This is a genomic window from Burkholderia sp. Bp8984, from assembly GCF_003853755.1.
Lineage (GTDB): Bacteria > Pseudomonadota > Gammaproteobacteria > Burkholderiales > Burkholderiaceae > Burkholderia.
In genome coordinates this window covers 1-57,671 of record NZ_QTQN01000036.1, presented here as the reverse complement: position 1 = coordinate 57,671, position 57,671 = coordinate 1, and the positions used below count along the sequence as shown (strand labels likewise).

General features: G+C 63.8%; 41 protein-coding genes and 4 pseudogenes (1 of these 45 running past the window's edge). 15 read left to right on the top strand and 30 right to left on the bottom strand.

The window, feature by feature from the left end:
- Nucleotides 1-336, top strand: partial view of a LysR family transcriptional regulator gene (locus DID98_RS28830; RefSeq protein WP_124571847.1) — the 3' end only. Its footprint begins 576 nt before the window's first position; only the last 336 of its 912 coding nucleotides appear in the window; its start codon lies off the left edge, out of view; the stop codon is at nt 334-336.
- Nucleotides 337-354: 18 nt separating this feature from the next.
- On the opposite strand, the gene DID98_RS28825 is transcribed toward DID98_RS28830, so the two are convergent.
- The 6 genes from DID98_RS28825 to DID98_RS28800 all read right to left on the bottom strand — a co-directional run bounded on the left by DID98_RS28825 (nt 355) and on the right by DID98_RS28800 (nt 8,297).
- Entirely contained in the window at nt 355-1,377 is a 1,023-nt protein-coding gene (locus DID98_RS28825) for an LLM class flavin-dependent oxidoreductase (protein ID WP_124571846.1), read from the bottom strand.
- 102 nt (nt 1,378-1,479) lie between these two features.
- Nucleotides 1,480-2,337, bottom strand: a complete 858-nt coding sequence (locus tag DID98_RS28820) for an oxidoreductase (protein ID WP_124571845.1) — start codon at nt 2,335-2,337, stop codon at nt 1,480-1,482.
- A gap of 815 nt (nt 2,338-3,152) precedes the next feature.
- Complete coding sequence (locus tag DID98_RS28815) at nt 3,153-4,073, bottom strand: DUF6602 domain-containing protein (RefSeq protein ID WP_059556745.1); 921 nt, start codon at nt 4,071-4,073, stop codon at nt 3,153-3,155.
- A gap of 112 nt (nt 4,074-4,185) precedes the next feature.
- Nucleotides 4,186-5,028, bottom strand: coding sequence for a hypothetical protein (locus DID98_RS28810; protein ID WP_231750631.1), 843 nt, complete (start codon nt 5,026-5,028; stop codon nt 4,186-4,188).
- The gene (locus DID98_RS28805; protein ID WP_059556747.1) at nt 4,943-7,171 is read right to left on the bottom strand and encodes a Mov34/MPN/PAD-1 family protein; all 2,229 of its coding nucleotides are present in this window, start codon (nt 7,169-7,171) and stop codon (nt 4,943-4,945) included. The genes DID98_RS28810 and DID98_RS28805 overlap by 86 nt, the downstream gene beginning before the upstream one ends.
- A gap of 13 nt (nt 7,172-7,184) precedes the next feature.
- Nucleotides 7,185-8,297 carry a hypothetical protein gene (locus DID98_RS28800; protein ID WP_059556748.1) on the bottom strand — a complete coding sequence of 371 codons (1,113 nt, stop codon included), beginning with the start codon at nt 8,295-8,297 and terminating at the stop codon, nt 7,185-7,187.
- 200 nt (nt 8,298-8,497) lie between these two features.
- On the opposite strand from DID98_RS28800, the gene DID98_RS36550 reads away from it, so the two are divergent.
- Nucleotides 8,498-9,496, top strand: a complete 999-nt coding sequence (locus DID98_RS36550; protein WP_082744636.1) for a YafY family protein — start codon at nt 8,498-8,500, stop codon at nt 9,494-9,496.
- 328 nt (nt 9,497-9,824) lie between these two features.
- A pseudogene (locus DID98_RS28790) lies at nt 9,825-10,304 on the top strand (integrase core domain-containing protein); the annotation flags it as partial.
- Nucleotides 10,305-10,577: 273 nt separating this feature from the next.
- Here the strand turns inward: DID98_RS28790 and DID98_RS28785 are convergent.
- The 3 genes from DID98_RS28785 to DID98_RS28775 form a co-directional block, all read right to left on the bottom strand.
- On the bottom strand, nt 10,578-11,636 hold the full coding sequence (locus DID98_RS28785) for a hypothetical protein (RefSeq protein WP_260428119.1): 1,059 nt from the start codon (nt 11,634-11,636) through the stop codon (nt 10,578-10,580).
- Nucleotides 11,637-11,683: 47 nt separating this feature from the next.
- Nucleotides 11,684-17,494, bottom strand: a complete 5,811-nt coding sequence (locus DID98_RS28780) for a phage tail tape measure protein (protein ID WP_124571843.1) — start codon at nt 17,492-17,494, stop codon at nt 11,684-11,686.
- 592 nt (nt 17,495-18,086) lie between these two features.
- A protein-coding gene (locus tag DID98_RS28775) for an IS3-like element ISBcen6 family transposase (protein WP_112750314.1) occupies nt 18,087-19,297 on the bottom strand; the annotation gives its coding sequence in 2 pieces (ribosomal slippage) (nt 18,087-18,982 and nt 18,982-19,297; 1,212 coding nt in all).
- 223 nt (nt 19,298-19,520) lie between these two features.
- Here DID98_RS28775 and DID98_RS28770 point away from each other — a divergent pair.
- A complete protein-coding gene (locus DID98_RS28770) occupies nt 19,521-19,838 on the top strand; it encodes a hypothetical protein (RefSeq protein ID WP_124571842.1) in 318 nt (105 codons plus the stop codon).
- A 754-nt stretch (nt 19,839-20,592) separates the two neighbouring features.
- On the opposite strand, the gene DID98_RS28765 is transcribed toward DID98_RS28770, so the two are convergent.
- From DID98_RS28765 to DID98_RS28750, 4 genes are read right to left on the bottom strand one after another with little or no spacing between them, the layout of a single operon-like run.
- Complete coding sequence (locus DID98_RS28765; RefSeq protein WP_124571841.1) at nt 20,593-22,206, bottom strand: hypothetical protein; 1,614 nt, start codon at nt 22,204-22,206, stop codon at nt 20,593-20,595.
- A gap of 6 nt (nt 22,207-22,212) precedes the next feature.
- The gene (locus tag DID98_RS28760) at nt 22,213-23,241 is read right to left on the bottom strand and encodes an ATP-binding protein (protein ID WP_124571840.1); all 1,029 of its coding nucleotides are present in this window, start codon (nt 23,239-23,241) and stop codon (nt 22,213-22,215) included.
- A 9-nt stretch (nt 23,242-23,250) separates the two neighbouring features.
- On the bottom strand, nt 23,251-25,272 hold the full coding sequence (locus DID98_RS28755; protein WP_124571839.1) for a hypothetical protein: 2,022 nt from the start codon (nt 25,270-25,272) through the stop codon (nt 23,251-23,253).
- Nucleotides 25,269-25,940, bottom strand: coding sequence for a hypothetical protein (locus DID98_RS28750; protein WP_124571838.1), 672 nt, complete (start codon nt 25,938-25,940; stop codon nt 25,269-25,271). The genes DID98_RS28755 and DID98_RS28750 overlap by 4 nt, the downstream gene beginning before the upstream one ends.
- A 317-nt stretch (nt 25,941-26,257) precedes the next feature.
- On the opposite strand from DID98_RS28750, the pseudogene DID98_RS28745 reads away from it, so the two are divergent.
- From DID98_RS28745 to DID98_RS28735, 3 genes and pseudogenes are all read left to right on the top strand, one after another.
- Nucleotides 26,258-26,482, top strand: a pseudogene (locus tag DID98_RS28745) (DUF2945 domain-containing protein); the annotation flags it as partial.
- Nucleotides 26,482-27,038, top strand: a pseudogene (locus DID98_RS28740) (DUF488 family protein); the annotation flags it as partial. The pseudogenes DID98_RS28745 and DID98_RS28740, both read left to right, overlap by 1 nt.
- 224 nt (nt 27,039-27,262) lie before the next feature.
- Nucleotides 27,263-28,000, top strand: coding sequence for a sulfite exporter TauE/SafE family protein (locus DID98_RS28735; protein ID WP_124485404.1), 738 nt, complete (start codon nt 27,263-27,265; stop codon nt 27,998-28,000).
- A 185-nt stretch (nt 28,001-28,185) separates the two neighbouring features.
- On the opposite strand, the gene DID98_RS28730 is transcribed toward DID98_RS28735, so the two are convergent.
- The 5 genes from DID98_RS28730 to DID98_RS28710 all read right to left on the bottom strand — a co-directional run bounded on the left by DID98_RS28730 (nt 28,186) and on the right by DID98_RS28710 (nt 33,409).
- Entirely contained in the window at nt 28,186-28,764 is a 579-nt protein-coding gene (locus DID98_RS28730; protein WP_044847924.1) for an NnrU family protein, read from the bottom strand.
- Nucleotides 28,765-29,063: 299 nt separating this feature from the next.
- A complete protein-coding gene (locus DID98_RS36545; RefSeq protein WP_124522429.1) occupies nt 29,064-29,591 on the bottom strand; it encodes a TfoX/Sxy family protein in 528 nt (175 codons plus the stop codon).
- Nucleotides 29,588-30,697, bottom strand: a complete 1,110-nt coding sequence (locus tag DID98_RS28720; protein WP_124522431.1) for a malate/lactate/ureidoglycolate dehydrogenase — start codon at nt 30,695-30,697, stop codon at nt 29,588-29,590. The genes DID98_RS36545 and DID98_RS28720 overlap by 4 nt, the downstream gene beginning before the upstream one ends.
- 60 nt (nt 30,698-30,757) lie before the next feature.
- Nucleotides 30,758-32,212, bottom strand: a complete 1,455-nt coding sequence (locus DID98_RS28715) for a M20 family metallopeptidase (protein WP_059506616.1) — start codon at nt 32,210-32,212, stop codon at nt 30,758-30,760.
- 126 nt (nt 32,213-32,338) lie between these two features.
- Nucleotides 32,339-33,409 (bottom strand): nitronate monooxygenase family protein, encoded by a 1,071-nt coding sequence (locus DID98_RS28710; protein WP_124522433.1) that lies wholly within the window; start codon nt 33,407-33,409, stop codon nt 32,339-32,341.
- 429 nt (nt 33,410-33,838) lie between these two features.
- Between DID98_RS28710 and adiC the strand changes: the two genes are divergently transcribed.
- Together adiC and DID98_RS28700 are read left to right on the top strand one after the other, a co-directional pair.
- The gene (gene adiC, locus DID98_RS28705; RefSeq protein ID WP_124522435.1) at nt 33,839-35,371 is read left to right on the top strand and encodes an arginine/agmatine antiporter; all 1,533 of its coding nucleotides are present in this window, start codon (nt 33,839-33,841) and stop codon (nt 35,369-35,371) included.
- 3 nt (nt 35,372-35,374) lie between these two features.
- Nucleotides 35,375-37,723, top strand: coding sequence for an Orn/Lys/Arg decarboxylase N-terminal domain-containing protein (locus DID98_RS28700; protein WP_124522437.1), 2,349 nt, complete (start codon nt 35,375-35,377; stop codon nt 37,721-37,723).
- A gap of 67 nt (nt 37,724-37,790) precedes the next feature.
- Here the strand turns inward: DID98_RS28700 and DID98_RS28695 are convergent, their stop codons facing one another.
- Nucleotides 37,791-38,534 carry a hypothetical protein gene (locus tag DID98_RS28695; RefSeq protein ID WP_124522439.1) on the bottom strand — a complete coding sequence of 248 codons (744 nt, stop codon included), beginning with the start codon at nt 38,532-38,534 and terminating at the stop codon, nt 37,791-37,793.
- Nucleotides 38,535-38,689: 155 nt separating this feature from the next.
- Complete coding sequence (gene ftrA, locus DID98_RS28690) at nt 38,690-39,664, bottom strand: transcriptional regulator FtrA (RefSeq protein WP_124522441.1); 975 nt, start codon at nt 39,662-39,664, stop codon at nt 38,690-38,692.
- Between the two features lie 111 nt (nt 39,665-39,775).
- Between ftrA and DID98_RS28685 the strand changes: the two genes are divergently transcribed.
- Nucleotides 39,776-40,195, top strand: a complete 420-nt coding sequence (locus tag DID98_RS28685) for a rhodanese-like domain-containing protein (RefSeq protein WP_124522443.1) — start codon at nt 39,776-39,778, stop codon at nt 40,193-40,195.
- Between the two features lie 90 nt (nt 40,196-40,285).
- Complete coding sequence (locus DID98_RS28680) at nt 40,286-40,612, top strand: superinfection immunity protein (RefSeq protein WP_044847914.1); 327 nt, start codon at nt 40,286-40,288, stop codon at nt 40,610-40,612.
- 18 nt (nt 40,613-40,630) lie between these two features.
- On the opposite strand, the gene DID98_RS28675 is transcribed toward DID98_RS28680, so the two are convergent.
- The 6 genes and pseudogenes from DID98_RS28675 to DID98_RS28650 all read right to left on the bottom strand — a co-directional run bounded on the left by DID98_RS28675 (nt 40,631) and on the right by DID98_RS28650 (nt 44,968).
- Nucleotides 40,631-41,797 (bottom strand): cytochrome P450, encoded by a 1,167-nt coding sequence (locus DID98_RS28675; RefSeq protein ID WP_124522445.1) that lies wholly within the window; start codon nt 41,795-41,797, stop codon nt 40,631-40,633.
- Nucleotides 41,798-41,942: 145 nt separating this feature from the next.
- Nucleotides 41,943-42,209, bottom strand: coding sequence for a YodC family protein (locus tag DID98_RS28670; RefSeq protein WP_044847912.1), 267 nt, complete (start codon nt 42,207-42,209; stop codon nt 41,943-41,945).
- A 335-nt stretch (nt 42,210-42,544) separates the two neighbouring features.
- Nucleotides 42,545-43,405, bottom strand: coding sequence for an oxaloacetate decarboxylase (locus tag DID98_RS28665; RefSeq protein ID WP_124522447.1), 861 nt, complete (start codon nt 43,403-43,405; stop codon nt 42,545-42,547).
- A gap of 112 nt (nt 43,406-43,517) precedes the next feature.
- Nucleotides 43,518-43,631: pseudogene (locus tag DID98_RS28660) on the bottom strand (GNAT family N-acetyltransferase); the annotation flags it as partial.
- Between the two features lie 59 nt (nt 43,632-43,690).
- Nucleotides 43,691-44,551: a MurR/RpiR family transcriptional regulator gene (locus DID98_RS28655; protein WP_124522449.1), complete on the bottom strand. Its 861-nt coding sequence runs from the start codon at nt 44,549-44,551 to the stop codon at nt 43,691-43,693.
- Nucleotides 44,552-44,614: 63 nt separating this feature from the next.
- Nucleotides 44,615-44,968, bottom strand: coding sequence for a YgiW/YdeI family stress tolerance OB fold protein (locus tag DID98_RS28650; protein ID WP_124522451.1), 354 nt, complete (start codon nt 44,966-44,968; stop codon nt 44,615-44,617).
- A 226-nt stretch (nt 44,969-45,194) separates the two neighbouring features.
- Between DID98_RS28650 and DID98_RS28645 the strand changes: the two genes are divergently transcribed.
- The 3 genes from DID98_RS28645 (at nt 45,195) to DID98_RS28630 (ending at nt 48,290) form a co-directional block, all read left to right on the top strand.
- Complete coding sequence (locus DID98_RS28645; protein ID WP_044847907.1) at nt 45,195-45,857, top strand: response regulator; 663 nt, start codon at nt 45,195-45,197, stop codon at nt 45,855-45,857.
- Entirely contained in the window at nt 45,854-47,230 is a 1,377-nt protein-coding gene (locus tag DID98_RS28640; RefSeq protein WP_124522453.1) for an ATP-binding protein, read from the top strand. Before DID98_RS28645 ends, DID98_RS28640 begins: the two co-directional genes overlap by 4 nt.
- A gap of 859 nt (nt 47,231-48,089) precedes the next feature.
- The gene (locus tag DID98_RS28630; protein ID WP_044847905.1) at nt 48,090-48,290 is read left to right on the top strand and encodes a membrane protein; all 201 of its coding nucleotides are present in this window, start codon (nt 48,090-48,092) and stop codon (nt 48,288-48,290) included.
- Between the two features lie 520 nt (nt 48,291-48,810).
- Here DID98_RS28630 and blaPEN-bcc read toward each other — a convergent pair.
- Complete coding sequence (gene blaPEN-bcc / locus DID98_RS28625) at nt 48,811-49,704, bottom strand: PEN family class A beta-lactamase, Bcc-type (RefSeq protein ID WP_124522455.1); 894 nt, start codon at nt 49,702-49,704, stop codon at nt 48,811-48,813.
- A 115-nt stretch (nt 49,705-49,819) separates the two neighbouring features.
- On the opposite strand from blaPEN-bcc, the gene penR reads away from it, so the two are divergent.
- The gene (gene penR / locus DID98_RS28620; RefSeq protein ID WP_124522457.1) at nt 49,820-50,710 is read left to right on the top strand and encodes a beta-lactamase transcriptional regulator PenR; all 891 of its coding nucleotides are present in this window, start codon (nt 49,820-49,822) and stop codon (nt 50,708-50,710) included.
- A 494-nt stretch (nt 50,711-51,204) separates the two neighbouring features.
- On the opposite strand, the gene DID98_RS28615 is transcribed toward penR, so the two are convergent.
- The 3 genes from DID98_RS28615 to DID98_RS28605 form a co-directional block, all read right to left on the bottom strand.
- The gene (locus DID98_RS28615) at nt 51,205-51,459 is read right to left on the bottom strand and encodes a hypothetical protein (protein ID WP_044847902.1); all 255 of its coding nucleotides are present in this window, start codon (nt 51,457-51,459) and stop codon (nt 51,205-51,207) included.
- Between the two features lie 100 nt (nt 51,460-51,559).
- Nucleotides 51,560-53,785 (bottom strand): amylo-alpha-1,6-glucosidase, encoded by a 2,226-nt coding sequence (locus tag DID98_RS28610; RefSeq protein ID WP_124571837.1) that lies wholly within the window; start codon nt 53,783-53,785, stop codon nt 51,560-51,562.
- A gap of 156 nt (nt 53,786-53,941) precedes the next feature.
- On the bottom strand, nt 53,942-57,671 hold a 3,730-nt coding region (locus DID98_RS28605), incomplete at its 5' end, for an autotransporter domain-containing protein (RefSeq protein WP_124522459.1).

The following is a 57,671-nucleotide window of genomic DNA, read 5'->3' as shown; positions in this document are numbered from 1 at the left end:
GTGCTGATCAACGCCCGCAACAACGAGACGGAGTGGCAACTGGTCAGCCGCCGCAAAGCGGTCAAGGTACACGTGAGCGGACCCGTCGCCGCGCGCGACTTTCACATCGTCCATGCATTCGCGCTTCGCGGACACGGGATCGCGCTGCTTCCGTCGAGCTATTGCGATCCGCATATTGCCAGCGGAGAGTTGGTGCATGTGCTGCCCGAATGGTCGTCACCGGAAATTTTCGTGCATGCCGTCTATCCGACGCGGCGCTTCATGCCGTCGAAGTTGAAGGCGTTCCTCGATGCACTTAAAGCGTGGGAGGGACCGCTTTGGCTTCCGTTGCGCTGAAGCCGAAGCAATCTCGCACTAACGCCAGCCGAGCGCTGGAGCTACGTGCGTGAGGATCGATTCGATCACGTGTGCGCAATACTCCACGCCGAGTTGATTCGGCACGGTCAACAGTAGCGTGTCGGCTTCCGCAATGGCCTCGTCGGCTGCGAGTTGCTTGACGAGCGTCTCCGGCTCCGCCGCATAACTGCGGCCGAAGATCGTCCGGATATTGCCGTCCAGCAGTCCGATCGTGTCGTCGCTGTTCGCATCGCGTCCAAAGTACATGCGGTCGCGATCGTTCATCAGCGCGAAGATGCTGCGACTCACCGACACGCGCGGCTCGCGTGTGTGGCCCGCATCTTTCCACGCCTGCCGATAGGCGCGAATCTGATTCGCCTGCTGAACATGAAACGGACGACCCGACTCGTCGTTCTTCAATGTCGAGCATTGCAGATTCATGCCCATCCCGGCTGCCCAGGCCGCGGTGGCATCCGAGCCCGAGCCCCACCAGATGCGGTCGCGCAGCCCTTCGGAATGGGGCTCGACGCGTAGCAGGCCTGGCGGGTTGGCAAACATCGGTCGGGGATTTGGCTCGGCGAAACCTTCGCCGCGCAGCACTTCGTAGAACACTTCCGTGTGTCGACGGGCCAAATCGACGTGCGTCTCACCCTCGCCGGGCGCATAGCCGAAATAGCGCCAGCCGTCGATCACCTGTTCGCCGGAGCCGCGGCTGATGCCGAGTTGCAGGCGTCCGCCGGCGATGAGGTCGGCCGCGCCCGCATCCTCGGCCATGTAGAGCGGGTTCTCGTACCTCATATCGATGACGGCTGTGCCAATTTCGATGCGGCTGGTTCTCGCGCCCACAGCCGCCAGCAACGGAAATGGCGACGCGAGCTGGCGCGCGAAATGGTGCACGCGAAAAAACGCGCCATCCGCGCCGAGTTGCTCGGCTGCAACCGCGAGGTCGATGGATTGGAGCAGGACGTCGGAAGCCGAACGCGTAAGCGAGTGTGACGAAGCAGACCAATGGCCAAACGATAGAAAACCGATTTTCTTCATGTCATTGTCGCGCGCAAGCTTGAAAAGGCGATGACCGCATCTTGTCCGAATCGGGCAGACGCCGCTCGCACGCGCGCTGTCTGCCCGTTCGTTCTTTGCGGCTCAGGCCGGGAAGTCGGTGGATGCTGAAAGCGCCTTCCAGGTTTCCGTTTCGGCAGTAACATACGCATTCTTTTCCGCGAGTGCCTTGAGCGTGTCCGTGCCGAGCGGCAAACGCAGCGGCGGCGTCTCTGCATCGACGAGCCTGATCACCGCAGTTGCCAGTTTGGCGGGATCGCCCGGCTGATTATGATTGATCTCGCCTGCGAGGTGCCGCAGTTTGCCCGACGTCTCTTCATAGTCACCGATGATCGTCTTGCCGACGACCAGCGACGACGTATCCAGGAAGTCCGTGCGGAAGAACCCGGGTTCAATCATCGTTGCGTGAATGCCGAGCGGCTTGAGTTCAGCATGCAGTGCTTCGGTGATGCCTTCCACAGCGAATTTCGTCGAGCTGTAGACGCCGACGCCTGCCGCCGCCTGATAACCGACGATCGACGACGTGTTGATCACATGCCCCGAACGCTGCTTGCGCATCACAGGCAACACGGCGCGTGTGACGTTGAGCAAGCCAAACACGTTTGTCTCGTAGATGCGGCGAACCTCGGCATCGCTCGATTCCTCGACGGCCGCGAGCAAACCGAAGCCCGCGTTGTTGACCAGCACGTCGATGCGACCGAACTTATCGACCGCGGCTTCGACGGCCGCCTTCGCCTGTGCCTCGTTTGTCACGTCGAGTGCAACGGTGAGCAACGCCGGCGACTCTCCTAGCCGCTCGGCGATCATGGCGGCGTTCCGGCCGGTGGCGACGACCGCGTTGCCGTCATCGAGAGCGGCTTTTGCGATCAGTGCGCCAAAACCGCGCGACGCGCCTGTGATGAACCAGACGCGTTTGAACTGCTGGCTCGTGACATTGTTCATGGCTCTTCTCCTTGGTTCGTGATGGATGTGAAACGAACTGCATGTGGAGGAGTGTCGGCGTGACGGGGGCGTTTGATTAGACGGGTATGGATGGAATGATTTTTCCGTGTGTGGAAAAATCGCGCGAATGAAGGGACGTGCGTCGTGCATCTTTCCCAGACGCAGGCGGCGCGAATGTCGACAAAAGTGGGTATGGCACGTTCACGGCGACGCGGTGTCCGGTATGTTGGTGACAACGGCCGCGCAGTTCATCGCAGCGGGTGTCTCTTCCTGGCCGGAACCCGCCAGTAGTAAGCTGGACGACAACCACCCAATTAGTCCTCTAAGTCGCGCCCGGCCCGACCTGTCTAGTGAATCAACGGTCGGGAATATATCGCGATCGGTCACGCAGATTCGGTAAAGGTGCTATCGGATAGGCTCAAGTCGAAGGTTGGTGCCTCACGATGAGGGATAGAGGCGCTCCTATCATTTCTCTCAAGAATTGAAGTCTCGACAAGGCCCAGGGCCGGTTCAACCACATGAGCGATATCTCGCTTCGGGTATTCCTAGTTTCGACGTAGAAACTTGAGAATTTGGCTCGTCCGACTCTCCGGTCGTTGTGGTCACGTCAGGGAACTGGCGCCCGTACTATACCGAGGTTCGTCTCCGCATTGGAGCACCATGATCGCGGTGCGGTCGTACTCGCTACGCCACTGGTGTCCATCATCGCCGTGCCCTCCCGCATCGGGATTACCCAGGCCGTGGCGTTCCAGTTGTAGTTGCAATTCATCGTCGAGCTTGGCGGGCGGCTCCCACAGCTATCAGGCCGGCCACGATCAAGCCTGCGGGACCGTGACGGCTGCACAGTCCGGGTCGGGTGGGCTGCGAAAGTTCAGCAGGCCACCGAGCGCAGGGCCGCCCCAGCGGCAGAACTCGTCAGCATAGTCGACGCCGGCCGGCTCGTAGCGCGAGGCGCGCTGGATTACGTAGGTCAGGAAGGCCAGCAAAAGCAGGCCATCCTTCGCCTTGGTGGTGAAGTAATCGTTGCAGTACGACGGGTCCAGTTGGAGGTCGCGCTGGATAGACTCGTTCTGGAGGTCGTACGTGGAATTCCAGATCTCCTCGGGTGTCTGGCCGCGATGCAGCCCGAAAGCATGGGCGATGCCGTGACCATTCACCCGCACTGAGAAGTGACTGTCGAGCACAAAAATCCCGTCAGGCTGGGTGTGGGCCCCCGCGTACCGCGTGAGTGCATAGCCGGGCCTGCCCCAGCCGTCAAAGTCATCGTCAGGATCAAGCCGGTACGCGAAGACATGCCGAAACGGTGCGTACTCGGCGGGACCGTTCTGCGCAGCTTCTGCGGCGAGTGCGGCATCCAGCTGCGCAAGCTTGTCGACTGCCGCCGCAAGTGTGCGGTAATCAAGCGTAGACTTGACCTCGATAACGCCGATCACCGCGTCCAGCGGGACAAGACGCCGCGGATCGTCGCCCGCGTCGAGCGTCCAGCCCGGACAGTTGAGTGCGTCGTACACGAGGACATCGAATTCGGGCGACGTGACATCGCCACGGAACACGTGCCCGTGCGTGACACCCCACTTCGTCGGCAGGCGCTCACGCAGAAACTGCCGCACGCGCGCCTCGCGCGGCCCTCCCTTGTGGTCTGGCCGGGCATGTGCGGCACTGTCAAGGAACGTCGCCCACAGGCTCGCGGCCGTGGCGGTCAGCAGCTGTCGAACATCAACCGGAGTTTGTGCCATGACGGCTCCGAAGATAAGTGCTAGGTGGTGAAGGTCCGTGCGACCGGGGCTTAAAGTAGATTCTTAGGGATTCTGGTAATAAACGCAAAGCCGCTGAGCAGGCTTATCAGTTCTACTGACCTGCCCCCTTCTTTTCGGGCTTGCTCGGGGCAGCGCGCCGGGAACCGCTGACCTTCTTTGCTGAGTGGATGCAAAGTACGTTCTGTACGAAGCGGATTCCGGAGTTACGTGCTGCCAGCGCCGCAATCAGATACTGGACTGCGAAGACCACCGCAGACCATACGATAGCCCTGACTGTGTTGCCGAACAGAAAGAGCCCAAGCGCTACCAGCGGCACAAGCAACAGCGACATCGCAGCGATGTCCCGGAACATCAGATATTTCTGGTGGCTCTCGAGCACCGACACTTCGTTCTCCACCTGCTTGTAGAGCCTATACCACATCGAATTTTGGTCGCGCTCATCACTCGGGAAAGCCCCCACATTTTTCTTCAGCGTATCGACGTCAATCCGCGTATCGGTCTGTGCATGCACGGAGAAAGCTCGCGAACCAGGCATCGGGTTACGAAGGCGCCAGAATACGAGAATCGCCTTCTGCGAGTGCGAGAGCAAGTACGAAAGAAAAATAATGGGAACGGGCAGGAAAACCGACAGGCCTGTTCGTAGCGCCATCCCCTTATCCGCGGTGAAGTCGTCGATGGGGTGATGAAACGCGATGACCAACAATATGATGACATCGAAAATGCCAACACCGACGAGCCAGACCATATTGCGCGCTTTCAACGACTTTCCAGATGATGCTACTTGCGCGACCTGCTGTAGAGCGTCCATGTGTTTCCCCGCCGTGTCGAGTATCGAAGCCGTGCGACCTTTAAGCTGGCGTGCCATCGCGGACCAGCGCAGCGTAACCTTGCGGGTGGCGAATGAGCAGAACCGCCGCGTGACGTATTTGTCCATCGAGCGATTTCGCGGTATCCCTGTCCATCTGTGATGGACCACTCACCGCCAAATGGCTATGCCATGTCCCCAGACACCAGAGCGTGTGTCCACCGAGCGCTTCGTAGCCGCGAATCGTATCGAGAGTTCCTTCGACCCCGAGCACGAAACGCGCAGGCGAGCGCGTGCTGTCAGGCGACGCAGGGAGGACGTCTGTGATAAATATCTCTCTCGTGAGCGCGGAGACACTTCCCACGATAATGCCGCCAGTTTCGACCGTTGGATGCTCTGCAACATCAGCGACAATTTTTTTATGGGCCGTATCGAGCACGCGCACGGTCCACGTCTTCTCGTCGAACACCTCCGCGACGTGCGTTGCCCCAACCTCATCGTGAGCCCACGTGATGGACATTCCATCGTCATCCACACAAGCAACGGACGCCATGCCGGTCGCTGGCAAGCCGGCCTCGTCGTAGTGATGCAGTCTCTGGCCCATACCAGCTGCGACTAGCGAGACTCGAGCGTCAGACATGGGGATAGTGACCGAGTGGCAGCCGATACCGATTTCGAGAATGTTCGCCGCCGCGGTTACACCCGCATCGCGCAAAAAGCCGAGCGAACGCAGTCGCTCGTACGCGTGATACAGCAGGTCGACAGTCGAGGGATTTCTCCCCTCTCCTTCCACGGTCATGAAGGCTGCGTCGCCATGACGGATGAGAGCCCCCTCAATGACGCGTGCGTCAAATTTCGCCTTTGCGAAAAAGTCGCGCACAGCGGATGAGCCGGTCGTGTTCACCACTACCGATTGCTCACCACGAAAAAAATCTCGGTACTTCGCTGCGTTGAAGTCCAGGCCGCGAACGTCAGATGCGACAAACTTCGGACGTTTTGAAGCAAAGCTTCCCATAATTTGCGCCAGCCGCTCCGCCTTGCCGTGGAGGTTCGCCACGTCGTCGGGCAAGAGCGCATGGCGAGCCACGTTATGCGCGACAGTAAGCTTCCCGTCTATAAGCATCGCTGCCTTGCCGCCCGCCCGCGCGACATGCATCGCAACCTTCGACCCGAGGCTCCCGCATCCCGCAAATGTCAGCTGCAACTCCTTCGATAGTTCCGGCAGCGCCGACGTCCGCTTCAGTAGTTTCGAAGAGATGGGAGATGAGAAAGCAACTGCACTGACCAGCGTCGTGTCATCCAGAGCCAGTTTGGCCGGCAGCGAGAGTTGCATCTTGTAGCCCAGAATCTCAAACTGGCTCGTAGTGCCGATAACGTTTGTGGGCCTGCGCACCGGGAAGGCGAAATACAGGAGCGTTACGACCTTGTCTTTCGACGAGGCAAGGGTGTGGTTGAAATTGCTCACGAAATCGTCTAGCGCAACTCGACACCCCCACTCTGAGGCCTGCTCAGCAAGCTCAGCAAATGTCGTGACCGTATCAGCCTTGTATCGCTCGTGAATAACGGGTTGCCCGCCAGGAGCCGCTTGCGGCCAGCAGAAAACCAAAGGTACACGTCCCCAATAGGCCGTGTCGCTCATCCGAAGAGTGTCCAGCCACTCATGCATGAAGGCTCGGTTGCCGACTGGGAACTTCTGCTGAGGGTCACGCGCTACCGACCAGCGGCCGTCTTTGCTCCAGCCAGTCATGCACATGAAGAGGCGCCACCCGCCAAACGGTGGCTTGTCGAAATGTTTCACGGGGTCCATCTCGACAAAGTTGAAACCAACGTCCCTTCGACTCGGTTCCCAGCCCTTTTCATTGATGGCCAGCTCATCGACCGCAGCTTTGTTGAGCCAATCCGACATCTGGTCGACAAGGCGAAAGAAGCCGTCTGAATGCATTACATCAAGCTTGTCGCCGAACGTAATGCACGGGGGCACCCGACTTCCGCGCTTGTGCAGATAGATATGCGGCAACGCATCCGGAAAATCCTCGCGCAACGTGAATTGCGGTGCCCTATCCGGGAAACCAGACGGAAATTCGACGAGCACTTCCTCTCGCGCTCGGACGCCGTTCGGACTTGCGCCCGCGGCAGCCCAGCGTGACGGCAAGTCAACGAGAAACGTCGCGTAGACGTTTGCGCCACCGCCGGAGGTTTCTTCGACCTTTACCGACTCGACCGCAGGATGCGCCTCGAGCAACTGGATTGCACCCTGCAGTAGAGCGTTCATGGCGACCTCCGTCTTAGCCGTGCGACAAGGGCTTCGAGCCGAATGCTGCGGCAGCACCCGCCGCTGCAGGGGCCGCGGCAACCTTCCATTTCGCCTTGACGCCACCCGACGTGACTTCGAACACCATCGGCTCGGGATTCTTCTCGTTGGGATGGGCCGAGGTGTTCACAAACTTGCCTGCGGCCTCTTTCGCGATAGCTTCGTACTCGCGCTTCGCGCGGATACAGGGCGGATCATTGTCGTCGTCGAGAATCAGGTTACTGCTGGCGACGATGTAAGCGCCCGCACGCGTCTGCGACAGCGCTTTGCGCGCGTCGGAAGACACTTCAGCGTCCTCCTTCTTCTTGCTCCAGCTGTGCCACGAGAGTGTGTGCCACGAGCAATGGTGAGGCGTCGACAGCAAGTCGTACTCGAGCGCCGTCGTGTCGTCCTTGTGGCGTTTCCATTGCTTTTCCCAGATGTACACCTCTGCATCGCCGCCCGACAGGAACTTCACGGCGTCCGTGACCGCTCCCGTGCCGATGGAGTAGTTGATGATGATGCTCGACTCGTTCTTTGAGAGTTCATCTGCATCGTGCTCATCATCAGCAGGCATCGGCGCCAGAAGCAATGCGCTGAAGTTCTCCTCCTCGTTCCCGGCCACCGCCGTGATGAGCTCATCGGTCTTCACGACGATGTCGAGAATATCGTCGGTCTTGCCGTCCGTGTCCTCGCCCATAATCAAGATGCGGTCGCCATCTTCCAACTCCCCTTCTTCGCGAAAGAGCACAACGCGGCGCTTTGCTTCCGTGTTCCATGCGCGCGCGTCGTCACTCAGCGTGTGGTATTTTGAGGCGCGGCGGAATACGAGCGGCGACGACCACATCTCGCGAATGACAATCTTCGACGGCTCGCCCTTCGTCGGGTAGTCCATCAACGAGCCCAGATGGAAGTGCTCACGCAGGCCGCGGCAGTGGTCCTGGTCCGGATGGCTCAGCACCATCACGTCCACATACGGGCGTCCCTCCTCGTCAACGGCGAGTTTCTCGCGCAAATCCTTGAGCACGTCGCGCACACCGTCGCCGGACTGCCGGATATTGATATCGATAAGAATCGTCCGGCCGCTGGACAATTTAATAAGGGTCATATCTCCGTTGCCTACGGGGAAAAAGGTGATTTCAGGTGTCGCCATAATTGTTAGTCCGTCCTTGTAGCGTCGGGTTGAGTAACGCGCGCCAAATTCGGGCACGCGACGACGTCTCAACCCACCCTTGCGGGTTGAAGCGTTTGCCAGTACACTTACTATACGCATAGTTTTTTTATGCGTCAACTTTTTATACGGACACAATGCCACGTCATCGCACCCCGCCCCAACCGACCCCAAACGCAAGGTCCGCTAGCCACGCGGCACTGGCGGACGAGGCAACGAGCGACTCCACGAAAACCACCTCCGCTGGGAAGAAGAAGTCCAGTGAAGGTGGTGAATCCGGGCCGGTCAAGTGGAGCCAAGAGCGTCGCCTCCAGTTCATCGAGTTCCGCCTGCAGTGGGACGGCCGAATCAACCGACGAGACGTGACCGAGTTCTTCAAGATCTCGGTGCCTCAAGCGTCGGCTGACATCTCGCGTTATATGGAATTGGCCCCAGGAAATTTGCAGTACGACACGAGCTCTCGCACGTACATTGCCTCAGCAGAGTTCACTCCGCTCTTCGAATCCTCTGGGCCAAGGCAGTACCTATCGCAATTGCTAGCACTAGAGCGAAAGATTCTGGCCAGCGAACAGACGTTCTTGTCGTTTTGTCCCCCGGTGGCGTCTGTTCCCCTTCCTTCAAGAACTATCGAATCAAAGACACTGGCCCTCATGCTGCGTGCAATTGCGGAGCGAGCTATGCTCAAGATTCGTTACCAGTCGATCGCTCGCGACGAGGAACAGGAACGCTACATCAGCCCTCACGCATTCGGCTACGACGGTGTGCGTTGGCACGTTCGCGCTTACTGCCACATGCGGAAAGGGTTCAAAGATTTCGTATTCGGACGGATCTTGTCAGCAGAAGAACCGAAGGCGTCTGACATCGAGCCTTCAGACGACCGGGAGTGGAACACTCACGTCGAACTTGTCCTAATGCCCGATGTTTCGCTTTCCCCCATGCAGCGCAAGGGTGTCGAAATCGACTACGGCATGAAGAACGGCAAGGTAACCATCACTTGCCGACAAGCCATGTTGTTCTATGCACTGCGGACACTCAATTTCGAGATAAACGGCTCTCCGCGAAAAGGGGAGCGGCAGCTTACTATCGCGAACCTTGCAGAAATAAAGCCGCTTTTACCTAAGCCGGGCCAAGCCTAACCACTGAACTTGACGATGAGGCAGTGTTCAGCGAGAAAATTGTCCATCAAAAAAGAGAGTACCCCGAGGCTGGTCGACTCACTTTCCTGAAAAATACTTGGGCGCAAGGGACGAGCGGCCTCGCCGAGGCCTTGTTCAATCGAAACTCGGGGGCATGGCTCACATGACTGAGGGTTGCATCGATCGCGGAGGTGCCGGTCTCGCGAGATTCTCGCCGGAGGGATCGGATACACGGCATGCACTTGAGCGGCCCCCAGTAAACAGTGCCATGATGTAAGCGAGTTTCCGGCGGACTTTTTCAGTATGAAAGGAGCCGAACGATGAAACGCAGCTTTCGAACGGCCAGAGGTTCCGCGCGCTGACCATCGTCGACGTCTTTACGCGCGAAGCACTAGCCATCGATGTTGGCCAGCGACTGAGCGCTTCAGATGTCGTGCGTGCACTGGAAGAATTGAGGAGCAAACGCGGAGCGCCCCGCACGCTGTTTTGGAACAACGGCTCGGAATTTACGAGTCAGGTGATGGACCTGGGGGCTTACCATCACAAGGTCGAGATTGCCTTCAGCCGGCCCGGCAAGCCAACGGATAACGCATTCGTGGAGTCGGTCAACGGCACGCTACGCGATGAATGCCTGAACGTGCACTGGTTCACATCGCTGGCCGACGCCAGGGAGCAAATTGAGCGATGGCGGGTCGAATACAACGGGAGTCGGCCTCACAGGGCTCTCGGTGAAGTGCCGCCTGCCGAATACATCCGTCAGTTGGGCCTGCAGGCCCAACTGACGGACCAACAGAACGCCGAAGACTAACATTGCCTTTGGCACTCAAAACTGGGACCGTTCAACCGAGGCCGTTCTCCAAGAATGAAATGACCCGAAGAAATCACGTAGGTCAGTTGCGCGATTGGCCCTCAAGTCGATCCTTCGCGAGGCTTGCTCCACACTACTTTACTATGGGCTGCGAAATGCCTCAACGGCTCAAAGTCTGAATCCTCGCCTTACACTTCGAGCTTGCAACGATCGCAGGCTATTCCATCCAAGAATAGACACATCGCTGACCGGCACTGGAGTTTCCGTGACGAGTCAACGGTCCACCAGATTATGGCGATATAGCGCTTCGTCAAAAACATCGGTTGCGCCGAGCACCTCGAGATGCGCAAGGCTATTTCGCAATCGCTTAAGCTTATTCGCGGTCAAACGGATCGCGTTGCTTAACCGATTAATGTGCGCCACGTGCGACAATGGCCCAATCTCCATGTCATCGAGATCATCATACTTGATGCCGTCAACCACGACGGGCATGGTTATCAAGCCGCGCATACGGCGTACGAGACTTCTGCGCTGCAACTCAAGCGCTGGAAGAACCTCCGCCGCCTGCGCTGCCCACAATCGCATCATCAACTCCTGATGCACATCACCTTCGCTGACGACAATAAACGGATGAGCACATTCCACGTCATCAAATCGCTGAATTCCTCCAGATTCCCATGTCCGGGTCAGACCATCCGGCAATCCAAGTTCCAATATGGCCTCGCTCAACACCCTCTTAGGGTCTAGTAATTCATCAGGCTTTCGCTCCGTCAAGAATCGGGCAACATCAAGATCCCACAACGCCAGCCGGCAAATCATCCGAGCCATCAGCTTCAACTTGTAGTCGGCCTTAACTCCATTTCGGAGTATCGATGTAGTAAAAAGTAGTACATCAATCTCGCCAATTACGTTTTCACATTCCAATACACGCAGCGCCGCACCTCTTTCCGGCATCTCTCTCAACGAGACTCCTTCCGTTAGCAAGACTACGAGGGGACGCTCAATCGTTCCCACACCGCGGCTGACTAACTCATACTCGTCAAGAAACTGCTTCCATGCGCTCCACGTTGACGGCCGCACACCGTGGATCAGTACGATCTGCCCAGGTTTCAAACACTGTCGTAACAAAGATACTGTTCGCCGGATGGAACCTCCGTCATCTAGACAGAGTGTGGCAAAAATTTGCTCTACGGGGGCACCACCTTCATCGCGAACAGAATGGCAATCCCAGCCGTCAACGTGCAGCTTTTGTTCCAAGGCGCGCGAAAGACCATGCATCCCGTGCAGAGGCACCGGGATGAGAACACTACTGCCCTCTCTCAGCGCAGCCATAGCCTGATCAAGAAAATGACCAGGCCCCGGAAGATTCCAAAGGTGCATCAGTTTTGCAACCTCTTGAGCAGTCCGCTGATAAAAGGATCGAGACTCCAGTAGTCTCCCCCTTCGCGCACGACCAGACCGAGAAGGTCACCCCAATGAAGGCTTTGCTCCACCTTATCCCGCGTGACGTCTCCAAGCTCCGCCAGTTCCGATGCGGTCGCAGGCTCTCCCCAACTCGCTAGCGACTGGAGCACGACCTTCGGGTCGTGAATTGTCAAGCCGACGTGCTCAGCCCACGTCTTTGCATCATCGGACTCGATTTGAGAAAGGCTCAATTCCTCGATGCGTCGTTTCAGCTCGCGCGCCTCTCTGCAGTTAGCTACCAACTCTTGCAGCGCCGACGGCCAGTAGCCAGTCACCTGACGAACCTGATGACGTGTCTCCTTTTCCGAAGGAAGCTGGTGCTCAGCAAGCCAATGCTTGACGAACTCGTCGGTCCAAGGCAGCAACGACATCCAAGGCGCACGCATTCCGACGAATGATGCTCTATCTTGCATCGCGCTCCACAGAGTTAGTGGATCTGCAAGGAAAACCAACGAAACAAATTTGCTTGGACTTCTGAGCAGATTGAGTTTCTGCTCAGCGGCATCAATCCAGCCGGCGCTCCAAGGAGCAGTCGACGGAACCACTATCAAAGTGTTTCCTTCGGTATCACGGGCCTTTAGTGCACGATCTAACGATTTTGCGAACGACGGAGTATCCGGGCAGTCGTCCAGTACAACAACTCCTGCCGTCCCACCCACGTAGTCACGCAACGCCTCAACAACCTGCGTAATACCACCTGCACTATTGCCCGCAAGTGCAGTGATCGTATTCTCGCTCCGCATCAGTTCTCGAAGCTGCTGGTACGTCAGCGGATTGCGAATGTGGCTGTTTGGCGCCGCTTTGAGTGGCGGACGGAACGAAAGCTCAAATTCGACCGCTGGCTCACGGTCCTTTATAAGCACAGCCTCGATTTCGTCTTGGCTACCAAGCAACAGAAGGACATTCGGATTTCGAAGCGTGTAGTAACCCTTTCGAACGTTGCTGAGTACACCAAGTTCTACCATCTCGTCCAAAAGCACACGGAAATCAAGCTCACTCGTGTCCACAAATCCTTCAGGCCACCAATACAATGCTCCGCGCTCGCGAATACTCCGCCAATCCATACCATCTGCGTGTGCGAAAGTACCTCGTAGGGCAGCCAATGCGATCGCATATGCGACTACCTCGTAACGAGGATCCAACTGCAACGTCAGCCGGAATTTGGATCGAATTTCATCACGCAGCGCCCCGCTGGAGTATACGCTCTCGATGTCCTTGTCGGTAATGACGTAACGGGGCCCCGAATTGCGCTTTGCAATGGTCATACCGGACTGCATGTGGCGCAACAAGTGAGCGCAATACAGCTGGATGAGACTGGGATAATAGTTTGTCTGCGCGAGCACACGAATGACCAAACTGCGTGACTCAAAGCTGAATCCGGAAGCAGCCATTGGTCGACGCACGAGGTCCTCAGCTTCTTTAATTTCATCCTCGTCAACGAGCGGGCCAACCTTGATGGGTTCACCGAAATGAGCTAAGGGATGGTTTGCTCTCTCGGTCATCCGAAGTACGTTGTGCAGACCTGCGAATACAACTTTGAAGCGCCGGGCAGTGTCATCCATCAGTTGCTTCAAGCGCCGTGTCTCGGCGAAATCGCTCTTCCCGTCCTGTTCAAAGAAACGATCTGCCTCATCAAGTAACAGCAAAATACGACGATCCGAGTCCTGACCCAGAAAGCTTCTAAGTTCGTGAACTACGGTGTCAATGCTTCCCTTGCGAGATGGATTTGGGCTTGGGATCGAGCTATCGAGGACTTTGATGGCTTTCAGATGCTCGGCCAAGCAGATCCACAAGTCCCCTGCCTGGCGACTTACACCAATGCCCTCGGCGCGCAAGTCTACCCAACGCGAAAATCTGCCCGCCGCCGGCGCGTGGAACGACTGCTCTGCACGTCGCAAGAGAGCCGTTTTGCCCAGTTGCCGCCCACCGTAGATGAAGCATCTGCCGTTGAGTCCCTTTACGGCATCGAGCTCAGCACTTCTACCGTAAAACATCTCCGGAGGCACGAGCCCCGCCGTGGCGTCGTATGGGGCTGAGTACGCGAATGGAAGGGCAAGCTGGAAGAACCCGGACACCCGTGAAACGGACTGTGCCGCCAAATAGACGAGCATGACCTCGTCGATTAGCAAGAACGCCCGGCGCATGGTCTTGGCGAGTCTCGACAATTCCCGCCACCGATGACCTTTCATGCGAGCGAAGTAGAGGATGATCGTCGCCTTCTGCAGTGTCGAGTCACCCACGAACTGCAAAATATCTTCCTCCGCCGGTTGATCCCAAATGCAGATTACGCGGTAGCGGCCCTTCGCCATGGACCCGAAGTGAGGCACCGGGCAGACCGTGCGATCTTCCAACTCACCTATGTCCAGATTCCAAACATCTCGGTTATTCGCACGCTCATTGGCCGACTGTACTCGTTTGAATGAGAAGCCGAGACCACTAAAGAATGCCTCAAGTTGCCCCGCTTCTGCTCGCTTTCTGGACTTCAGGTCAGACCACAATGCATACAATCTCGCCGCTTGTTCCCGCTGCGCGGAACCAAGACGGTGGAAGTCCAAGGGACCGACCTTTTGACCACTTCGAATTGCACCGTCTACGACAGCCCGAGCAGGATTCGACTCCAGCCAAGCGTCGACGTCTTGCTCTACCGAGGGGAAGAAATCAGTGAACAGGTCGACCGAAGCGTGTCCTTCAGGCCATACCGGCTTACCATCGCGCAAGCGGTGCAGTAGTTCGTTAGCTGTCGCAACATCGCCGAGTGCCAAGATCTTCTCGACCTCAGTTATGCCAACCTCGGCCTCCTCGTTCCGACGAATTTCAGAAAGTGATCGCCGAACCTGATCGGTACGCGTTGTACGATTACTCTCCAGCGCCCTGCGCACGGAGCCCACTGCGGCAATTGCCGCATCAAACGTTCCAAATTGTTCGGCTCGCGCTTGGCATCGAACGAGCTCCGTTTCGAATTGCCCGAGGTCTTGGTCGTTCAAATATCCGTATGCTCTGCCGACCTCAACCTCACGCCGGACATCAGCGATTGCACGCCCCAAGGCCAAGCGCCAAGATTCACGCTCCCGCTTAAGCTCGGTACCCCAGCGCTCGGCCAGCGTCGGGTCCGGGTAGTCTTGCACGATCAGCTCAGCACCAAAGAGGTCGCCACTTTCCACGCGAGCCCTATAGGCGTGCTCCCAGTCTTCGGGCGCGTTCGACCACGCGGATATCGCGGAGATCACACCGTCGGCGGCCGTTCTCACTTCCCAGCGCTCAAACAGATGCAGCTCAGGAACCAACAGGACTTCCCGTGCCAAAGCCTCCGCCGCCGAGGGTTCCGCCGACAGCAGCTGCGCCGCAGGATCGAACAAGTCCTGCATCGCGCGAAACTCAGATCGGACAACCGCTTTGGCAGCCTTTATAAGTCCCCATTCGCATTCTTCACCACTATCCAACTCGGCTGCTAACCCAGGTGCCGCTTTATCAAGGGTCAAGCGAACCTCGTTCAACAAGGCACGAAGTCGACTACCGTGCTGCCCACCGGACTCCACCAAGCTAATCCATTTGCGAGCCAGCAACACCGCTTCCCCAGCACAGCGCTCTAGTTGACTCAGCGCACCCGAATGAATGTCTTCCCCCCGCGTTCGACGCAAATCCTTGCGGTCCGTTTCGCGGACTAAACGGAGGAATCCATCGGTGTCGGATAGATCCGCAACCAGTTGCTTCACTTGGGCTAAGCTTCCCGTCTCACGCAAGGCGACGGGCGAGACCAGCTGATGAATTACGCCCTGCGGCTTTGTCCAATGACGCCAAACATTAGTCGCCGCGGCAAATTTCATAGTCATCGCCGGAGCGTGCGTCTCCAACCACTCACTGGCCCCTTGTCGCAAGCCCTCCAACTCCATTTGAGTGCCCGCCTCCGTGCGCGCCGCTTTGAGTGCTGCCAGTTCAATGCGGAAACCCTGAAGCTTTTCGCTCAATCCACTGATTTCATCGATGAGCCCATACAACACCGGGTAGTTGGATAGATGCAAGTATCCAGCAACTGTTGCCGCCCCTACACTAGGAACGAGGACCATGGGCCGCAACGTTGCGGCCACCAGCAGCAGATTCAGCGCGGTATGCCACGCATGAGGGCCGTTTTGAACGAAGATCTCCGGGGAGAGGTCATTGAGGTAATTGGGGAGCGCTTCTCTGATCGACCCATCTGGCAACACCAGCTTATTGGCGAGGGTGACTGCGGCTAATAGTGCCGGCGGAGGCACCTTCAAGCCCGGATCCTGCACTGACAGTGCTTTCGTGAACTGGTACGCAAGCCCTAAGTGATGCTCGTTAAGCAACATCCAAATAGGCTTGCAACGGTCGCCTGCCTCAGCCGAATAGAGATCCTCGTCCGGCGCCTTCGTCTGGGCAACTTCGGGCGTTGATGGCATACGAAGCGAGCCCGCTTGCCATGACCGATCGTGTGTACCGGCCTCGGCTTGCGATACGGCCTCGGGTTCTGATTGAACATCGTCGGCCGGGGGCCCCGCATTGGCCTGCGACGCCTCCTGACGCAGTTCGAAGTCGGCGCGAGGTTCAAGATCTTTTGCGTAGCTCCCCGGCTCGGCCGGATCGTCTGAAGTGCGTACGTCGACTACTGGTTCGATCGCTACCGTTGGTTCAAAAGCGTTCGCGTACTCGCCGGCTCTTGGTTGGGCCACTTCGGCACAATAATCGGCACAGTGATCGAATGGTTGTTCGAAAGGCGAGGCGCACGCCAACAATTCATCTTCCAAACGTGGGAGCGCGTCCTCTGCATCCAGCAGATTGCGCTGTTCGTCCGCCTTCTTCCGTTCAAGTGCGCGCCTTTCCGCTGGAGCCTTGACTCCGCGTAACTGAGCAATTGTTGCGTCCACGGCAGCTTGCAGGGTCTCACGCTGGAGCCAGGCCTGCTTAAAACGTTCTGCACTTACCTCGACTCGAGCGCACGCTTTCTCTGACTCTTCAGCTAACGCTGTAAGTGCATCGCTCTCGGTACAACCTTGCTTTGCGGAATGCCAACGGGCCAATACCTGTTGGATAAGTTCGTCCACCAGCCATTGGAAAGGCTGTTCTGCCTGCAATTGCGTGCAGACTGAAAATAGGGTATCGACGGCAACATCAATTCTTGCCCTTACTAGGGTATCGCTGACAGGGATGCTCTCGACTGCGTTGCGCAACTCGCCACACAAACTTTCGAGGTTCTCCACTGCATCCAAGTTCGGTCTTTGCTGAAGCTCTTCAGTCAGGAGCTTCAATCTAGCAAGTAGTTGATCCCACCCCTGGTCCCACTCATCTTCAACGGTCTCGGGCAACTCATCTTCAATGGTCTCGGGCAACTCAGAGTTCATATTGGCGGGTACGCTCACGTTCCCTTCAGGCGTTGTGCCCAATCCCGGCTCAGAGTCTTGCACTAAGCTACCAAACTCGCCTTCCAACTTAGGTTGGCGCTTCAAAGCGTCACGAACGAACCAATCCGTGTACCCGATCGATGACAAGGCGAATGCAGCGCGAGCCAAGGTGTTCCGCTGCGCATCGTCCATTGAGTCCCATCGAGAAAGATCATCCACGATGCGCGGCCAAAGCATGAACACGCCGAGGGCCTGCGGCCAATTTTGCGATCTTTCGCGCGCCTTGAGCCAGTCTATGAGCCTCTCAGCTATTCGCGGCCATTCTTGGCACGAAGCTGACAGCGCAACTTCGTCGTAAACGAGCTCCATCCAACGTGGCTCGTAAGCTGAAAGCAACTGAACGTCCAATGCCAGCGCATAAACCCGACTACCTCGCCCCTTCCCCTCCCCGCTCCTACGTCTGACATAGGACCAAAAGGCTAAGCAACGCGCGAACGCGCTGAGATAGTGCGTAAGGACCCGCTCGTCTGAGCGCGGGATAGCCACGGTTCGATAGGTGCGCTTGTCGCTCAGCAAGGGGGCATCGATATCGATGCTGCGACGAACCTCTCGGCTTAACCCCGCTGATCGTTGCATGAGAGCTATTGCCGCAACGGTATGACCTTCCTGCACGAGGAGCGATTTGGGCAATCCGTCGACGGGGCGTTGTATCGAAGGCGATTCGCGTTGCAAGTCTCTTCCCCCGAATGATCGTTCTTTGGCAATTCGCGATACGGCCTCCACGAGTTACTGAAGAGGCGCAGCGTTAAACTGTAACATAATGTAACTCATATTTGGATTGTTAAATACGGACGTTCGCAGTGAGACACGCTATGACCTCCGGCCGCGCAACCTGCTCCTCGTTAGCAACAACGGTAGTGTCAAAGCTCCTGGAGTTGACCCTGTAATACCGGACACAGCCTCACACTAAGGTTGCTGAATCCATCGAGCGCCGGAACTCGCGAGGCGAGCGGTATTTCAGCGCGCTATGGGGATGCTTCTCGTTGTAATGCTCGAACGCGATGGCCAAGTTGCGTGCAGCAGTCGCTGCGTCCGGCTTCGGCATGAAGGCGACGTAGTCGCGTTTCATCGTCTTCACGAAGCTCTCGGCCATCCCGTTACTTTGCGGGCTGCATACCGGCGTGGTCAATGGCTTCAGGCCGATGGCCACTGCGAACCGACGCGTGTCGTCGGCCGTGTAGCCCGAACCGTTGTCGCTCAGCCACTCGATTTCGGACGGCGTATGCAGCTCGATGCCAAACCGATTTTCCACTGCAGCCAGCATCACGTCGCGCACGATGTCGCCGCTGTGGCCTGCCGTCGTAGCCGCCCAGCTCATCGCTTCACGGTCACAGCAATCCAGCGCGAACGTTACGCGCAGCGGCTCGCCGTTGTCGCAGCGGAACTCGAAGCCGTCCGAGCACCATCGCTGATTGCTGCGCTCGACGGCTACCTTGCCGTCGTGTCGACGTTGGGGCCGAGGTGGAATCGGTCGGCGCTGCATCAGCAGCCCATGTGTGCGCATGACGCGATAGATTCGCTTGGCATTAAACGGCGCCAGTCCGACCGCAACGCGCTCGTTGCGCAAGATGCCCCAAACCCGGCGATAGCCATAGCTGGGCAAATCGCCAATGACCCGGCGGATCTCCTCGACCGCGGCCGCGTCGTCACTCTGCCTCGATTGACGGCCATCGCGCCACGTCGCCGGACGCGACAGTCGTGCCGATACGTTCGAGCGCGACACGCCGAGAACTTCACAAACCAGTTTCACCGGTCGTCCTCCGGCAGCGAGGGCGAGTGCGCTATCCATTTTTTTGCCCGGCCGTACTCGACTGCTTCGCGAAGAATCTCGTTCTCCATGGTCTTCTTGCCGAGCATCCGTTGCAGCTCACGAATCTGCTTGAGTGCATCGGCCAGTTCCGAGGCCGGGACTACTTCCTCGCCGGCCTTGACCGCTGACAGGCTCCCACCCTGGTACAGCTTGCGCCAGTGGAACAGTTGGTTCGGATTCACGCCGTGCTGGCGCGCGACCATCGAAACCGATTTCCCCGGCTCGAAACTCTCGCGAACCATCGCCAGCTTCTGCTCCGCCGTCCAGCGCCGCCGACGCTCCGGGCCCGTCAACACTTCCATCACTTCCTGCCTAGTGTTAGTCAAAAACACAGTCCTATGCCTACCCGTTATTGTAAGTGGGTGACTGTGTCCGGCGTTTCAGGGGGCTGCTCCAGCTCCGCTCGCTTACAAGTTCCGGTGGAGATGCTAGATTGCGCCGAATTCGCGTTCAAGGCCTCAGCTCAATATGAATAGTCGAATACCCTCAGGGCGAACGCGACCGTTAGGTCTGTAAAGAGAGACCATGCTGAATATGAATTTCTGGATCACGAACCTGTTGATGCCGGGCGACCCGGCGAGCATGCCCATCGCCACACCGCAGGGCAGCTGGCGGTTCGTCAAGATGGCCGAATTCGCGTGGAACAGCGCAGCTATTCGCGGCGCGACCGACGATGCCATCCGTTGCAGAAACCTACTACCTGCGGGACACCGTTGGTGCAAATGTGATGTGGCTGGCTTCGACGCCGAAGTGACGCCAATCCTACGCGCGGCAAAGTATGCCACGGGCATGAGTATCACAAGCCAACGCGCAACAAAGAACGGGGCACCCGCCATCGTCTAGCAGTCGGAGCGTTGACTGCGTCCGCGCGGGCTCGACCAGCCTTCTTCGGTTGTCAGCACGCTTGACGAGTTTGCGGGTCTGCCAGAGGCATACGTCCGCGCATGGCCGGCCGCGGGTCAGGCTGAAAAGGCGCTGCTCGTACACCACTGGCTCGATTCGCCGAACTGCTAGTCAATAGAAGACCTGTATCTGAGTACAACGACCCAGCTACAGGTCATCCTCGTCCCCGAGGCGACAAGGCAACCCTGCCGGACGCTCTCGCCAATTCTCTCCGCACCGCGGAGAGAATTCAGCCATCGGTCCGCCGAGGCCCTCGCCTTTCACCACGTCAAATGTAGGCACCCGCAATGAAGCTACTGTATCGACCGAGACGAAGCCGCCTCACCAGTCACCCCACCCCCAATCGAAGAATCTCCAGGGCCGCGTCTGCCGCAATACCCAATGAACCTGCCGACGGCACGTCGTCGCCAGCATCAGAAATACCAGGGCGCCGAAACGGTGACTGCACCGCTTTTCGCTCGCTCAATGCCCCTCGGACAAGGTGCCTCGCAAGCGGAGGCTTCGCTCATATCCCGAAATGAAGGGTAACATAGCCCTTACTATGTTGCCCTTCAGTCCTTGCGGCTCGGTGCCGCACTCTAGCATCTAAAGCAGAAAATCAACTTGCGGACAATCAACGTTCCGACTCACTACTGCCGCCTGTAATTCTACGCGAGCCGCGGCGACAAATCCCCCGGAGGTCAATGTGAATCCATCAGGGGAATACGTATTTGAACGCTCCGGCGCCGCGACGTTCACGATAGTGCAGCATGAACAGCAGGTCGATCGGCACGCGTGAGTTCCAATTGAACTTCTCGAAGGCGTCGGCATTGAATTTCGCCTTGGCGTCAAACATGGACCACCGATGCAATTCTCGTTGTGTGCAGCGTTCCCAAGACTGTCGCGCAAGTTCATGGCCGTCTGGCACAACGACCGCCCAGCCGGGTACTGTAGCCACCTCCAGCGACTCACCAGCAATTTGTGCAACCGGTAATAACAGATCGCTCCCCCGTAGCGGATTAACGATGACCTTGAGGTTGGAGCCAATATCCTGGACCTCAAGCCCCATCCAGATCCTCAGGAATTCAGCGTAGAGAATCCGCGGCACCAGTTCAGCCGACGGAGCCAGACCACCCAGGGTCGGCATACGGAGCTTCCAGCGCCTGACCGGTCGATCGGCGTCGCGCTCGGAGAACGTAGCGGGGAGCACCGCCCAACCTGACGTCGGGTGAACCGCCCCGGATTGAAACCCGCGGCTACGGGGAAACGCGGCATTCGTTTCCCGCATCTTACGGAGCGTTTGCTCAACCGCATCGACATTCTGCTCAATTGCTCGCCTCCAAGCGATAAAGGCGAGGCACACGGCACAGGCCTGCTCGCGGTCGAGACAATAGACGTCTGCACGCTTTGCCGACGTTAGAATCGACAGGCAGCGTCGATGCGGGCGAACGAACTTTCGGAAGATTTGCCGCCGCACCGAGCGATAGCGCCGTATAGTCAGCCGCTCTACGTCAAGATCATCGACCGGACTGCGTCTGCTCCCCGTCCACCGGAAAATATTCGCCGGCGTTGCGCCCCTGTTGGTCAACCAACATTCCGGCGGCAGGGCGAGCCCGCACACGGCGCCCCATTGCAGCGCGCCCAAATTCAGCGCCTCCCGAAAACCTCCGGCACCCAGCGCATCCCCTATCAGCTCATTGGCGACCCGCTCCCGATCGCAGACCGACCGCCACCACGCAGCAATCTCGTTGCAACAAATTTCCGCGGCTCGACGAAGATCTGGATCCGTGACACCTGCAATCCGATACGCTGGGTCGATAATCCGGGTGCCGCAGGCAGGGCACGTGACCGTCTGGGAGAGATCGCGCGGGCGCATCGTGCGCACCGTCGTTGCACACTCGAAACAGCCCGACGCTAGCGGAATGCGATGCCAAGGGCAGTGTGTCAAGCTACCGAGCGCAAACAACGTGCAATGGTAGCCGGCCCTCGCACAAGCCGGGCAGTGCCGAATAGTCCGAGTACCCAGTAACGACGCCGGAAAACCCAACGTGTCCAGAAACCCCATCTCAAGCACAGTACGATGCTCGCCCAGCAGCGCAGCATAGCGGTCAAGTGCAATACTTTGCGCCGAAATGAATTCGCCGCCGGCCTGGCCCGTTGCTGCCGAATGCGACACCAACTGTCGCAGTTCGTTCCATGTCAGGAAATTCGTCGCCATCACTCTCGCGAACACCGACCAGGCCGACTCGAATGGCGCAACACTGCCGGCCATCCAAGTCAGCCGCGCGCTCTGAAAATCGCGATCACTCGCGTTCAGGATCCGCCGCATATAACTCTAACCTCCCCAGCCAAGGTCCGAGGCATCGATGGCACTTTTGATATCCTTTACCTCGAGCCGGAACTGCTCATCGTCAAACCTGTGAAGCGACAAGAAGAGCCATTCGATGGTCATCGCAATCGCTTCCATGCTCAATCCACTCTCCGCGTCTGACGTCGCCGCAGACAATTCACTCCAGATCAGTTCCGCGTAGTGATGGAACCGAAATCCTTGTCGATACGCCAGTGGAAAGAAAAACTCCGTGAAACTCCAGCCGGACCCCACCGGCCATTCGCTCTTTGAGTCGAGATAAGTGAGTACCCCTGTCAGCATCTCAACACCTGTGCAACCATCAAACGATTTAGGGCGACGAAAGAACCGCGCAATCAAGTGCTGCTTGTTCTGTTCCTGAAGGCTAGTGATAAGGTGCTCGACGTCGGGTTGCCCAAATGAGATGACCGTCATCGTGGTGCCACGAAGATCGAGCAGGTTGCCGAGTTCCAGCAGACTGCCCATATCGTGCTGATTGAACAGGTTGACTTCATCCAATATCAAGACAAAATGATTGCCGCCCTTGGCAGCAAGGCTCGTTTCGATGTCCGACACGACGTTGCGCAGTAACACGGTCGCATCCGTTCGGGCCGCACATACGTGCCCTACGCTCTCGAGTATCACGCGATAGGCATGTCCGCTGACCGGACGCAACGTCTCCCGCGCTGCCGCCACGATCACGTGCGTTCTGGGAAACTCCTCGAGTAAATAATGGCGCACTGCCCGCGCACAGGTCGTCTTGCCGTATCGGGTCCTTCCAATAAAGACCAGACCGGTACGACGGGCGAAGACGCGCTCCCGAATAGCTCGATACGCGTGCTCGATCACGAACGTGGGAATTGTGTAACGTCGCGTCATAAGAGGATGACGTTCGATCAGATTGGGACGATGCTCAGGCAACCAGCCACCGACGGGAAGATCCGGTCGCGCGGCATCAGCGTCGAGCCTGATTCGCTCAGGCAGGTTAGTAGCCTGCTGATCATGTGCGGTGCTCACGTGCACCTCCTACGTGTTGTTGAGCCGCTTCTTTGAGGTAAAAAAATCATCCGGAAGCGGCGACATCACAGTCCGGTTTGGAAATTCCACAATCGGCTCAACACGCAGCGTCGGCTGCCGCTTCGCGTGATCGTCCTGCACACGCGGCTTGACGCCCGCATCAAGGGCTACCCGCGCCGCTGCCGTCGCTTCTTTCGGTGCCACCACTTGCCGCTTGCTCTTCGGTTTGACTTTGCTCGCGAGCCAGTCGAGATAAGCTAGCACCGGATCCTCGGTTTGGTTCAATTGCAAGATACGCTTGGATATCAGACTGAATATCGCTTTGCGTGTGGTGAGGTTGTGCTTCGTCACCCCCCACTTTCTATGAGCGACAAGCACACCGTACTCCTGTCCATTGACGAGAAATGCATGAACTTGCCTCATATCCTCGTCGTCGATATAGATCACAATTTTCTTTCCGAGCAGCCACGCGGAATCAGCAAGAAGTGGATTGGTATATCGCACATGCTCGAGCTGAATGTATGGCCTGCGTCCCGAACTGATCGAGCCTCGAACCGTCACCAGTTCTGCCCGACGCGCAAGGCGAGGCATGCCTACTACGTTCGGCGGCAGTGTTCTAACCATGCATCTGGGTGACTCCCCGCACAGGAACTGACGCATCGCTTCAAGGGGCGAGTTGTAGTAATTCCGCTCGCCGGCCAACGCGTTGTGCTCGGCAAAATGGATATCAATCAACTGCTCAGCCTCATCTGCACGAATCTTGAATCGAGCCGCTGCGGCCTCCGCATCGGGCGCGCGTCCATGCCCACGATCGGTTCCGCTCGTCGAAGGAAGGCGCTGGAATACATTCCGAGCAATTTTCCCGAACGTTCTTTCCACATTCGGGCGATGTTCGAAATGACCGGGTGGTCCCCAGTTGATGATGAAGCCAATGCTCTTACGAACGGTGTCGTGAATCTGACTCGCGAGATTGGCGAGCGCGCCATCAAGCATCGTGATGCTCCAGACCGCGTGAGCTGCCTCGGGTATCACACCACTCGGCAACCCGCTACCCGTTGGATATGCAAGCGCCGGTGCCATCAGAGTCTTAGGCTGCCATACTTCGACGATCGCCTTACGAATCAGCGCTGCCACATCTGTAGCGCGGACCTCGCTGGCATACACGACGCTGTAGGCCAACACTGCGGTTGTCATGCGGTCTACCGCGGCAAGCAGCCACAATCGCTGAAGCGTGACCTCCGTTGTTGTGCCCTCCGGGGTTTCGAACGCGATCGAAAAAAACGCGTCGATCTTGTAAGCATCGATTTCGACGGCATCGTACGGTTCCGAGCAGGGAATGAGCGGCAATACGCCCTTCCCCGTCGCCGCATGAGCCTTCGCCTCATCTCCCCCTTCGTAGGCGACCGCACGGCTAAACGTTTGGCGGAACAACGACCGCATGTATGGCTCGATTGTCTTCCGTCCCTGATGCTTTGTTCGAAATGGCCACTCGGCGTCCGTCACGTTCTCGCGCCGGAGTGTCTCATGGAAAATGCGCACGAGGTGCGCCCCAGTCGGCCGATAGTGATCCGGCTCATTGCGCTTATCTTTTTTGAGTCGTTTGACAAGCTTGTCTTCGAGATCAGGCAACCGCGTCAATATGGCAGTAAGGGCGCACGACATGCCGCCTTGCTGCTCCTGCCGCTTCTCGCACTCCTCGCTACGTCGAACATTGGGTCTGATATGCACGTACGGCAAAAGGGCGCGATACCCCTGAATACGACCATCGTCGGCAAGCTCCAGACATCGCCTGAAAAGATTGCGCACCATCGCCCCGTCCTGGCCAGTCACTGTCCGAATTTCGCGATAAGTCTTCCCTTCGGCAAACATCTTGATCGCCTTGACCCGGCTCGACAGCATTTGCGCACGCGCCCCCGTTTCATCATCAAGCATTGCCGCAAGCTCAAAGTCGACCGATGGCCACGTATCGAGCGATTGGGCAGTCGCTAATACTTCTGCTCGCGACCAGCGAGCACGTGTTGTGGCTATCATGGTTCGCCCTCCCATCGCCATGAAGTGTCGAGCGTATATCCCGTCCGAGAGAGATCCAGGCGCAACCCAGCGACAATCGCCAAACGCGCAATCAGGCCCTTCACGATCGTCGCGTCGACGTCGGGCATAGCCTCAATAATTTGCCGCACCGTGCCGGTCTCGATCTTCCGGACAATGTTCGATACAAGTGCCACCTCAGATGCGAGCCCTTGGTCCCTCAGCCCTGCAGCAAAACAAATGACCTTAGCCCAGCGCATCGCAACAGTGGCTTTCGAACGAAGATCGGATTCTCGGATCAGCCTTACTTCGTTGGCCACATCGGAGCAGTTTGTCGGTGGCCCCCCTTGGTCAACGGCCTCGTTGTCATGCACAATCCGATGCCCCCCAATCCGGTTATCGCGCGTGGTCACGAGCGCGTGAACGCCCCCCCATCTGGCAGACGGATCAGGCTCATCGGTGTCATCACACAATTCGAAGGACACAATGCCTGGATCTGTCTCTAAATAAACGATCCAGTGTAGGAAGCGGTAGTCCGAGGGAACAATCCAGTCGCGGCTTGTCTTAACGCTATAGACAAGGTAGAGCTGCCGATTTCGGCGACCACGATACCGGTAAGCGCGCATGATGTTTACGCGCTGCTGCGACGAGAGTGTTGAGCGGGGCGCCACGACGCCTCCAGTGGCCGGCGAAATACATCCGGCGGGCAAGATTGAATAAACTTTAGTTCAAACGGCAACTTTGCGTATTGTTTAGTTCGAAAATCCTGGAAGAAAATGTCTCCCACTACAGTGGCCAGGCACCTCCGATCGACCGCCAGACATGGGCAGCCCCAGACATTCGGTGGGTGAAATTTAGTTCCAGAGACTGCTTGCGTCCGCAGCCCGGCACGCCCCCGCCGCCCGTATCTTTTTCCATGCCCGGCGAGCGCCGATAACGCGTACGGCAACGACCGACGACACCGCACCGATGCAACGAGGCTCCCCGCATGACGACGCCATTCAAGCCGGGCGACCACGTCCGCTGGAATTCCGAAGCCGGTTACGTGACCGGCACGACCATCGCGATCCACACGCAGGATTTCGACTACAAGGCTCATCGCGAACACGCATCGCCCGACGATCCGCAATACGAGATCAGGAGCGACCGCACCGACCACATCGCCGCGCACCGCGGGCACGTGCTCGAACGCGTTGCCGGCAAGGACGATTCGTGGCGCTCCCGTTCTACACGATCGGCCATTCGAACCGCACGCTCGACGCGTTCATCGAGATGCTCGACGCGTCCGACATCGCGCTGCTCGCCGATATCCGGAAGATGACGCGTTCGCGCACGAATCCGCAGTTCAACGAAGCAACGCTTCCCGGCGAGCTGGCCGCGGCCGCCATCGCCTACGAGCACATCGCCGCACTCGGCGGCCTGCGAGGCAAGTCGCTCGGCGTGCCCGACGACGTCAACGACTTCTGGACGAACCGCAGTTTCCATCGCTACGCCGATTACGCGCTGTCGCCCGAGTTTCGAGCGGGCCTCGACAGCTGATCGCGCAAGGGCACCGGCAGCTTTGCACGATCATGCGTTCGGAAGCCATGTCGTGGCGCTGTCATCGGCGCATCGTGTCCGACTACCTGATCGCGCGCGGCGAAACGGTGCTGCACATCATGGGCAAGAACCGCGTGGAGCCCACGCGTCTTACTGCCGGCGCGGTGATCCGGGACGACGGTACGATCGTCTATCCGGACGTCGAAGGCGATGCGCCAGCGGAAACGCCGACACGCAGCCGAACGCGTGACGCGACACCGGTCGGGTGCGTAACGGCGCGGGCGAAACGCGAAACGGCGCGAAAGCATCACGCCCGACGCAACGCCCACGTCGATCAGCCGCGCCCCCTGCAACGCTGCGCGCCGGCCCGCTTTGCGCCGCCGCGATCCTGCATTACCATCGGGCGTCCGCCGCGCGTACCCGCGCGCCCCGCCACTTCTCCGCTTCCGCACCAATGCTCGCCCTCATCATCGTCGCCGGCCTGTGGGCCGGCCTGCAAAACGCCCTCGCGGGCGGCGGCTCGTTCGTCACGCTGCCCGCGCTGATCGTGTCGGGAATGTCGCCGCTCGCGGCGAACATCACGTCGACGGTCGCGCTGTTTCCCGGCCAGGTCACGACAGGCTGGGCCAGCCGGAACATGGTGCGCGGCGCGGGCAAGCTGTCGTTTCGCGCGCTGTTCGCGATCAGCGTGGTCGGCGGCGCGCTCGGCGGCCTGCTGCTGCTGAAAACCCCGTCGTCGATCTTCTCGCACCTCGTGCCGTGGCTCGTGCTGTTCGCGACGGTCGTGTTCGCATGGGGCAGCTTCTTCCGCAAGACCGGCGCCGGCACGCAGCATGTCGGCCCCGTCACGGCCGCGATCTCGCAGTTCCTGATCGCGATCTACGGCGGCTACTTCGGCGGCGGCATCGGCTTCCTGATGATGGCCGCGCTGACGATGGCCGGCCTGTCGCCGCGTCACGCGATGTCGACCAAGAACGCACTCGCGGGCGTGATGAACGCGTCGGCGGTCGTGCTGTTCCTGACCTCGCCGCACCTCCACTGGCAGGCGGCGATCGCGCTCGGCGGCGGCGCGATCGTCGGCGGCCTGCTCGGCGCGTGGGCGCTGCACCGCGTGAACGAACGCGTGCTGCGGATCGCGATCGTCTGCATCGGCGCCGCGCTGACCGTGGGGCTGTTCGTCAAGCCGATCTGACGCGCGCGCCCCGATCGCGCCGACGGCACGCATGCCGTCGGTCGCGACGAACTCGCCATCGATCGGCAGGCGCCCCGTGCGCCGAGCGATGGCGGGCAATGCGCCCGCCTCGATGTCGCGGCGGATTCGCGGGCGCGGCGGGCGGCCTGCGCGCCCCGCTCGTCAATGCTTGCAGGCGCGCGCGTTCAACCGAACGGCCGCACGCCGATCAGCGGGCCGTGCAGGAACCAAGCGAAGACGGCCCATACGACGAGCCCGGCGACGATCGTCACGGCATCGCCCGACAGGCTGCCGGCCGGATAGCGGACGCCGTTGCGGCGATCGCGCGCGCGCCACACGACGAAATCGACCAGCGACCACACGAAGAATGCGCCGAACAGCACGACCGCGTGCAGCGTGCCGTTCGCGAGCAGGTGCGCGATCGCCCATACCATCACGCCGGCCACCATCGGATGGCCGACGAGCGTCTTGATGCGGTTGCGCGGCACGTAGGACGCGGCAATCAGCACGAACGCGATCGCGGTCAGCATGCCGGTGAGATGGCGAACGCCGACGGGCGACACCCACAGCAGCGTCCCGCCCTGGCGCGCGATCCCGTAACCCCAGATGATCAGCACGAAGCCGACGATCGACGCGATCGCATAGGGGCCCTTCCAGCGTTTCTCGCCGATCCGCTCGATGGTCGCGGATCGCCAGCCGTCCGCGACGATCCGAATCGAATGCACACCGAGGAAGATCGCTAAACCGAGAATCAGGACGAGCATCGGTTGTCTCCGTCTGGAACGATGAGTGGGGAATCATTCGCGCGGCTTTCGATGCGCCGTTCGCGAGGCCGGCGACACGGCCGGCGCGGGTCGCGCCAGACGCGGACGCGATCCGCGCCGATCATAAACGCCGTAGCCGCCGTTGTGAAGCATGACGCACGCACGGTTCGGCAAGGTTGATGCTTTCGTACATCCCGTGCGGTTGGCAGGAATCTGGCGCATCTCCCCACGCTTCGCGAGTCGCAAACTCAGGACAACGTAAATCGTCGCGCAGCGACGATGGGCGGCCGGCGCTACGGTTACTTGCGCTTCGCCACGGATTTCGTGGCCCGTTTCGAAACAGGTTTCGGCGCCGCTTTCGCGGAAGGTTTCGCGGACGCTTTCGCAGCCGGCTTCACACTCCGTTTCTCAGCCGGCGTTGACGCCGCTGCCGTCTTCGGCTCCGCAGGCGGCTTCGGCGCCGCCTTCCCCTTCGCCTTGCGCTTCGGCGCCCCCGCCAGCAACGCCGCCCGATACGCGCCGCGGCACCAGTCGAACAGCGCGCCCGCATCCTCCAGCACGTCGGCCGGCGTTTCGTAATAACCCTCGAGCGCAACGGTGCGCGTAGGGCGCTCATACGAGAACGGCCCCATCCCTGCCGCCACGAACGCGGGACGGTTCACGTCGTCGACGCGCAGGAACAGCGACCCGCGCGACATGAAGCCGAACATCACGCCGTCGAGCCGCATCGCGGCGCCGCTGAAGAACCGCGCGACCTCTACCTTGCCGAGCGGCGCGAGCCGGTACGCGATCTCCTCGCCGTGCGCCTTCTCCGATTGCCAGCTCATGCGGGCTCCGTGCAGCGCCGTGTCCACACGTCGAGTTCCGCGTCGTCGAAGCCGACGGCCGCCGCGCTCTCGCGGATCTGCCGCCACGTCGCGCGATCGACCGGAATGCCGTCCACGCCGCGTGCGGCGCGGCTCGCCTCCTCCGGCTCGCCGGGCATCCGCACCGGCGCATCGCCCGCCTGCGGCGACGCCTTCGCCCATTCGACGAACGCATCGGCTTCGCGCTGCGCATCGGCCGCATCGAACGCGTCAGGATCGATCAGCACCGACAGCATCCCGTTGACGATCGCGCTCGTCTTCTGCAGCGTGTCGCCGTAGGTCGTATGCCCGCCGACCAGCGCGCCGCCGAAGATCTCGCACATCGCGGCCAGCGCATACCCCTTGTGCAGCCCGAACGGCAGCAGCGCGCCGAACGGCTGCTCGTGCATGACGGCCGGATCGTCGGTCGGCTGGCCGCGATGATCGATCAGCGACCCGGCCGGCACGCGCTTGCCCTGGTTGTACGCGACCCGCGTCTTGCCGTAAGCGATCGCGCTCGTCGCGAAATCGAGCAGCAGCGGCGGCCGCCCCGCGCGCGGATACGCGGCGCAGAACGGATTCGTGCCGAAGCGCGCATCGGTGCCGTGCAGCGGCGCGACGAGCAAGTCGCCCGGCACGTTGACGAAATGGAACGACACGAGCCCCGAGCGCGCGCACTGCTCGGCCCAGTGCCCGATGCGGCCGAGGTGATGGACGTCGCGCAGCCCGATCGCGCAGATGCCCATGCGTCGCGCGCGCTCGATGCCTTCGACCATCGCCTCGAATGCGATCACCTGGCCGAAGCCGCGTCCGCCGTCGATGGTGAGCACCGCGCCGCCGTCGCGGACGATCGACGCGTGCCCGTTCAACTGCAACTGCCCTTCCCGCCACGACGCGACGTAGTTCGGGATCATCCCGATCCCGTGCGAATCGTGCCCGGCCAGATTCGCGCCGACCAGGTGATCGGCGACGAGCCGCGCCTCGCGCTCGCTGCTGCCGACCCGCTCCCAGAGTGCCGCGACGAACGCGTGCAGCGGTTCGGCGCGCATGCGCAGCGGGTCGGTATCGGGGGTCGGCAGCGCGGTCATCGGCAAGGCTCCGTCAGGTCGGGTTGGATCCGGTCGGGTCGGGACAGACGGCGCGAACGCTCAGCGCGCGGACGCGATCACGTCCGCCACCGCCGCGGTCAGCTTCTTCGCGTACGGCACGTGCAGGAACTCGTTCGGGCCGTGCGCATTCGACTTCGGCCCGAGCACGCCGCACACCATGAACTGCGCGGACGGGAAGCCGGCCTGCAGCACGTTCATCAGCGGGATCGTGCCGCCGAGGCCCATGTACGCGCAGTCCGCGCCGAAGTGGCGGCGCGACGCGGCGTCGAGCGACGACGCGAGCCACGGCGCGAGATCCGGCGCGCTCCAGCCGGTCGCGGCGCCCGCATCCGGCTTGAACGTGACCTTCGCGTTGTACGGCGGATCGAGTTCGAGCAGTTCCTTCAGTTGCTGCACGGCCTGAGCGGCATCGACCAGCGGCGGCAGGCGCAGCGACAGCTTGAACGCGGTGCGCGGACGCAGCACGTTGCCCGCGTCGGCGAGCGCCGGCAGGCCGGCCGCGCCCGTCACCGACAGCGACGGACGCCACGTCGAGTTCAACAGCGCCTCGCGCGGATCGGTGGTGGTCGGCAGCACCGGCTTGCCGTCCGCGCCGCATGCCCACGGCAGCCCCTTCCACACGGCGTCGCCGAGGATCGCGGCGGCCGCGTCGGCCTCGCGCACGCGGCTGTCGGGAATCTCGCAATGGAACACGCCCGGCAGCAGGTTGCCGTTCTTCGCGTCTTCCAGGCGCTCGAACAGCTGGCGCATCACGCGGAAGCTCGACGGCGCGATGCCGCCGAACACGCCCGAGTGAACACCCTCCTCGAGCACCTCGACCTGCAGGTCGCCGGACACCAGCCCGCGCAGCGACGTCGTGAGCCACATCTGGTCGTAGTTGCCGGCGCCCGAATCGAGGCACACGACGAGCGACACCTGGCCGAGCCGGTCGCGCAGCGCATCGACGTACGGCAGCAGGTCGTAGCTGCCCGACTCCTCGCAGGTCTCGATCAGGCCGACGCAGCGCGGGCGTTCGACGCCCTGCTCGTCGAGCGCGCCGAGCGCGGCGAGGCTCGCGTAGATCGCGTAGCCGTCGTCCGCGCCGCCGCGGCCGTACAGCTTGCCGTTCTCGAACTTCGGCGTCCACGGGCCGAGGTCCGCGCGCCAGCCGTCGAATTCGGGCTGCTTGTCGAGGTGGCCGTACAGCAGGATCGTGTCGGTGCTGCCCGAGCGGGTTGCGGGGGTTTCGAAGAAGATCACCGGCGTGCGGCCGGGCAAGCGCACGATCTCGAGCTTCAGGCCTTTCACCGGCTGGCGTTCGGCCCACTGCGCGGCATCGGTGACGACCCGTTCGAGATAGCCGCGCTTCGCCCAGTCGGGGTCGAAGGCGGGGCTCTTCGCGGGAATCGCGATGTAGTCGGTCAGTGCGTGGAGGATTTCATCGTTCCACTTGCGCTCGACGAAGGTAACGAGCTTGTCATGGTCGAGGACGGGGGTAGTGTCGACGGAGGTCATGGTGGGGTGCCTGGATAGGGCTGACGAAAAACCGGATGATACGCCGATGCCCCCGCCCCGGGGCGCTTTCCGTGCCGTATTCGGGGCCCGTTCGGGCCCGTTTCCCGCAGCGCGTCGCGCACCCGCTCAAACGGCCTGCGGGAATGCGTCGCACAACCCCGCCGCGCACGCGATCGCGTCGTCCCACAGCCGCCGGGTCAGCACCCCGGCATCCTCTTCCCGCGCGAGTGCCGCGGCCTCGCCCGACCACAGCAGCGAGAAATCGTCGCGCCCCTGCCGCTCGAACGCGACGCGCAGCGGATCGACTGCCGCCGTCGCGAGCGGGAACGCGGGCGCAAGCGCGCTCATCGGCCCCTGCTCGCGCATGAAGCGCGTCAGCAGGCCGCGTCCGGGGCGGCCCGTGTAGAGGTTGGTCACGCGCGTGCCGTCGTCGCGTGCGGCCCGCAGCGCCGCGCGGTGCTGCGTCGAGCGGCCGGCTTGCGGCGTCAGCAGGTAGCCGGTGCCGATCTGCACCGCGCGTGCGCCGAGCGCGAACGCGGCCGCGATGCCGCGGCCATCGGCGATCGCGCCGGCGGCGATCACCGGCGCGCGCACCGCGTCGACGAGCTGCGGCAGCAGCGCGAACAGGCCCGGCTGCGCGTGGATGTCGTCGGTCAGGAACATCCCGCGATGCCCGCCCGCCTCGGCGCCCTGCGCGACGATCGCATCGACGCCGCGCGCATCGAGCCAGCGCGCTTCCTCGACGGTCGTCGCGGACGAGACGATCAACGCGCCCGTGCGCCGCACCCGTTCGAGCAGTGCTTCGTCCGGCAAACCGAAATGGAAGCTCACGACGGCCGGGCGCAGTTCCTCGACGACCGCGCACATCGCGTCGTCGAACGGCGCGCGACCGGGGCCGCCCTTCACGTCGGCCGCATCGAGCCCGGCTTCCGCGTAGTAGCCGGCCAGCGCCGCGCGCCAGCGCGCGTCGACCTCGGCATCGGGCGCGGGCGGCGCATGACAGAAGAAGTTGACGTTGAACGGCGCCGGCGTGCGTGCGTGGATCGCCGCGATTTCGTCGCGCAACTGCTGCGGGCCGAGTGCCGCGCATGCGAGCGAGCCGAGCCCGCCCGCCTCGCAGACCGCAATCGTCAGCGGGCTCAGGGAACCGACCATCGGAGCCTGGATCAGCGGCAGGCGGGAAGGCAGCATCGTCATCGGAATCACCGTTCGGTAGACGTAATCAATGGCGCGGGCGAGCGCATTTCGAGCGCTCGATAATAACCGACTAATTCAATCAGGGTTTGACGACTCACTCAGCCCGCAAATTGAATTAACCGGTTCGGCAAAAATCGATTATCCGTTCAACCTGACCCGCATCTCACCTTCACCCCGGAACCACCGTCCGGACGGCCCATACAGGCCATTCGCCCCGGTGCAGCCACCGTCATCCGCACCAAAGCGTTTCACCCTTTTCAATGATCGACATCAATATTCAAGATATTAAATTGTATCGCTTACCCTTATTCAAACCTAATTAAGATATAAGATGCTGTCGTTCAATAAAACGACGATCCATTCCGGAATCGTCGACCGGCGCCGGGCCGCGCCACCTCAACCGCATCACGACCATTCAAGGAGCCTCGCATGTCCGATGCCAGCTCGTCCTCCTCCCGTTCCGCCGCCGCGCCAGCCGCGACCGCCGCGCCGAAAATCGGCGTCATCCCCGCCACGCTGATGGTCGCGGGCAACATGATGGGCTCCGGCGTCTTCATGCTGCCCGCGAACCTCGCCGCCACCGGCGGCATCGCGATCTTCGGCTGGCTGATCACCGTCGTCGGCGCCGTGTCGCTCGCGCTGGTGTTCGCGAAGCTCGCGGCGATCGACCCGGCCGCCGGCGGCCCGTATGCGTATGCGCGCAAGGCCTTCGGCCCGTACATCGGCTACCAGACCAACCTGATCTACTGGCTCGCGAACGTGCTCGGCAACGTCGGCCTCGCGGTCGCCGGCCTCGGCTATCTCACGCACTTCTTCCCGGTCCTGCACGACCCGCTCGTGTTCGCGCTCGCGCAGATCTTCGTGATCTGGCTGTTCACCTACGCGAACATCCTCGGGCCGAACGTGGTCGGCCGCGTGCAGTCGGTCACGACGATCTTCGCGCTCGTGCCGATCCTCGGGATGGCCGTGTTCGGCTGGTTCTGGTTCAGCAAGGACGTGTACTTCGCCGGCTGGAACGTGTCGGGCGCGAGCAGCTTCGGCGCGATCGGCGCGACGCTGAACTTCACGCTGTGGGCGTTCATCGGCGTCGAGAGCGCGTCGGTGTCGGCCGGCGTCGTCGAGAACCCGTCGCGCAACGTGCCGATCGCGACCGTCGGCGGCGTCGTGCTCGCGGCCGTCTGCTACGTGCTCAGCTCGACCGTGATCATGGGAATGATCCCGAACAAGGCGCTGCTCGCGTCGAGCGCGCCGTTCGCGGATGCCGCGCGCCTCGCGCTCGGCGACACCGCCGCGAACGCGGTCGCGATCTGCGCGGCGCTCGGCTGCCTCGGCTCGCTCGCGGGCTGGACGCTGCTGGTCGGCCAGACCGCGAAGGCCGCGGCCGACGACGGCCTGTTCGCCGGCGTGTTCGCCCGCGTCAACTCGAAGAACGTGCCGTCGGCGGGCCTCGCGATCGTCGCGGTCATCATGTCGGTGCAGGTGCTCGCGACGATGTCGCCGAGCGCGAGCGAGCAGTTCGGCAAGATCGCGTCGATCGCCGTGATCATGACGCTGCTGCCGTACATCTACTCGTGCATCGCGATCAAGGTGCTCGGCTACGGCAAGATGCCGTCGCACCAGTTCACCTTCTACACGATCGTCGGCCTGATCGGCGCCGTCTACGCGCTGTGGGCGATGGTCGGCTCCGACGGCCAGCAGACGCGCTGGTCGCTGATCTTCGTGATCGCGACGATCGTGTTCTACGAGCTGTCGATCAACCGCCAGCGCGAAATCGAGGAAACCCATGTCCACCCGGGCGGCCGCTCGCCGCGCTGGGTGCGCTACCTCGCGCTCGGCGTGACCATCGTCGCGCTCGTCGCGGCCTTCTGGATCTCCGTCGGCCAACACGAGGCCGCCCGCCTTCACGCACGCTCGCCGGCCGCCGCAGCAGGCATCCCGGCAACTCAACAAACGGGGGAATGACCCATGACCGCTTCCTTGACCCAACCGGCGTTCCGCCGCCTCGGCATGAAGGCGCTGCTCGTGCAGCACGACATCGACGAACGCACGGCCACCGGACGCGCGGCCACCGCGCTCGTCGAAGAATTGCGCACGCGGCTCGTCGACGTCGTGATCGCGACCTCAGCCGAAGACGCACGCGCGGTGGTCGACGCCGATCCCGCGATCCAGTGCCTGCTGCTCAACTGGGAGCTCGGCAACGATCCCGGCCATGCGCCGGCGCAGGCCGTGCTCGACGCGATGCGTGCGCGCAATGCGACGGTGCCGGTGTTCCTGCTCGCGAGCCGCGCGAGCGCGGCGGCGATTCCCGTCGACGCGATGCGCAAGGCCGACGACTTCATCTGGATGCTGGAGGACACGACCGCATTCATCGGCGGGCGGATCGTCGCCGCGATCGAACGCTACCGCGAAACCGTGCTGCCGCCGATGTTCCGCGCGCTCGCGCAGTTCTCGCGCGTCTACGAATACTCGTGGCACACGCCGGGCCACACGGGCGGCACCGCGTTCCTGAAATCGCCGGTCGGCCGCGCGTACTTCGAATTCTTCGGCGAAGCGCTGTTCCGCTCGGACCTGTCGATCTCGGTCGGCGAACTCGGCTCGCTGCTCGACCACTCGGGCCCGATCGGCGAAAGCGAACGCTACGCGGCGCGCGTGTTCGGTGCGCACCGCACGTATCACGTGACGAACGGCTCGTCGATGTCGAACCGCGTGATCCTGATGGCGAGCGTCACGCGCAACCAGGTCGCGCTGTGCGATCGCAACTGCCACAAGTCGGCCGAGCATGCGATGACGATGTCGGGCGCGATTCCGACCTACCTGATTCCGTCGCGCAACCATTACGGGATCATCGGGCCGATCATGCCGGAACGGCTCACGGCCGCCGCCGTGCGTCTCGCGATCGACGCGAACCCGCTCGTGCGCGGCCGCGACGGCATCGACCCGACGCCCGTGCATGCGCTGATCACGAACTCGACGTACGACGGCCTCTGCTACAACGTCACGCGCATCGAGGAACTGCTCGGCCAGAGCGTCGACCGGTTGCATTTCGACGAGGCATGGTACGGCTACGCGCGCTTCAACCCGATCTACCGCGATCGCCACGCGATGCACGGCGATCCGTCGCAGCACGACGCGAGCAAGCCGACCGTGTTCGCGACACAGTCGACGCACAAGCTGCTCGCCGCGCTGTCGCAGGCGTCGTTCATCCATGTCCGCAACGGCCGCAACCCGATCGAGCACGCGCGCTTCAACGAGGCGTACATGATGCATGCATCGACGTCGCCGAACTACGCGATCATCGCGTCGAACGACGTGAGCGCCGCGATGATGGACGGCCCCGGCGGCGAGGCGCTGACCACCGACGCGATCCGCGAGGCCGTGTCGTTCCGCCGGATGCTCGCGCGGCTGCATGCGGAATGCGAGGAGAACGACGACTGGTTCTTCAACGGCTGGCAGCCGGACACCGTGGTCGATCGCAAGACGGGCCGGCGCGTGCGCTTCCATGAAGCGGACGAAACGCTGCTCGCCACCGATCCGTCATGCTGGGTGCTGCATCCGGGCGAAACATGGCACGGCTTCGGCGAGATCGAGGACGATTACTGCATGCTCGATCCGATCAAGGTGTCGATCGTCACGCCTGGCGTCGCGCCGCACGGCGGGCTGATGCCGGTCGGCATTCCGGCGTCGGTCGTCACCGCGTACCTGGACCGGCACGGGATCGTCGTCGAGAAGACGACCGACTTCACGATCCTGTTCCTGTTCTCGCTCGGCGTGACGAAGGGCAAGTGGGGCACGCTCGTCAACACGCTGCTCGACTTCAAGCGCGACTACGATGCGAACGCGCCGCTCGAGCAGGCGCTGCCGGAGCTCGTCGCGCGCTATCCGGACCGCTACGGCACGCTCGGCCTGCGCGACCTGTGCGACCTGATGTTCAGCGCGATGAGCGACCTGAAGACGACCGAGATGATGTCGCGCGGCTTCTCGACGCTGCCGCAACCCGACTTCAGCCCGGCCGAGGCGTACGAGCATCTCGTGCACAACGACATCGAGATGCTGGAACTCGCCGAGATGGCGGGCCGCACCGTCGCGACGGGCGTGGTGCCCTATCCGCCGGGCATTCCGCTGCTGATGCCCGGCGAAAACGCGGGGCCGGCCGACGGCCCGCTGCTCGGTTACCTGAAGGCGCTCGAGCAGTACGACCTGCGCTTCCCCGGCTTCACGCACGACACGCATGGCGTCGAAGTCGAGGACGGCGTGTACCGGATCGCGTGCATCAAGCAAACCGCGCGCGATACCCGCAATACCAACACGCGCTGAGCATGCGCGCCGCGACGCCGCGCCGGCAGGATGCGGCAGGCGTCGCGACGCGCGATGAACCGGCCGGTCATGCCGGCAACTGATTAACCCACGCGGCAAGCTGCGCTTCGCCTTCTTCGTCGAGCTTGCCCTTCAGTTCCCCGTACCACGGCGCGATCGCGTCGGCCGGCTGCGTGGCCTTCAGGATCTCGAGACTGTTCTCGAGGAACGACGAAAAGAACGGAATGCCGCGCATGTAGAGGAAGGTCGAATCGGTGATCCGCACGTGGCCGTACACGTCGCGCACCCACGCGAGATGCGGCAGCGCCTCGCGCAGGTGGCCGCCTTGCATCAGCGCCGAAATGAAGTTCACGCGCGCCGCGACGTCGGACTGCTCGTGCGTGTCGTGATTGACCTCGGCGGCCTTCTGCATCCACGCTTCGCCGCGCTCCACTTCGTCGCACATCACCGACGTCGTCGCGAGCTGCACCGCGTTGTGCGCGCTCGGCTCATGGTCGAACAGCGCGAGCCAGTACGGAAACGCTTCCCGGTAACGCTTCATCGCCGAGTATGAAAGCGCGCAGAGGCGCGCCGCATCGGCCAGCCGCTCCGCGTGCGGCGCGGCGGCCGCGATCGCGGCCTCGTGCCGGCCGGCCTGGAATGCCCTCAGCGCGGGCGCGAGTTCCGGCGCGATGTCGGGGCCGCCTTGTTCGTTCGTATCGTCGGATCCTTCCGTTGCTTCCGGCGCTCCGCCTGCGTCGTGCGCGGAACGCGCGGGCGCTGCCGCTTCGTCACGCGTTTTCTTTCCGAACAGCTTGCCCAGCAGGCCCATGATGATTGTCCTTGTCGTTGTCGTTGTCGTTGCGAGCGGGAATGGCGGCGCCGCATCTACGGTCGCCGCACGGCGATCGCCATCTTACGCGTGCTCGAAGTCGACAAGAAGCAAACGACGGACTCGTTCCGCCGCGGCGCGGAAAGACGCACCACTCACGCGTCCGTGGACCTCACACCGCGATCCATCCCGCGCCGGTACGCAGCCGGGCTCGTCGCCGCGACGCGCCGGAAATGCCGGCGCAACGACTCCTCGGAACCGAACCCCGCGCGTGCGGCAATCTGCGCGAGCGACAGCCCGGGATGTGCTTCGAGCATGTCCTTCGCGACGTTCACGCGCTCGCGGATCAGCCACGCGAGCGGCGACATCCCGGTTGCATCCGCGAACTGCCGCTGCAGCGTGCGCGTGCTCATCGCGGCCTGCGCGGCCAGCGACGCGAGCGTGTGCGGCTCGGCCGCGTGCGCGCGCATCCAGTCGATCAGCTTAGCGAGCCGGTCGCTGCCGCCCGGCGCGACCGGGCGCGGCACGAACTGCGCCTGGCCGCCGTCGCGATGCGGCGGCAGCACGAGGCGCTGCGCGACGCGGTTCGCGATCGCGCCGCCGTGATCGCGGCGCACGAGATGCAGCAGCATGTCGAGCCCCGCCGCCGAGCCGGCCGACGTGACGATCTGCCCTTCGTCGACGTACAGCGCGTCGGGATTCACGCGCAGCGCCGGATAGCGCGCCTGCAGGCGCTCGGCGTAGCGCCAGTGCGTGGTCACGGTGAGCCCGTCGAGCACGCCGGCCGCCGCGAGCACGAACACGCCCGAGCAGATCGAACAGAGCCGCGCGCCGCGGCGATGCGCAGCACGCAGCTTCTTCAGCAGCGGCTCCGGCGGCAGCTCGTCCGGATCGCGCCAGCCGGGAATCACGATGGTGTCCGCGCGATCGAGCATCGCGAGCCGGTACGGCGCGGCGACCGTGATGCCGCCCGCCGCGCGCACGGGCCCGGGCTCGCTCGCGCAGACCGCGAAGCGATACCAGTCGACGCCGAGTTCCGGGCGTTCGAGCGCGAACAGTTCGACCACGCAGCCGAACTCGAAGGTGCAGAGGCGCTCGTAGGCGAGCGCGACGACGAGATGATTGTGCATGGCGCGATGTTACCGGAACTTGTCGATCGCGCCACTGCCGCGACGGCCGCCGAACCGCGATACTGCCCTTCATTCCGGCGCATTCCGCGCCGTCCTTCAGGAGCGCCTTTCATGTCATACGTCACCGACGTCCCCGCCGCCGACAGCGCCACCGCCCTCGCGCACTTCGAAGCATCGCTGCGTTTCGAGACCGATTGCTGGGACGTACACGATGCGCTTGCGTCCGGCGCGCCGGATTTCGTGCTGCTCGACGTCCGGGGTCCGGAGCAGTTTGCCGCGGGCCACGTGCCCGGCGCGCGCAACCTGCCGCACCTCAAGATCGTCGCCGGCAAGCTCGCCGACCATCCGGCCGACACGCTGTTCGTCGTCTACTGCGCGGGCCCGCACTGCAACGGCGCCGCGCGCGCGGCGATCCGGCTCGCGCGCCTCGGCCGCCCGGTGAAGCTGATGATCGGCGGCGTCACGGGCTGGCTCGACGAAGGTTTCGCGTTGAGCAACGAAGTGCAGCCTGAGGGCGTCGCCATGCGCTGATCGTTATTGAAAACGCAACAATCAATTGCCGGCACACGAACGGAAAAAGCGCGACAATCAGCCTCATTGCAGTTCGGACGGAGCAGCAACATGGAACACACAGTCCTGATTCAGGTGGCCGGTTCGGTCGCAGCGATCGCGCTCTATTTTCTTCCGGCCATCGTCGCCGATCGGCGCAGCCGGCACGACAAGCTGACGATCGCGATGTTCAACGCGCTGTTCGCGTGGACGGGCATCGGCTGGCTGATGACGCTGTACTGGGCATGCCAGCCGAACCCGCAGACCGACGTCGCGCAAACCATCCTCGCGAAGCGCCGCGGCATCAGCATGCGGACCTTCTCGACCGGTCTCGTCGAACGCGTCCAACGCCGCGTCGCCGCCCAGCAACAATGGGCCGAGAAGCAAGGTTGCCGCTAGGCAGTCCCGCCTTTCCGCTTACCTCGCCGTGCCGAACTTCGGCATCCTGACATTGGTCGAGGCCCGGTAGTCCCACACCAGCCTGTCGCGCGGCGCGTCACCGCCCGCGCGCAACCACGCCCCGAACGCCCCCGCCGTGACCGCCCGCGCGATCCGCTCGCCCGGACAGCCGTGCGGCCCCGTGCCGAACCCGAAGTTCGGCCCCGGCGCGCGGCCCGGCAGCAGTCGGTGCGGCTCGCGATGCACGGCCGGATCGCGGTTCGCCGCCGCAAGCACGACCAGGATGGCCGCACCGGCATCGACGGTCACGCCGTCGATCGTCGTGCGCGACGCGACGAAGCGGCGCGTGTTCTGCACCGGCGCATCGAATCGGCCGACCTCGGCGACGAATGCGTCGAGGGCGGCCGTATCCGGCATCGCGCGTTCGCCGTCCGTGCCATCCCATGCGACCAGCACGTTGCCGAGCCACGCGGCCGTCGCCTCGCACGTCTGCGACAGCAACCCGACCAGATTCGCGACCAGCGCGCCGCTCGCGTGCCAGCCCGCGGCGCCGGCCGCCTGCTGAACCGCGGCGACGAGTGAACCGTCCTGCGCATGCGTGCGCGCGACGCGTTCCGTCATGCGGTCGAGCAGTTGCCGCGCGGCTTCGCTCGCGCGGGCCAGCGCGGCGTCGTCCGACAGCGGCGACAGCGCGGCGACGAAGTCGACGACCAGCGCGGCGACATCGTCGAGTTGCGCGCTGTCGAAGCCGAGCAGATCGGCGACCGCGCAAACGGGCACCGTCAGGCACCACACGTTCAATGCATCGGCGTCATACGGCGCGCGCAGCCGGCTGCCGGCGAGTTGGGCGGCCCGTTCGCGCAACGCGTTCGCATCGATCGGCGCGAACGCCGCGCGCAGCGCCTGCTTCGGCACGTCGTGCCGCAATGCGCCGTCGTTCATGCGCACCAGTTCGCCGAACAGCGCACCCGCCGTCGACCCGCGCAACGCGGGCGGTACCGGCGCATCGAGCGGCCTGACGCGGCACGCCGGGTGGCCGAGCACGGCCGTCACGCTCGCCGCCCGGCTCGCGACCCACAGGCCGAGCGAGGCGTCGAACGCAAGCGGCGGCCCGTCGACGAGCGTCGCGTAATACGGGTAGGGATCGCGGTGCGTGACCGCGGCAATCGGATGGGTCGGGTTCATGCGTGCAGTATCGGCGCGCCGGGCCGCCGCATGTTTCGGGTTGACGTGAAATGTCGTGGATGTCGTCGGCATGCCGGCACGGCGGGCCACGGCGATGCGGCAACCTGCGGCCGGCAAGCGGCGCGGTGCCGCGACGGGCGCGTCGTCAGGCTGCCGACCGGTAGCGGTGCCCCTGCATGCGCACGCGGACGCGCCCGGCGGAAATCGCGCGCGGTTCGGGCACTACCGTTTCGTGATGAAACATTTCCTGCCGGAAGTGGCCGCTGTCGTCGAACCACTGGCAGATCAGCCAGTCGGCATCGTCGAACACGACCGGCCCCGCGTAGGTGACGGTCATGCGCGGCCCGCCGGTTTTCAGCGTCACGACATCGCCGACGCGAACGCCACTGCGGTGATTTTCTCGGATTGTCATCGCTCTCTCGATTTTTTATATATTCATTTTCCGGCGGCCCGCTGGCAGGTCATTCGGATATGCGGGAGATTACCAATCCGATAAATAACCGGCAACTCCCGAATACGAAAAAAAACAGCGACCGGAAAATCGCAACAATATGCGGCACCGGTTCGCGTGGCGGGCGGCTGACGCCAGAACCGGCGTGGCTTGCGTGCCGGTTCCGGTCGCACCGCCGGAATACGGAGAATAATCGATGGTTTTCGCGCCGTCATCGAACTTCAAATCGGCAGCAGTTTCGATTGATTACCGTCAATCAGCTTTCGGTTGGAAACGTTCCCACGTTTCACCGGCCCTTATTGTTCGAACTGAACGGGCGAATTGTCCGGCGCCGAAAACCAGCGATTGAGGTCGCGGCCCGGCACCGCCGCCTGCGTGAACGTGAACGTGCCGTCGCGCACCATTTCCGTCGCGGCGCGCAGGAACGCGCCGAATGCGGCCCGCGCCAGCGCGCCGCCGACGCTGACGCGCTTCACGCCGAGCGCCGCGAGCGTCTCGAGGCTCAGCAACCCGCCCTGCAGCCCCATCACGACGTTGACCGGCGCGCCGACCGCGCGCGTGAGCGCCGCGATCTCGTCGGGATCGGTCACGCCCGGTGCGTACAGCACGTCGGCGCCCGCGTCGCGGTACGCGACCAGCCGCGCGATCGTGTCGGCGAGGTCGTGGCGGCCGTGCAGGTAGTTTTCGCAACGCGCGGTCAGCGTGAACGGAAACGGCAGCGCGCGCGCCGCGTCGACCGCCGCCGCGATGCGCTCGACCGCCGCGTCGTACGGATAGATCGGTGCGTCGGCGCGGCCGGTCGCATCCTCGATCGAGCCGCCCACCGCGCCGGCGCCGGCCGCCAGGCGGATCGTCTCGGCGACCGTGTCGGGCGCGTCGCCGAAGCCGTTCTCGAGATCGGCGCTGACCGGCAGGCCGCCCACCGCGACGATCTCTGCGATGTGGGCGAGCATTTCGTCACGGCCGATCGCGTTGTCGGGCCGCCCTCTCGAAAACGCGAAACCGGCGCTCGTGGTGGCGAGCGCTTCGAAGCCGGCCATCGCGAGCAGCCGGGCGGACCCGGCATCCCACGGGTTCGGGATGATGAAGGCGCCGGGGCGCGTGTGCAGCGCGCGGAAGGTTTCGGCCTGGCGGAACTGCACGTTGGAATCGGACATTGACGTCTCCTCGGAATGGAGACGCCAGCATACGCGCGCGCGGTACCGCGACGGTTCAGGTCGCGATGAAATATCGATGCGGATGTCAGGGGCCGGCGCGCGGCGCGGTGTGCGGCCGGAAGTCGGCCGGGCCGGCCTGGCTTTCGTTGAACCGGACGAGCGGCGCCGCGATCTGCTTGCGAACGTTCACGTCGCCGACGTCGGTCACGTCGTAGGTGAACGTCATCGGTTACGTCGGATCAAGGAGAAAACGTGAGCGGAAGACAGTGGAAGCCGCGCGTGCGGCTACACGACATACGCGCCCTTCGCATGCAGTTCCGCTTCCGTGCGCTCGAGCGCCGTGATCGCATCGCTGCCTTCGAGCGCCAGCAACTGCGCGACCAGCGCCTCGGCCATCGCATGCGCGGCGACCAGCGACGGAAAGAACGACGGGCTGTCGTGCGTGAAGATCAGCTGCGCGTCCGCATGCAGCGCGATCGGCGACACCGCGCTGTCGGTGATCGCGACGATCCTGCTGCCCTGCGCTTTCGCCGCCTGCACGACGCGCGTCGCTTCCGCCGAATACGGCGCGAAACTGATGATCACGGTCACGCTCTGCTTCGCGATCGTGCGCAACTCCATCTCGAGCGAGCCGGCGACACCGTTGAGCAACGACACGGTCGGCCGGAACAGCCGGTAGCCGTACACGAAACCGAACGCCACCGGATAGCACGACCGGAACCCCGCGACATGCACGTGCGACGCCTTGCGGATCAGCTTCGCGGCGTCCGCGAGCGCGTGCCCGTTCTGTGCGGCGGTGGCGGCAAGATTGTGCTGCTGTGCGGCGAGCAGGTCGTGCGCGAGCGACGCCTTCGCGTCGGGCCGCACGAGCGAACGCGCACGCTGCGTGAGCGGCTCGGGACGTGTGCGCACGCGCGCGACGCACAGATCGCGCAGCTCGTTCCAGCCGGGGAAACCGAATTGCTGCGCGAGCCGCACGAGCGATGCGGGTTGAACCTGCGCGCGCTGCGCGACCTTGCGCATCGACGAGGTGGCGACCTCGTCGGGATGATCGAGCAGAAATGCAGCGCCCGCCTGGAATTGCGGGCTCAGTTCGGAAAATTGCGCCCGGATCCGGGACGCGAGTTCATCGAAATTGGCAGCCATCTTGGTGAGAACGGGAACCGGTCGTCCATGGTATCACCGGCCCCGTGCACACCGGTGCACCGGTCAGCGCAGCACTTCCACGTGATCGGCGTCGACCTTCACCTTGCCCGACCACTTGCGCTCGAACTCGCCGGTCAGCTTCACTTCGTTCTTGTCGCTGACGGGCTGGCCGGCCGCCCACAGCTTGTGGTCGATCTCGACGCGGATCGTGCCCGTCGCATCGGCGAACTCGTAGTCCTCGCCGCCGGCATGCTTGACGATGTGCCCCTGCAACTGCACGTGCTGGTCGTCCTTGCCGTTCGCGAGCAGTTCCTTCACGGTCGTCGTGGTCAGCGCGGACGGCCCCGTGTATTGCGCGTAGACGGCGGCGGGCAGCACCGCAAGCGCGACCGCCAGGATTCTCGTCAGGTGTTTCATGATCTCGTTCCTCCATTTTTTCGAGTGCGTCGCGCTCCGTTGAACGCGACGCACTCAGATTACGGACCGTAAGATTAAGCAAAGCTGAAGACCGTGCGCCGCGGCATGCCGTCGCAACATTCCGGTGCGCGAACGCACGCAGGCGCCCGTGTTTAAGCTCGGCCTAAGACACCTGCGCTTATCATGGGAACCCCGGGCGCCCACGCCCGCCAACAGACACGAATCCATGCGCGTACTGCTCGTCGAGGACGATCCGCTGATCGGCAGCGGGCTCGAACAGGGCCTCAAACAGGAAGGCTTCGCGGTCGACTGGGTCAAGGACGGCGACGCCGCGACGCTCGCGCTGCGCTCGACCGGCTACGGCCTCCTACTGCTCGACCTCGGGCTGCCGAACCGCGACGGCCTGTCGGTGCTCGCGTCGCTGCGCCGCCGCGACGAAACCCTGCCGGCGATCATCATCACCGCGCGCGACGGCGTGCCGGACCGCATCGCCGGCCTCGACAGCGGTGCCGACGACTACCTCGTCAAGCCGTTCGTGCTCGAGGAACTACTCGCCCGCATTCGTGCGGTCAACCGCCGCCACGCAGGGCGCGCGCAGACGACGCTCGCGATCGGCCCGCTGCGGCTCGATCCGGTCAAGCACCTGGTCTGGCTCAACGACGAAGAAGTCACGCTGTCGCCGAAGGAGTTCGTGCTGCTGCACGAACTGATGCGCGACCCCGGCGCCGTGATCTCGCGCGAACAGTTCGAGGAACGGCTGTACAGCTGGGGCGAGGAAATCGAGAGCAACGCGGTGCAGGTACACATCCACAACCTGCGCAAGAAACTCGGCCACGACATGATCCGCACGGTGCGCGGCGTCGGCTACCGGATCGGTGACGCCGCATGATGCGTCTGCAACACGCGATCGCGCGCTGGCGCAGCGCATCGCTGCGGCGGCGCCTGTTGACGTGGCTGCTGCCGGCCGCGTGCGTGATCGGGCTGGTCGCAAGCGCGGGCACCTACTGGGGCGCGCTGCGCGAACTCGACGATCTCCTCGACGACCAGATGCGCAGCATGTCGAAGCAGATCGTCGTCGGCCCGAACGGCGAACTGTCGTTCCGCAACCATCGCGACGGCAAGCACGAATTCGAGGCAGGCGACCCCGACGCCGTGCTGCTGCAGGTCTGGCGCAACGGCACGCTGGTGTATTCGACCGATCGCAAGTCCGCGCTGCCGCCGCCCGCGCAGACAGGCATCGGCAGCGTCGACGTCGGCGGCCAGCCGTGGCGCACCTACGTGACCGAACGCGGCGGCACGACGATCCGGCTCGCGCAGGCGCGCCACGCGCGCTGGGAAGCGATCGCGGGCATCGCGGTGCACCTGCTGTGGCCGGTGTTCTCGATGCTGCCGGTGCTCGCGATCGGGCTGTGGTTCGGCATCGGCGCGGGGCTGCGGCCGCTGCGCACGATCGCGGCCGGCCTGAAGCGCAGGAATGCGAACAATCTCGAGCCGGTCGACGTCGCGTCGATGCCGAACGAAGTCCGCCCGCTCGCCGAAGCGATCAACGACCTGCTCGCGCGGCTCGACCGTTCGTTCACGCTGCAGCGGCACTTCATCGCCGATGCCGCGCACGAATTGCGCACGCCGATCATGGGGCTGTCGATCCAGTCGCAATTGCTGCGGCGCGCGTCGACGGCCGACGAACGCGAGCAGATCCTCGCGCAGATCCATGCGGGCACGACACGCCTCGGCCACCTCGCCGAACAATTGCTGACGCTCGCGCGCCTCGAACCCGACGCGCAGGCGTCCGCCGCGACCTCCGCACCCGTCGATCTCGCCGCGCTGTGCCGCTCGGTGGTCGCCGATCGCACGCGCGTCGCGGATGCGCACCGCATCGACCTCGGCGCGATCGTGTCGTCGCCGGTGATGGCCGCCGGCAACATCGACACGTTGCGCGTGCTGCTGAACAACCTCGTCGACAACGCGATCCGCTACGCGGGCGTCGGCGCGCGCGTCGACGTGTCCGCGCGTCTCGACGGCGCGACGCCCGTGCTCGAAGTCGCCGACGACGGCCCCGGCATTCCGGAAGCCGAGCGCACGGACGTGTGGGAGCGCTTCTATCGCGGCGAAGGCGCGCAGGCGGTCACGTCGTCGGGCAGCGGGCTTGGGCTGTCGATCGTCAAGCGGATCGCCGAACAGCATCGCGCAACCGTCGCGCTCGGCACGACGCAAGGCGGGCGCGGGCTGACCGTGACGGTGCGCTTTCCGGTGCCGGCCTGACACACGCCCGACGGGCGGCTTTTCCACAGATTGTGTTGGCAAGCTTGTGGACAACCGGCCGCTAACGGCAGCAAACCATTGATCCGAAAGGGTTTGGCGCTCGTGCGCAGCGAATGCGCCAACCCGCGTCGAGCAGGCGCTCGCCTCGACGCGACATCGCGTACCGATCCCTTCCCTCCGAGTCGTCGCCGCACTACTTGCAGGGGCGCCCAATGCCACATTTCAAATCGATGGACCCGAACTTCCCGATCCGGCAACAGTTCGGCGTCGACGCGCAACCCGTCGTGCTCCTCAACATCTTCACGGTGGATCCGACAGACGAGGCGGTTTGCACGATGTGCCGCGCCGCGCAATCGCCACGCGGACTTCTCCACAGAAAATGTTGGCAAGCTTGTGGATATCCTGCGCACCGCAACGCTAAGCCGTTGATCCGACGGACTTTGGCACGCGTGATGCAGACGCGGCGCGCGCCGGGCCGTCACACGCGCCGGTTCGCCGCACTTCGCATCACGATGCCACGTCGATGCCCCAATGATGTGCGATGCGATCGTCGCAGCACTTACCCACAGATTTTGTTGGCAAGCTTGTGGATATCCTGCGCACGCATCGGCTAACCCGTTGATCGGCCAATGATTCATGCGCCGCGTCACCGTTGCGGCAGCACGCGGTTCGCCCGCGCGCGCAGACGGACGATCCGGCGCAACAGCGGCACCCTGCCCGCCGCTTGACGCCCGCACCTGCCACGCGTCACGATCACACGAGCCGCACGCGCCACGCATCGCGAGACTTCACGCAGCGGCACCACGGTGCCGGCCGTTGCGCCCGCATCGGACAACGACACATCATTCCGAGGAAGACCATGGAACACTTCACCGCAGGGCAGTTGATCGTCTCGCTCGTGCTCGTCGCGATCGTCGTCTATCCGTATGTCCGCATCGTTCGGCGTACCGGGCATTCAGGCTGGTGGATCCTGACGATGTTCGTCCCGGTCCTGAACTTCATCATGTTGTGGGTGTTCGCGTTCGCGCGCTGGCCCTCGGTCGACGATCGGCATGGCTGAACATCGGGCGGGCTTGTCCACAGATTGTGTTGGCAAGCATGTGGATAGCCTGCGCATACCGCGATCAAGCGCTTGATCCGTAAGACTTTGTCCGCGCCGCTTCGAATCGGGCACGCGGCCACGCGATGTGCCGTTCACGCATCGTCACGCGACGCGACGGACCGCATGTCGCGCGCGCCACGCCGCTTGTCCACAGATTTTGTTGGCAAGCGTGTGGATAGCCTGCGCATACCACGCACAAGCGCTTGATCCGAAAGGTTTTGTCCGTGCCGCTTTGAACCGGGCAGGCAAGCCTCACGCACGCCGGCGCCGCGCCCGCTGCGCGATGAACGCGGCCGCACGCCGGCTTGTCCACAATTTTTGTTGGCAAGGATGTGGATATCCTGAGCATGCGTCATCTAAGTCGTTGATCGCACAACGTTTCGACATGCCGGTCACGACTGCGGCACGGCGTGCATTCATCGACACATCGCTTCATCGTTCCGTGCATTCATCGATGAACGCACGCCGCGCCGCCCGCTCACGCGAACGTCGCGACCGCGATACGCGCGGCGGCCGCGATCACGTCGTCCTTCGCCTTCGCATCGGCACGCGTCTGCGTGTAATACACGGCGAGCACGATCGGTGCGCGCGACGGCGGCCAGATCACGCCCGCGTCGTTCGTCGTCCCGTAGTCGCCGGTGCCGGTCTTGTCGGCCACCTGCCAGCCGGCCGGCACGCCCGCGCGAATCCGCTTGTCGCCGACCTTGTTGCCGCGCAGCCAGGCGACGAGCTGCGCACGCTGCGCGGGCGGCAGCGCGTCGCCGAGCGTGAGCACGCGCAGGCTCGCAGCCATCGCGGCCGGCGTCGTGGTGTCGCGCGGGTCGCCCGGCAACGCGGTGTTCAGTTCGGTCTCCCAGCGATCGAGCCGGAACGTGTCGTCGCCGATCGAACGTGCAAACGCGGTCACCGCCGCCGGCCCGCCGATCAGCTTCATCGCCAGGTTCGCGGCCGAGTTGTCGCTGTACTGGATCGCCGCCTCGCACAACTCGGCGACGGTCATCCCGGTGCCGACATGCTTGCCCGACACCGGCGAGTAGTTCACGAGATCGGACTGCGCAACGGCCACGCGCTGCTGCAGCAGCCCCGGGCGCTCGACGCTCTGCGCGAGCACCGCCGCACTCAGCATCGCCTTGAACGTGCTGCAGAACGGGAAGCGCTCGTCCGCGCGATGCTGCACGCGCCGGCCGCCCGCGGTGTCGATCGCGCACACGCCGAGACGGCCGCCCGCCGCGCGCTCGAGCGCGGCAAACGACGTCGCGGACGAAACATCCTGCCCGGCAGCCGGCGGCGACGCGCACGCGCTGACGGTCAGGACGAGCGGCGCCGTCGCGGCGGCCAGTAGCAGGGTTCGACGTTGCGATGAGTAGGTCATGGGTGTCTCTCGTGGTGGAATGGATGCAGAACGGCCGGCCGGCGAGACAGCACTATCGTGACTTTACGGTTGCCTGACAAGCAACGATAATTGAGCGCTGACAAAAGAAATTCTTATGACGAAGCTCCGCCCTCACCTTCCGCTCAATGCGTTGCGCGCGTTCGAATCGTCGGCGCGCCACCTGAACTTCACGCGCGCCGGCCTCGAGCTGAGCGTGACCCAGGCGGCCGTGAGCCAGCAGGTGCGCTCGCTCGAAGAGCGGCTCGGCTGTGCGCTGTTCACCCGGTTGCCGCGCGGCCTCGGGCTCACCGACGAAGGGCGCGCGCTGTTGCCGGTGCTCAGCGACGCATTCAGCCGGATCGAAACCGTGCTCAAGCAGTTCGACGACGGGCGCTTCCACGAAGTGCTGACGCTCGGCGCGGTCGGCACCTTTGCCATAGGCTGGCTAATGCCACGGCTGAAGCGCTTCGGCGACACGCACCCGTTCGTCGAGCTGCGGCTGCGGACCCACAACAACGTCGTCGACCTCGCGGCCGAGGGTCTCGATTTCGCGATCCGCTTCGGGGAAGGCAACTGGCCGGCGACGCGCAACGAGCGGCTGCTCGACGCCCCGCTCACCGCGCTGTGCGCGCCGGAGATCGCGCGGCGCCTCGCGCGGCCGGCCGATCTCGCGAACGAAACGCTGCTGCGCTCGTACCGCACCGACGAATGGCACGGCTGGTTCGACGCCGCGTCGCTCGAACCGTGGGCGGTGAACGGGCCCGTGTTCGATTCGTCTCGGCTGATGGTCGAGGCCGCGATGCAGGGCGCCGGCATCGCGCTCGCGCCAGCCTGCATGTTCGCGCGCGAACTGCAGCTCGGCCTGCTCGCGCGGCCGTTCGACATCGACGTGCGCGCGGGCGGCTACTGGCTCACGTCGCTGAAGTCGAAGCCGCTCTCGCCGGCGATGACGCTGTTTCGCGACTGGATCGTCGCGGAAGCGGCCGATACCGCGCCGCTCGAATGATGCGGCCCGGCTTGTCCACAGATTGTGTTGGCAAGGATGTGGATATCCTGGGTACCCGAGGTCTAACCCGTTGATCGCGCACGAATTATCGCGCCGACGCACGCAGCGGGCAGCCCGTGCGCAAAGGCTTCGACGCCGCGGCCGCCGCGCGCCGGATCGTCAACCATCAGGAAGCAATCACGTCAGACTTATCCACAGATTTTGTTGGCAAGCCTGTGGATATTCCACCAATGTGACGCGTAACATCCTGATACAAAAGGGGATTCAGTAGATCGGGCCAGACAGGTCAATGACGCGTCATCGTGTGCGGCCTCGCGGCGCCGCTTGCGCGGCCGGTCGGGGGCCGGCCGGTTCTCCACAGATTGTGTTGGCAAGCTTGTGGATATCCTGCGCACCGGCCGGCTAACTCATTGAGCGCACGGGGTTTTGTGCGCGCCGTGCAGGATTGGGCAGCGCCGGCGCGGGCCACGCGGCCGACGCCGGCTGCCGCTTCGTCAATGCCGGTCGAGCCCGCGGCGCAATTCGCTCGCCTTGTCGCGCAGCGCCTCGTACCCGGAGCGCGCATGTTCGGGCAGGTCGGGATCGCCGATCAGCGCGCCGAGCGTTTCGATCAGGCTGAACAGGATGCCCTTCGCCGCGCCAGCCGCGATGCTCTGCGACTCGATCGACTTGTGCAGGTGGTCGACCGCCGCTTCCAGGTTTTCGAGCTTCTTCTGCTCGCCGTCGTCGGGCCGGTTGTCGGTCGTCATCGTAGGTGCCTCCGCCATCGTTCAAGGGTCATGTCACGATTCTATGCCGCTGCGTGCGGACGTGGCACGACATCGCGCAACGTCCGTGCAGCCGCATGCGCTACAGCACCGCGACCACCTTCACCCGCCCCGGCTGCTCCGCCGACGCGATCACCTGGCCATCGACGCGCCGGAACGTCAGCGATACCGTTTCGTCGCCGACGCGCAGTTCGTCGATGCGCAGCCAGTCGACACCTTCGGGCAGCGCCGGGCGCTCGACCCGCACCTCGTGGCGCGCCGCGTCGACGCTCACGCCGAGACACGCCTGCAGCATCATGAACGGCGCACCGGCCGCCCACGCCTGCGGCAGGCACGCGACCGGATAGGCGGTCGGCGGCTCGCCGCGCCGGCGCGGGAACCCGCAGAACAGCTCCGGCAGCCGCATCTCGAAGCTGACCGCGGCTTCGAACAGCGCGCGCAGCAGGTTCACCGCGGCCGTCTTGTCGCCGTAGCGCGCGAGCCCGCGCGCGATCAGCGCATTGTCGTGCGGCCACACCGAGCCGTTGTGATAGGCCATCGGGTTGAAGCGCGGCTGGCCGGCCGCGAGCGTGCGCACGCCCCAGCCCGTCTGGAACAGCGTCGAGCCGAGTACGCCGGCGACCGCCGCGCCGCGCTCGGCGTCGGGCAGGCCGAACGCGAGCAGATGGCCCGCGTTCGACGCCAGCACGCGGCACAGGTCGCCGTGACCGTCGAGCGCGATCCCGTAGAACTGGCCTTCCGGCATCCAGAACAGCGTCTCGACCTGGTCGCGCAGCGCCTTCGCGCGCAGCGCATAGCGTGTCGCGTCGGCCGCGTGGCCGCGCCGGTGCGAGCACATCGACATCGCATCGAGCGCCGCGCACGCATACGCCTGCACTTCGACGAGCGCGATCGGACCGTCGGGAAAGCGGCCGTCCGCATGAAACACCGAATCGTGGCTGTCCTTCCAGCCCTGGTTCGCGAGACCGCGCTCCGACGTGCGCTGGTAGTCGAGCAGCCCGTACGGATTGCGGTCGCACTTGTCGATCACCCACTGCGCGGCGCGCTCGAGCGCGGGCCACAGCTCGTCGATCAGCGCATCGTCGCTGGTGTGTTCGACGTACGCGCCCGCGAGCACGATGAACAGCGGGGTCGTGTCGACGCCGCCGTAATAGAGCGCGAACGGCACCTCCCCCGTCGCGGCCATTTCGCTGCGGCGGAATTCGTGCATGATCTTGCCGGGCTCCGCATCGCGAAACGCGGACGTCTCGCGCGCCTGGTGCTCCGCGAGAAAGCGCAGCACGCCGCGCGCGAGCGACGGCTGCAGCCACAGCATCTGCAGCGACGTGATCACCGCGTCGCGGCCGAACGGCGTCGAGAACCACGGAATGCCCGCATACGGATACGGCCCGGTATCGAGCTGCGTCGTGAGCAGCCCGAGATCCGCGAGCGAGCGGTCGAGCCACGCATCGAACAGCGGATTGCCGGTGTTCACGCGCGCCATCGACTCGCGGCGCGAGCGCATCTCGCGATGCACGCCGACGAGCGCGGTGCGCAGCGCGACGCGCCCGCATCCCGGGCCTTCACCGTCGTGCGCGCGGCCGAGCGTCGCGTCGACGGTCAGGTAGATCGACACGCACGCCTGCGCGGCGATCGTCAGCGTGTAATCGGCACGATCGACCGACAACGCGTCGGGCGCCGGCGAGAAATGCACGGTCACGTTGCGCTCGACCTTGTCGAGGCCGTCGTAGCGAAGCCGCACCGCACCGCCGTCGACGCGCGGCGCAACCACCGTGCCGCGCTTCGGGCGCTGCGTGCCGCGCACTTCGAACATGTCCTTGAAATCCGCCGCGAACGACAGCGACAGCGGCACCTCGGCCTCGCTCGCGCCATAGTTGGTCAGCGTCAGCGCTTCGTACAGCACGTCGCCCGCGAGCACGCGCATCCGTTCGATGTGGATCACGCCCTCGGGCGTCTCGCGACCGCCGAGCGGCGGCAGCGGGCGGTTCGTCAGGTGCGCGGTGAACGACGCGTTGTCCGCGCTCGTCGCGCCCGACAGCAGCGACGGCGCGCGGCCGCCGAACGTCAGGCGCCAGGTCGACAGCACGCGCATGTCGTCGACGAACAGGCCGTCGTCATGGCCGCCGACGTCGCCGAGCGCGTCGCTGACGACGAACGCGTCGCCGGATTTCAGGACGTACTGGTTGTTGCGTGCGAGCGCCTGCGGATCGGCTTCGGGCGCGATGAATGCGGGGCCTGTCGCCTGGGTCGGGGGGACGGGCGCGACTTGCGGCGCCTGCGTCGTGGTGGCTTCGGCGTGATTCGGCATCGATGCTCCTGTGTCGAGGCGCAACGCGCGGCGCGCGTCGCGTGTTTCGCACAGGATAGGCCAGAACGGGGGACGCGCGCAGCGCCGAAAAAGACGCGACCCCGATGCGGGCATCGCCGTCGCATCGGGATCGCGCCCAGGCACCTCAGGCGCCGGTCAGAACTTCCACAGGATGTTGCCGAGCACCGCGTTGTCGCGCACGCCACTGCCGTACTGGCCGCTGAACGTGAGACCGAGCGTCAGGCGCTTCGTGATGGTCGCATCGATGCCCGCTTCGAGCACCGCGCTGTCGCGAGCGATCGGCACGCCCGACACCTGGAACGACGTGCCGCCGTTCGCGAACGTGAACGCCGACGACGGCCGCACGTTGCCGAACGCATGCCGCCAGCCGACCGTCCCGCGCGCGGTGAACGTGCCGCTCGCGAGCGTGCCGAGCTGCGACGCCGCGCGCACGCCGAGCGTCGAGAAACCGACGTGGGTCGTCTGGCCGCCGGCCTGCAGCGCGGCCGCGCCGCCGGTTTCCGTATAGCCGTCGGTATGCAGGTTCACGTAGGCAAGACCCGCGAACGGTTCGAGCGCGACCGGCCCGACCGGCAGCGCATAGCCGACTTCGCCGAACACCTGCTCGGAATGCGCGTTGTAGCCGGCCGAATCGTGATCGGAGAAGCCCGCGAAGCCCGGATTGCGGTCGCTGTTGATGCGGTACCACGTGTACGACGCGCCGCCGCGCACGCCGAGCGCACCGTACTGCGCGCCCCCGTACAGCGACAGGTAGTAGCTGTTGACCGACGCCGACGCGCTCTGGTCGTTGTCGAGCGAGCTGTGCGTGACGCCCGCGGCGAGACCGGCACGCCACTGGTCGTTGAGCGCCATGTCGGCACCGGCGATGAAGCCCGTCATGCTGCGGTTGATCGTCGACGCGTTGCCGTCGCCCGCGAGCCGGCTGCGGCCGCCGAACGCCTGCCCCCAGACCACCGGCTGATACGGCGTGCCGCCGTAGCAACCTGCGCGCGAACCGATCCGGCGTTCCGGCGGCAGCGTCGGATCGGTCGCGCCGGCCGTGTTGTCGCCGCACAGCGCGGCACCGCCCGACGACAGCGCGGCGAGCGGCCCGGCTCCGGGCGCGAGGCCCTGGCGCACGCGATCGGTCACGGCTTCGCGCACGTAGCGGCTGTCGAGCAGCAGCATGCTCTTCAGGCTCGCCTGCAGTTCCCCGTCGAGCATCCCGTAGGCCCGCCGCGCGGTGGCCGCATCGGTCGTCAGCACCGTGTCGTAGAGCGGGTTGCCCGCGCCGAGCCCACCGATCGCGGTCGCGACCGCGCGCTGGTTCGGCGTCGCCGCGACATCGGGCAGCGCCGTGCCGTTCGCGACGAGCTGCAGGTACACGTGGTCCGGATCGTAGCTGAGCGTCGGCATCAGGAACGCGTAGTTCGAATTCACCTGGCTGAACGTGCCCTGCACGCCCGACGATGCGCTGAGGATCGTGTACTTCGTGGTCGGCTGGTAGCTGGCCTGGTTCGCGAGCACCTGCACGGTGCCGCCGTTCAGCGTGGCCGTGCCGCCCGCCGCGATGCTGCCGGCCTGCTGCGGCGTCACCGCGACCTGCAGCGTCGAGCCCGGCTGGAACGTGACGTTGCCGGCCACGTTCAGCGCCGCGCCCGGCTGCGACGCGGCCGCGAACGCGCCGCTCTGCACGACGAAGCCGCCAACCGTGCCGGTGCCCGTCAGCGTCGCGCCGTTCTGCACGGTCACGGTCGACTGGCCGAGCGAACCGTCGACCGCGAGCGTACCCGCCGCGACGGTGGTCGGGCCGCTCAGCGTATTGGTACCGGTCAGCGTCAGTTGCCCGCTGCCGGCCTGGGTCAGCGAACCGGTGCCGGACAGCACGCTCGCGAGCGTCACGTTCGCGGACTGATTGAAGATCAGCGCGCCGTTGTCGACGACATTGCCGACCACGCTGCCCGACGTGCCGCCGTTGCCGAGCTGCAGCGTGCCGCCCGATGCGATCGTCGTGCCGCCCGTATAGGTGTTGCTGCCGGTCAGCGTCTGAATGCCGGTGCCCGCGACCGTCAGGCCGCCGGTGCCGCCGATCGTCCCGCCGAATGTGCCGGCGGTGCTGCCGTTCAGTGTCAGCGCGTTGCCGCCGAGGTTCACGCTCGTACCCGCCGTGCCGGTCAGCGTGCCGATCGTCTGCGCGCCCGTTGCGCCGCTCAGGTCGAACGTCGCGCCCGTGCCGGCCAGGTTCACCGCGCCGCTCGACGCAAGGCTGCCGCCCGCGCCCAGCGCCAGCGTGCCGGCGTTGATCGTCGTGCCGCCGGTGTACGTGTTCGCGCCCGTCAGCGTCTGCGTACCGGTGCCGGCCAGCGTCAGGCTGCCGGTGCCGCCGATCACGCCGCCGAAGGTATTGCTGCCGTTGCCGCTCAGCGTCAGCGCAGTCGCGCCGAGATTCACGTTCGTGCCGGCCGCGCCGGTCAGCGCGCCGATCGTCTGCGCACCCGTTGCGCCGCTCAGGTCGAACGTCGCGCCCGTGCCGACCAGGTTCACCGCGCCGCTCGACGCAAGGCTACCGCCCGCGCCCAGCGCCAGCGTGCTGCCGCCGTTGATCGTCGTGCCGCCTGTATACGTGTTCGCGCCGGACAGCGTCTGCGTGCCGGTACCTGCGAGCGTCAGCCCGCCGGTGCCGCCGATCACGCCGCTGAACGTGCCGCTGGCCGTCCCGCCCAGTGTCAGCGCATTGCCGCCGAGGCTGACGTTCGTGCCGGCCACGCCCGACAGCGCACCGAGCGTCTGCGCACCCGACGCATTGCTCAGGTCGAGCGTCGCGCCCGCGTTCGCGAGGTTCATCGTGCCGGTTGATGCGAGGCTGCCGCCTGCGCCGATCGCGAGCGTGCCCGCGTTGATCGTCGTGCCGCCGGTGTAAGTGTTCGCGCCCGTCAGCGTGGTCGTCGCCGCGCCGTTCTTCACGAGCGCGCCCGTACCGGTAATCGCGCCGCCCAATCCGAGCGCGTTGCTGCCGCCGAGCGTGAGCGTCGCGCCCGCGCCGAGACCGATTGCATTCGCCACCGTCAGGTTCGTGTTCGTATCGAGCGTCGCCGAACCGCCGACATTCAACGCGCCGGTGCCGAGCGCCGCGGCGTTGCCGAGCACCAGTCCGCCACTATTGAGGTTCGTGCCGCCCGAATAAGTGCTCGCGCCGTTCAGCGTCTGCGTGCCGGTGCCGGCCAGCGTCAGGCTGCCGGTGCCGCCGATCGCGCCGCTGTACGTGCCGCTCGCGGTTCCGCCGAGCGTCAGCGCGTTCGCGCCGAGATTCACGTTCGTGCCGGCCGCGCCCGACAGCGCGCCGAGCGTTTGCGCACCCGACGCATTGCTGAGGTCGAGCGTCGCACCCGCGTTCGCGAGATTCATCGCGCCGGTCGCCGCCAGGCTGCCGCCCGCGCCGATCGCCAGCGTGCCCGCGTTGATCGTCGTGCCGCCCGTATAGGTGTTCGCGCCCGTCAGCGTCACCGTCGCCGCGCCGTTCTTCACGAGCGTGCCCGTACCGGTAATCGCGCCGCCCAATCCGAGCGCGTTGCTGCCGCCGAGCGTGAGCGTCGCGCCCGCGCCGAGACCGATTGCATTCGCCACCGTCAGGTTCGTGTTCGTATCGAGCGTCGCCGAACCGCCGACATTCAACGCGCCGGTGCCGAGCGCCGCGGCGTTGCCGAGCACCAGTCCGCCACTATTGAGGTTCGTGCCGCCCGAATAAGTGCTCGCGCCGTTCAGCGTCTGCGTGCCGGTGCCATCCAGCGTCAGGCTGCCGGTGCCGCCGATCGCGCCGCTGTACGTGCCGCTCGCGGTTCCGCCGAGCGTCAGCGCGTTCGCGCCGAGATTCACGTTCGTGCCGGCC

Excerpts from the sequence above, each read along its gene's own strand:
- DID98_RS28825 (WP_124571846.1), bottom strand. The coding sequence starts at position 1,377 with ATGAAGAAAATCGGTTTTCTATCGTTTGGCCATTGGTCTGCTTCGTCA.
- DID98_RS28820 (WP_124571845.1), bottom strand. The coding sequence starts at position 2,337 with ATGAACAATGTCACGAGCCAGCAGTTCAAACGCGTCTGGTTCATCACA.
- DID98_RS28815 (WP_059556745.1), bottom strand. The coding sequence starts at position 4,073 with ATGGCACAAACTCCGGTTGATGTTCGACAGCTGCTGACCGCCACGGCC.
- DID98_RS28810 (WP_231750631.1), bottom strand. The coding sequence starts at position 5,028 with ATGGACAAATACGTCACGCGGCGGTTCTGCTCATTCGCCACCCGCAAG.
- DID98_RS28805 (WP_059556747.1), bottom strand. The coding sequence starts at position 7,171 with ATGAACGCTCTACTGCAGGGTGCAATCCAGTTGCTCGAGGCGCATCCT.
- DID98_RS28800 (WP_059556748.1), bottom strand. The coding sequence starts at position 8,297 with ATGACCCTTATTAAATTGTCCAGCGGCCGGACGATTCTTATCGATATC.
- DID98_RS36550 (WP_082744636.1), top strand. The coding sequence starts at position 8,498 with ATGCCACGTCATCGCACCCCGCCCCAACCGACCCCAAACGCAAGGTCC.
- DID98_RS28785 (WP_260428119.1), bottom strand. The coding sequence starts at position 11,636 with ATGGCTGCGCTGAGAGAGGGCAGTAGTGTTCTCATCCCGGTGCCTCTG.
- DID98_RS28780 (WP_124571843.1), bottom strand. The coding sequence starts at position 17,494 with ATGGAGCTCGTTTACGACGAAGTTGCGCTGTCAGCTTCGTGCCAAGAA.
- DID98_RS28770 (WP_124571842.1), top strand. The coding sequence starts at position 19,521 with ATGCTGAATATGAATTTCTGGATCACGAACCTGTTGATGCCGGGCGAC.
- DID98_RS28765 (WP_124571841.1), bottom strand. The coding sequence starts at position 22,206 with ATGCGGCGGATCCTGAACGCGAGTGATCGCGATTTTCAGAGCGCGCGG.
- DID98_RS28755 (WP_124571839.1), bottom strand. The coding sequence starts at position 25,272 with ATGATAGCCACAACACGTGCTCGCTGGTCGCGAGCAGAAGTATTAGCG.
- DID98_RS28735 (WP_124485404.1), top strand. The coding sequence starts at position 27,263 with ATGCTCGCCCTCATCATCGTCGCCGGCCTGTGGGCCGGCCTGCAAAAC.
- DID98_RS28730 (WP_044847924.1), bottom strand. The coding sequence starts at position 28,764 with ATGCTCGTCCTGATTCTCGGTTTAGCGATCTTCCTCGGTGTGCATTCG.
- DID98_RS36545 (WP_124522429.1), bottom strand. The coding sequence starts at position 29,591 with ATGAGCTGGCAATCGGAGAAGGCGCACGGCGAGGAGATCGCGTACCGG.
- DID98_RS28720 (WP_124522431.1), bottom strand. The coding sequence starts at position 30,697 with ATGACCGCGCTGCCGACCCCCGATACCGACCCGCTGCGCATGCGCGCC.
- DID98_RS28715 (WP_059506616.1), bottom strand. The coding sequence starts at position 32,212 with ATGACCTCCGTCGACACTACCCCCGTCCTCGACCATGACAAGCTCGTT.
- DID98_RS28710 (WP_124522433.1), bottom strand. The coding sequence starts at position 33,409 with ATGACGATGCTGCCTTCCCGCCTGCCGCTGATCCAGGCTCCGATGGTC.
- adiC (WP_124522435.1), top strand. The coding sequence starts at position 33,839 with ATGTCCGATGCCAGCTCGTCCTCCTCCCGTTCCGCCGCCGCGCCAGCC.
- DID98_RS28700 (WP_124522437.1), top strand. The coding sequence starts at position 35,375 with ATGACCGCTTCCTTGACCCAACCGGCGTTCCGCCGCCTCGGCATGAAG.
- DID98_RS28695 (WP_124522439.1), bottom strand. The coding sequence starts at position 38,534 with ATGGGCCTGCTGGGCAAGCTGTTCGGAAAGAAAACGCGTGACGAAGCG.
- ftrA (WP_124522441.1), bottom strand. The coding sequence starts at position 39,664 with ATGCACAATCATCTCGTCGTCGCGCTCGCCTACGAGCGCCTCTGCACC.
- DID98_RS28685 (WP_124522443.1), top strand. The coding sequence starts at position 39,776 with ATGTCATACGTCACCGACGTCCCCGCCGCCGACAGCGCCACCGCCCTC.
- DID98_RS28680 (WP_044847914.1), top strand. The coding sequence starts at position 40,286 with ATGGAACACACAGTCCTGATTCAGGTGGCCGGTTCGGTCGCAGCGATC.
- DID98_RS28675 (WP_124522445.1), bottom strand. The coding sequence starts at position 41,797 with ATGAACCCGACCCATCCGATTGCCGCGGTCACGCACCGCGATCCCTAC.
- DID98_RS28670 (WP_044847912.1), bottom strand. The coding sequence starts at position 42,209 with ATGACAATCCGAGAAAATCACCGCAGTGGCGTTCGCGTCGGCGATGTC.
- DID98_RS28665 (WP_124522447.1), bottom strand. The coding sequence starts at position 43,405 with ATGTCCGATTCCAACGTGCAGTTCCGCCAGGCCGAAACCTTCCGCGCG.
- DID98_RS28655 (WP_124522449.1), bottom strand. The coding sequence starts at position 44,551 with ATGGCTGCCAATTTCGATGAACTCGCGTCCCGGATCCGGGCGCAATTT.
- DID98_RS28650 (WP_124522451.1), bottom strand. The coding sequence starts at position 44,968 with ATGAAACACCTGACGAGAATCCTGGCGGTCGCGCTTGCGGTGCTGCCC.
- DID98_RS28645 (WP_044847907.1), top strand. The coding sequence starts at position 45,195 with ATGCGCGTACTGCTCGTCGAGGACGATCCGCTGATCGGCAGCGGGCTC.
- DID98_RS28640 (WP_124522453.1), top strand. The coding sequence starts at position 45,854 with ATGATGCGTCTGCAACACGCGATCGCGCGCTGGCGCAGCGCATCGCTG.
- DID98_RS28630 (WP_044847905.1), top strand. The coding sequence starts at position 48,090 with ATGGAACACTTCACCGCAGGGCAGTTGATCGTCTCGCTCGTGCTCGTC.
- blaPEN-bcc (WP_124522455.1), bottom strand. The coding sequence starts at position 49,704 with ATGACCTACTCATCGCAACGTCGAACCCTGCTACTGGCCGCCGCGACG.
- penR (WP_124522457.1), top strand. The coding sequence starts at position 49,820 with ATGACGAAGCTCCGCCCTCACCTTCCGCTCAATGCGTTGCGCGCGTTC.
- DID98_RS28615 (WP_044847902.1), bottom strand. The coding sequence starts at position 51,459 with ATGACGACCGACAACCGGCCCGACGACGGCGAGCAGAAGAAGCTCGAA.
- DID98_RS28610 (WP_124571837.1), bottom strand. The coding sequence starts at position 53,785 with ATGCCGAATCACGCCGAAGCCACCACGACGCAGGCGCCGCAAGTCGCG.